At 69.1% G+C, this 45,763-nt stretch carries 34 protein-coding genes, 1 pseudogene and 1 riboswitch; of the genes and pseudogenes, 23 read left to right on the top strand and 12 right to left on the bottom strand.

Annotated elements, in window-relative coordinates; translation table 11 throughout:
• From HHL15_RS23055 to HHL15_RS23020, 8 genes are all read left to right on the top strand, one after another.
• Positions 1 to 351 (top strand): electron transfer flavoprotein subunit alpha/FixB family protein (locus HHL15_RS23055; protein WP_206198733.1); only part of this gene is annotated, 351 nt, incomplete at its 5' end.
• A gap of 17 nt (positions 352 to 368) precedes the next feature.
• Positions 369 to 1,139 (top strand): enoyl-CoA hydratase, encoded by a 771-nt coding sequence (locus HHL15_RS23050; RefSeq protein WP_169148167.1) that lies wholly within the window; start codon positions 369 to 371, stop codon positions 1,137 to 1,139.
• A gap of 4 nt (positions 1,140 to 1,143) precedes the next feature.
• On the top strand, positions 1,144 to 2,670 hold the full coding sequence (locus HHL15_RS23045; RefSeq protein ID WP_169148166.1) for a 3-hydroxyacyl-CoA dehydrogenase: 1,527 nt from the start codon (positions 1,144 to 1,146) through the stop codon (positions 2,668 to 2,670).
• 33 nt (positions 2,671 to 2,703) lie between these two features.
• Positions 2,704 to 3,906, top strand: coding sequence for a 3-oxoadipyl-CoA thiolase (locus tag HHL15_RS23040; protein ID WP_169148165.1), 1,203 nt, complete (start codon positions 2,704 to 2,706; stop codon positions 3,904 to 3,906).
• A gap of 117 nt (positions 3,907 to 4,023) precedes the next feature.
• A complete protein-coding gene (locus tag HHL15_RS23035) occupies positions 4,024 to 5,340 on the top strand; it encodes a sensor histidine kinase (protein ID WP_169148164.1) in 1,317 nt (438 codons plus the stop codon).
• Entirely contained in the window at positions 5,315 to 5,761 is a 447-nt protein-coding gene (locus tag HHL15_RS23030) for a response regulator (protein ID WP_169148163.1), read from the top strand. The genes HHL15_RS23035 and HHL15_RS23030 overlap by 26 nt, the downstream gene beginning before the upstream one ends.
• A gap of 8 nt (positions 5,762 to 5,769) precedes the next feature.
• Complete coding sequence (locus HHL15_RS23025; RefSeq protein WP_169148162.1) at positions 5,770 to 7,857, top strand: putative bifunctional diguanylate cyclase/phosphodiesterase; 2,088 nt, start codon at positions 5,770 to 5,772, stop codon at positions 7,855 to 7,857.
• A 142-nt stretch (positions 7,858 to 7,999) separates the two neighbouring features.
• Positions 8,000 to 10,027, top strand: a complete 2,028-nt coding sequence (locus HHL15_RS23020; RefSeq protein ID WP_169148161.1) for a methyl-accepting chemotaxis protein — start codon at positions 8,000 to 8,002, stop codon at positions 10,025 to 10,027.
• Between the two features lie 20 nt (positions 10,028 to 10,047).
• On the opposite strand, the gene HHL15_RS23015 is transcribed toward HHL15_RS23020, so the two are convergent.
• Positions 10,048 to 11,484 (bottom strand): short-chain fatty acyl-CoA regulator family protein, encoded by a 1,437-nt coding sequence (locus HHL15_RS23015; protein WP_169148160.1) that lies wholly within the window; start codon positions 11,482 to 11,484, stop codon positions 10,048 to 10,050.
• Positions 11,485 to 11,653: 169 nt separating this feature from the next.
• On the opposite strand from HHL15_RS23015, the gene prpC reads away from it, so the two are divergent.
• The 4 genes from prpC to HHL15_RS22995 are packed head-to-tail and all read left to right on the top strand — an operon-like array spanning position 11,654 to position 17,565.
• A complete protein-coding gene (gene prpC / locus HHL15_RS23010; RefSeq protein WP_169148159.1) occupies positions 11,654 to 12,808 on the top strand; it encodes a bifunctional 2-methylcitrate synthase/citrate synthase in 1,155 nt (384 codons plus the stop codon).
• Positions 12,805 to 15,450: a Fe/S-dependent 2-methylisocitrate dehydratase AcnD gene (gene acnD / locus HHL15_RS23005; protein ID WP_268967133.1), complete on the top strand. Its 2,646-nt coding sequence runs from the start codon at positions 12,805 to 12,807 to the stop codon at positions 15,448 to 15,450. The genes prpC and acnD overlap by 4 nt, the downstream gene beginning before the upstream one ends.
• A 1-nt stretch (position 15,451) precedes the next feature.
• The gene (gene prpF / locus HHL15_RS23000) at positions 15,452 to 16,657 is read left to right on the top strand and encodes a 2-methylaconitate cis-trans isomerase PrpF (RefSeq protein WP_169148158.1); all 1,206 of its coding nucleotides are present in this window, start codon (positions 15,452 to 15,454) and stop codon (positions 16,655 to 16,657) included.
• Positions 16,658 to 16,704: 47 nt separating this feature from the next.
• Positions 16,705 to 17,565, top strand: a complete 861-nt coding sequence (locus tag HHL15_RS22995) for an isocitrate lyase/PEP mutase family protein (protein ID WP_169148157.1) — start codon at positions 16,705 to 16,707, stop codon at positions 17,563 to 17,565.
• A gap of 247 nt (positions 17,566 to 17,812) precedes the next feature.
• Here the strand turns inward: HHL15_RS22995 and HHL15_RS22990 are convergent, their stop codons facing one another.
• Positions 17,813 to 18,754: a LysR family transcriptional regulator gene (locus HHL15_RS22990; protein ID WP_169148156.1), complete on the bottom strand. Its 942-nt coding sequence runs from the start codon at positions 18,752 to 18,754 to the stop codon at positions 17,813 to 17,815.
• Positions 18,755 to 18,855: 101 nt separating this feature from the next.
• Between HHL15_RS22990 and metE the strand changes: the two genes are divergently transcribed.
• Complete coding sequence (gene metE / locus HHL15_RS22985; protein ID WP_169148155.1) at positions 18,856 to 21,144, top strand: 5-methyltetrahydropteroyltriglutamate--homocysteine S-methyltransferase; 2,289 nt, start codon at positions 18,856 to 18,858, stop codon at positions 21,142 to 21,144.
• 23 nt (positions 21,145 to 21,167) lie between these two features.
• Here metE and HHL15_RS22980 read toward each other — a convergent pair whose 3' ends face one another.
• Positions 21,168 to 21,596 (bottom strand): acyl-CoA thioesterase, encoded by a 429-nt coding sequence (locus tag HHL15_RS22980; RefSeq protein WP_169148154.1) that lies wholly within the window; start codon positions 21,594 to 21,596, stop codon positions 21,168 to 21,170.
• Between the two features lie 236 nt (positions 21,597 to 21,832).
• Positions 21,833 to 22,033, top strand: a riboswitch (cobalamin riboswitch).
• Between the two features lie 152 nt (positions 22,034 to 22,185).
• Between HHL15_RS22980 and HHL15_RS22975 the strand changes: the two genes are divergently transcribed.
• Together HHL15_RS22975 and HHL15_RS22970 are read left to right on the top strand one after the other, a co-directional pair.
• Positions 22,186 to 24,972, top strand: a complete 2,787-nt coding sequence (locus HHL15_RS22975) for a ribonucleoside-diphosphate reductase subunit alpha (RefSeq protein ID WP_328825079.1) — start codon at positions 22,186 to 22,188, stop codon at positions 24,970 to 24,972.
• Positions 24,969 to 26,096: a ribonucleotide-diphosphate reductase subunit beta gene (locus tag HHL15_RS22970; protein ID WP_169148152.1), complete on the top strand. Its 1,128-nt coding sequence runs from the start codon at positions 24,969 to 24,971 to the stop codon at positions 26,094 to 26,096. Before HHL15_RS22975 ends, HHL15_RS22970 begins: the two co-directional genes overlap by 4 nt.
• Before the next feature lie 33 nt (positions 26,097 to 26,129).
• Here HHL15_RS22970 and HHL15_RS22965 read toward each other — a convergent pair whose 3' ends face one another.
• The 9 genes from HHL15_RS22965 to HHL15_RS22925 form a co-directional block, all read right to left on the bottom strand.
• Positions 26,130 to 28,103: a MacB family efflux pump subunit gene (locus HHL15_RS22965; protein ID WP_328825078.1), complete on the bottom strand. Its 1,974-nt coding sequence runs from the start codon at positions 28,101 to 28,103 to the stop codon at positions 26,130 to 26,132.
• Complete coding sequence (locus HHL15_RS22960) at positions 28,100 to 29,281, bottom strand: efflux RND transporter periplasmic adaptor subunit (RefSeq protein WP_206198933.1); 1,182 nt, start codon at positions 29,279 to 29,281, stop codon at positions 28,100 to 28,102. Before HHL15_RS22960 ends, HHL15_RS22965 begins: the two co-directional genes overlap by 4 nt.
• Complete coding sequence (locus HHL15_RS22955; RefSeq protein WP_235943624.1) at positions 29,278 to 29,895, bottom strand: hypothetical protein; 618 nt, start codon at positions 29,893 to 29,895, stop codon at positions 29,278 to 29,280. The genes HHL15_RS22960 and HHL15_RS22955 overlap by 4 nt, the downstream gene beginning before the upstream one ends.
• A gap of 17 nt (positions 29,896 to 29,912) precedes the next feature.
• Positions 29,913 to 30,251 carry a DUF3325 domain-containing protein gene (locus tag HHL15_RS22950; RefSeq protein ID WP_169148150.1) on the bottom strand — a complete coding sequence of 113 codons (339 nt, stop codon included), beginning with the start codon at positions 30,249 to 30,251 and terminating at the stop codon, positions 29,913 to 29,915.
• Positions 30,248 to 31,864, bottom strand: coding sequence for a PepSY-associated TM helix domain-containing protein (locus HHL15_RS22945; RefSeq protein ID WP_169148149.1), 1,617 nt, complete (start codon positions 31,862 to 31,864; stop codon positions 30,248 to 30,250). Before HHL15_RS22945 ends, HHL15_RS22950 begins: the two co-directional genes overlap by 4 nt.
• Positions 31,861 to 32,163: a hypothetical protein gene (locus tag HHL15_RS22940; RefSeq protein WP_169148148.1), complete on the bottom strand. Its 303-nt coding sequence runs from the start codon at positions 32,161 to 32,163 to the stop codon at positions 31,861 to 31,863. The genes HHL15_RS22945 and HHL15_RS22940 overlap by 4 nt, the downstream gene beginning before the upstream one ends.
• Positions 32,164 to 32,176: 13 nt before the next feature.
• Positions 32,177 to 34,666, bottom strand: coding sequence for a TonB-dependent siderophore receptor (locus tag HHL15_RS22935; RefSeq protein ID WP_169148147.1), 2,490 nt, complete (start codon positions 34,664 to 34,666; stop codon positions 32,177 to 32,179).
• A 112-nt stretch (positions 34,667 to 34,778) separates the two neighbouring features.
• Positions 34,779 to 35,762 carry a FecR domain-containing protein gene (locus HHL15_RS22930; protein ID WP_206198932.1) on the bottom strand — a complete coding sequence of 328 codons (984 nt, stop codon included), beginning with the start codon at positions 35,760 to 35,762 and terminating at the stop codon, positions 34,779 to 34,781.
• On the bottom strand, positions 35,759 to 36,271 hold the full coding sequence (locus HHL15_RS22925) for a sigma-70 family RNA polymerase sigma factor (protein ID WP_169148145.1): 513 nt from the start codon (positions 36,269 to 36,271) through the stop codon (positions 35,759 to 35,761). Before HHL15_RS22925 ends, HHL15_RS22930 begins: the two co-directional genes overlap by 4 nt.
• 324 nt (positions 36,272 to 36,595) lie before the next feature.
• Between HHL15_RS22925 and feoB the strand changes: the two genes are divergently transcribed.
• The 8 genes and pseudogenes from feoB to HHL15_RS22885 all read left to right on the top strand — a co-directional run.
• Entirely contained in the window at positions 36,596 to 38,542 is a 1,947-nt protein-coding gene (gene feoB / locus HHL15_RS22920; protein WP_169148144.1) for a ferrous iron transport protein B, read from the top strand.
• Positions 38,543 to 38,546: 4 nt separating this feature from the next.
• Positions 38,547 to 38,795 (top strand): ferrous iron transport protein A, encoded by a 249-nt coding sequence (locus HHL15_RS22915; protein WP_169148143.1) that lies wholly within the window; start codon positions 38,547 to 38,549, stop codon positions 38,793 to 38,795.
• A gap of 420 nt (positions 38,796 to 39,215) precedes the next feature.
• Positions 39,216 to 40,154: a 3-carboxyethylcatechol 2,3-dioxygenase gene (locus HHL15_RS22910; protein WP_169148142.1), complete on the top strand. Its 939-nt coding sequence runs from the start codon at positions 39,216 to 39,218 to the stop codon at positions 40,152 to 40,154.
• 59 nt (positions 40,155 to 40,213) lie between these two features.
• Positions 40,214 to 41,407, top strand: a complete 1,194-nt coding sequence (locus HHL15_RS22905) for an acyl-CoA dehydrogenase family protein (RefSeq protein WP_169148141.1) — start codon at positions 40,214 to 40,216, stop codon at positions 41,405 to 41,407.
• Between the two features lie 74 nt (positions 41,408 to 41,481).
• Positions 41,482 to 42,048, top strand: coding sequence for a flavin reductase family protein (locus HHL15_RS22900; RefSeq protein WP_169148140.1), 567 nt, complete (start codon positions 41,482 to 41,484; stop codon positions 42,046 to 42,048).
• 135 nt (positions 42,049 to 42,183) lie between these two features.
• Positions 42,184 to 43,545: an MFS transporter gene (locus HHL15_RS22895; protein WP_169148139.1), complete on the top strand. Its 1,362-nt coding sequence runs from the start codon at positions 42,184 to 42,186 to the stop codon at positions 43,543 to 43,545.
• 15 nt (positions 43,546 to 43,560) lie between these two features.
• Positions 43,561 to 44,772 carry a multidrug effflux MFS transporter gene (locus tag HHL15_RS22890; protein WP_169148138.1) on the top strand — a complete coding sequence of 404 codons (1,212 nt, stop codon included), beginning with the start codon at positions 43,561 to 43,563 and terminating at the stop codon, positions 44,770 to 44,772.
• Between the two features lie 74 nt (positions 44,773 to 44,846).
• Positions 44,847 to 45,763 (top strand): annotated as a pseudogene (locus HHL15_RS22885) (indolepyruvate ferredoxin oxidoreductase family protein); the annotation flags it as partial.

Here is a 45,763-nt window from a genome sequence, read left to right as displayed (position 1 = left end):
AAGATCATCGTCTCCGGCGGCCGCGGCATGGGCAGCGGCGACAACTACAAGGCTGTGCTCGAGCCCCTGGCCGACAAGCTCGGCGCCGCCCTGGGCGCCTCCCGCGCCGCGGTGGACGCCGGCTATGTGCCCAACGACTACCAGGTCGGCCAGACCGGCAAGATCGTCGCGCCCCAGCTCTACCTGGCTGTCGGCATCTCCGGCGCCATCCAGCACCTGGCCGGCATGAAGGATTCCAAGGTCATCGTCGCGATCAACAAGGATCCTGAAGCCCCGATCTTCCAGGTCGCCGACTACGGCCTCGTCGCCGACCTCTTCGAAGCCGTGCCCCAGCTGGTCGGCAGCCTCTGAACAGGGAGAAAACCGCCATGAGCGAAGTCATCCTGGAACGTCCGGCGCCGGAGATCGCGGTGATCCGGATCAACCGCCCCGAGGCCCGCAACGCCCTCAACCAGGCCGTCAGGCTGGCCCTGGCCGCGCACTTCACCGAGCTGGGCCGCGATCCGGCGATCCGCTGCATCGTACTGACCGGCGGCGACAAGGTCTTCGCCGCGGGGGCCGACCTGCGCGACATGGCCGACCAGGGCGCCATCGAGATCATGCAGCGCCACACCCACCGCCTGTGGCGGGCCATCGCCGACTGCCCCAAGCCGGTCATCGCCGCGGTGAGCGGCCTGGCCTGGGGTGGCGGCTGCGAGCTGGCCATGCACGCCGACATCATCATCGCCGGCGAGGGCGCCTCCTTCTGCCAGCCGGAGGTCAAGGTCGGGGTGATGCCCGGCGCCGGCGGCACCCAGCGCCTGACCCGCGCGGTGGGCAAGTTCAAGGCCATGAAGATGACCCTCAGCGGCCTGCCGGTACCGGCCTGGGAGGCCGACGCGATGGGCCTGGTCAGCGAGGTGGTGCCGGATGCGGAGGTGCAGTCCCGTGCCCTCGAGCTGGCCGCCCTGCTGGCCAGCCGCCCGCCGCTGGCCCTGGCCCAGATCAAGGAAGTCCTGATCGCCGGCGAGGACGCCTCCCTCGAGACCGCCCTGATGCTGGAGCGCAAGGCCTTCCAGCTGCTCTTTGCCAGCCGCGACCAGAAGGAAGGCATGCACGCCTTCCTCGACAAGCGCGACGCCCAATTCCGAGGGGAATAGACCCATGAACACCCCATCCGCCAGCGATGGCATCCCCACCCGCATCGGCATCGTCGGCAGCGGCCTGATGGGCCGGGGCATCGCCCAGATCGCGGCCCAGGCCGGCCTCACCGTCCATCTCTTCGACAAGCAGCCCGGCGCCGCCGCCGAAGCCCGCAGCGCCATCGCCGGAACCCTCTCGCGGCTGGCGGACAAGGGCAAGCTGGCGCCGGCCGCACGGGATGCGGCGGTGTCGCAGCTCCAGGTGGCCGAAACCCTGGCCAGCCTCACCGGCTGCGAAGTGGTGGTCGAGGCCATCGTCGAGGACCTGGAAGCCAAGCGCAGCCTGTTCCGCCAGCTGGAAGAGGTGGTGGCCGACACCTGCATCCTCGCCACCAACACCTCGTCCCTGTCGGTCACCGCCATCGCCAGCACCTGCCGACTGCCCGGCCGGGTCGCCGGCTTCCACTTCTTCAGCCCGGTACCGCTGATGAAGGTGGTCGAGGTGATCGACTCGGTGCTCGGCGAGGCGCAGGTCGGCGACACCCTGGCCCACCTGGCCCGGCACCTCGGCCATAGGCCGGTGCGGACCCGCGACACGCCGGGCTTCGTGGTCAATCACGCCGGCCGCGGCTATCTCACCGAAGCCCTGCGGGTACTGGGCGAGGGCATCGCCGAACCGGCCGACATCGACCGCATCCTGCGCGGCGCGGGCTTCCGCATGGGGCCCTTCGAGCTGTTCGACATGATCGGCCTGGATGTCTCCCACCCGGTGATGGAGTCCATCTACGAGCAGTATTACCAGGAGCCGCGCTACCGCCCCTCGCCGATCACCCGCCAGCGCCTGGCCGCCGGCCTGCTCGGGCGCAAGAGCGGGCGGGGCTTCTACCGCTACGCCGACGGCAAGGTGATGCCCGAGCCCCAGCCCACGCCACCCCAGCCCGGCAGCATGCCGATCTGGGTCAGCGGCCGCGACCCGGCCCTGAGCGAGCGGGTGCACGGCCTGCTCCGCGCGGGTGGTGCGCAGCTCGACGAGCAGCCCCGGCCGGGCTCTGGCTCCGCCTGCATCGTGCTGCCGGTCGGCCAGGACGCCACCGCAGCGGCCCTTGCCGAAGGGCTGGACCCGCGCCGCTGCGTGGCCCTGGACCCGATCTTCCTCGATGGCCCGCCGACCCTGATGCGCACGCCGGTCACCACCCCGGCGGCCCGCGACGCGGTGTGGGGCGCTCTCGCCCGGGGCGCAGCCCAGCCGGTGCTGATCCACGACAGCCCCGGCTGCGTGGCCCAGCGGGTGCTGGCGATGATCGTGAACATCGGCTGCGACATGGCCCAGCAGCGCATCGCCACGCCGGACGACATCGACGGTGCCGTGACCCTGGGCCTGGGTTACCCGCAGGGGCCGCTGGCCCTTGGCGACCGCCTGGGTGCCACCACCGTGCTGCACATCCTTGATGCCCTCCACGACTTCTACCGTGACCCGCGCTACCGCCCCAGCCCCTGGCTGATCCGCCGGGCCCGCCTGGGCGTCTCCCTGCTCACTCCCGAGGCCTGACCTGCCAGACCCGCCCCGCTCAAAGGACACACCATGCTCGACGCCTACATCTACGCGGGACTCCGCACCCCCATCGCACGCCATGCCGGCGCCCTGGCCAGCGTCCGCCCCGACGACCTGGCTGCCGCCCTGATCCGTGAACTGGTCGCCCGCAGCGGCTTCAAACCCGACCAGATCGAGGACGTGATCCTCGGCTGCACCTGCCAGGCCGGCGAAGACAGCCGCAACGTGGCCCGCCACGCCGCCCTGCTGGCCGGCCTGCCGCCGACGGTGCCCGGCCAGACCGTCAACCGCCTGTGCGGCAGCGGCCTGGCCGCGGTGCTCGACAGCGCCCGCGCCGTGAGCTGCGGCGAGGGCGAGCTGTACCTGGCCGGCGGGGTGGAGAGCATGAGCCGCGCCCCGTTTGCCATGGCCAAGTCGGAAACACCCTTCAGCCGCGACTTCCGGGTCTTCGACACGAGCATCGGCGCGCGCTTTCCCAACCCGCGCCTGACCGAGGCCTGGGGCAATCACAGCATGCCCGAGACGGCCGACAACGTGGCCGCCGAGCTGGGTATCAGCCGCGCCGAGTCCGACCGCTTCGCTGCCGCCTCCCAGGCACGCTACGCCGCGGCCAAAGCCGATGGATTCCACGCCGGCGAGATCCTGCCCATCGCGGTGCCCACCGGCCGCAAGACGCCGCCGGCCATGGTCTTCGAGGACGAACACCCCCGCCCCGACAGCAGCTTCGAGACCCTGTCGGCCCTCAGGCCGTTGTTCCCGGGCGGCGTGGTCACCGCCGGCAACGCCTCGGGCATCAATGACGGTGCCGCGGCCCTGCTGATCGGCAGCGCCGCCGCCGGCGAACGGGCCGGGGTGAAGCCGCTGGCGCGCATCCTCGCCGGCGCGGTGAGTGGCGTGGAGCCGCGCATCATGGGCATCGGCCCGGCGCTGGCGATCCCCCGGGCGCTGGCCCGCGCCAGGCTGAGCCTGGCCGACATGGATGTCATCGAGATCAACGAGGCCTTCGCGCCCCAGGTCCTGGGCTGCCTCAGGCTACTCGGGCTCGCAGCGGACGACCCGCGGGTCAATCCCAATGGCGGCGCCATCGCCATCGGGCACCCGCTCGGAGCCTCCGGGGCCCGCCTGGCGCTCAGCACCGCCCGCGAACTGCAGCGGCGCAAGGGTCGTCATGCGGTGCTCAGCCTGTGCATCGGGGTGGGTCAAGGCATCGCCCTGGTCCTCGAGTGTAGCTGAAGCGCGCACCAGTGCCTGCCGGGTCGGGGCGGAGCAGCGTCCTGACCCCACTCCCCTCATGGTTGAAGTCCCGCCTCAGGACGGCCAGACTTCGGGAAGACATTCCCGGAGCATCCCGTGAGCACAACACCCCAGGTCAGTGCTACCTCTCCCGCCAGGCCTTCCGCCGAGGCCATTGCGCCGCTGCGAACCCTGCGTGTTGCCGACCCCCGCTTCGACGAGATCCTCGCCAACGCCAACGACGCCATCATCTCGATCGACGAATCCCAGGCGATCACCCTGTTCAACCGCGGCGCCCAACGCATCTTCGGCTACAGTGAGGCGGAGATCCTCGGCCAGCCCCTCAACCGCCTGATCCCCGAACGCTTCGTGGCCCGCCACGGCGGCCAGGTGCGGGATTTTGCCGCGGCCCCCGAGGCCTCGCGCATGATGGCCCAGCGTGGCGAGATCTACGGCCGGCGCAGCGATGGCACCGAATTCCCGGCCGAGGCATCGATCTCCAAGTTCCGCGACCGGGACGGCGTGGTGTTCACCGTGATCCTGCGCGACGTGACCGAGAGGCGCGCCGCCGAGCACCTGCTGCGCGAGGCCCACAACGAGCTCGAGAACCGGGTCCGCGAACGCACCGCCGAGCTCGAGGAGCGCAACGCCCAGCTCCAGCTCGAGATCCAGGAACGGCGCCGGGCCGAGACCCGCCTGGCCGAGCAGGCCCGCGAGCTGGCCCGCTCCAACGCCGACCTGGAGCAGTTTGCCTCGGTGGCCTCCCACGACCTGCAGGAGCCCCTGCGCATGGTCGCCAGCTATACCCAGCTCCTCAACAAGCGCTACCGCGACCGCCTCGACAGCGATGCGGACGAGTTCATGGGCTTCATCGTCGATGGCGCCCTGCGCATGCAGCGGCTCATCAACGACCTGCTGGCCTTCTCCCGGGTGGGCAGCCGCGGCAAGGAATTCCAGCCGGTGCCCCTCGAGGACGTGATGAGCCGGGTCCAGACCAACCTGCGCGCCGCGATCGAGGAGAGCGCCGCCGACATCAGCCACGGCGAGCTGCCGGTGGTGCATGCCGACGCCACCCAGATCGAGCTGCTGCTGCAGAACCTGGTGGGCAACGCCATCAAGTTCCGCGGCGACGCCCGGCCCCGGGTGCATATCTCCGCAGAGCGCCAGCCCGGCGCCTGGCAGATCGCCGTGAGCGACCAGGGCATCGGCATCGACGCGCGCTACGCCGAGCGCATCTTCGTGATCTTCCAGCGCCTGCACACCGCCGCCGAATACCCGGGCACCGGCATCGGTCTGGCCATCTGCAAGAAGATCGTCGAACGCCACGGCGGCCAGATCGACGTCGTCTCGGCGCCCGGCCAGGGCGCCACCTTCAGCTTCACCCTGCCCGATCGCGAGGAGGCTCCCCATGGCGGACCGTCAGCGGCCCATTAGCATCCTCCTCGTCGAGGACAACCCGGGCGACGTCCGCCTCACCATCGAGGCCTTCAAGGACAACCAGGTGGACAGCCCCTTCGACGTGGCGCGGGACGGGGTCGAAGCCCTGGCCTACCTGCGCGGCGAAGGCATCCATGCCGGCAAGCCCCTGCCCGACCTGATCCTGCTCGACCTCAACCTGCCGCGCATGGACGGCCGCGAGGTGCTGGCGGCGATCAAGGCCGACCCGGGCCTGATGCACATTCCGGTGGTGGTGCTGACCACCTCGCGGGCCGAGCAGGACGTGCAGAAGGCCTACCTGCTGCAGGCCGCCTGCTTCATCACCAAGCCGGTGGATTTCGACCGCTTCATCGAGACCGTGAAGGTCATCGACGCTTTCTGGATGCGCACTGTCACCCTGCCCTGTGGAGCACGATGATGGGTGACATGACCTCCAACGTCCTGCTCGTCGAAGACAACCCCGGCGACGCCCGCCTGATCCAGGAGATGCTCGCCGACGCCAACGGCGACCACTTCCGCCTGTGGCGCGCCGACCGCCTGTCGGACGGGCTGGACATGCTCTCCAGCGGCGACATCGGGGTGGTGCTGCTCGACCTGTCCCTGCCCGACAGCCTGGGCATGGAGACCTTCTGCACCATGTTCGCCCATGCTCCCCAGGTACCCATCATCGTGCTCACCGGCACCGACGACGAGGTGATGGCCCTGCACGCGGTCAAGACCGGCGCCCAGGACTACCTGATCAAGGGCGAGGTGAACAGCAACCTGCTGCTGCGCGCCATGCGCTACGCCATGGAGCGCAAGGAGGCAGAGCGGGCCCTGCGCGAGAGCGAGGAACGCTACGCCCTGGCCGCCGCCGGTGCCAACGACGGCCTGTGGGACTGGAACCTGCAGAGCGGCCACGCCTATTTCTCGCCTCGCTGGAAATCCATGCTGGGCTTTGCCGACGGCGATATCGGCAGCGCCCCGGAAGACTGGCTGTCGCGGATCCACCCGGACGACATCGACGCCTTCCGCCAGGAACTGCGCCATCACCAGCAGGCCGCGGCCCCCCCGCTGCACACCGAATACCGCATCCTCACCCGCAACGGCAGCTGGCGCTGGATGCTGTGCCGGGGCATGGCGGTGCATGACAAGGACGGCCAGCCCCTGCGCATGGCCGGCTCCCAGACCGACATCCACGCCCGCAAGCTGGCCGAGGAGCGCCTGCTGCAGGATGCCCTGCGGGACGGGCTCACCGGCCTCTCGAACCGCAACCTGGTCACCCATCGCCTGCACCAGGCCATCGAGCGCCTGCAGCGCCAGCCGGAGCGCTGCTTTGCCGTGCTGTTCCTCGACCTGGACCGCTTCAAGAACGTCAATGACAGCCTCGGCCACACCACCGGCGACCGTCTGCTGATCGAATGCGGGCGCCGCCTGGGCCTGTGCTGCCGGCCCAATGACACCCTGGCGCGGCTGGGCGGCGACGAGTTCGTGCTGCTGCTGGAGGACATCGACGACGCCACCGACGCCATCCGTGTGGCAGACCGGATCCAGCGCCAGTTCGCCACGCCCTTCGTGGTCGACGCCTACGAACTGTTCATGAACTGCAGCATCGGCATCGCCCTCTCCGGCCCCGAGTACCGCCATCCGGATGAACTGCTGCGCGATGCCGACACGGCCATGTACCGCGCCAAGGCCGACGGCAAGGCCTGCTACGCTATCTTCGATGCCGACATGCATCATCGGGCGGTCGCCGCCCTCGACATGGAGAGCAATCTGCGCCGGGCCATCGACCGGCACGAATTCGTCCTCTATTACCAGCCGGTGATCGCCCTCGACTCCGGCCGCATCGCCGGCTTCGAAGCCCTGATCCGCTGGCCGCGGGGTGAATACGGCATCGTTTCTCCCGCCGAGTTCATCCCCCTTGCCGAAGAAACCGGGCTGATCCTGGCCATCGGCCGCTGGGCCATCCGCGAGGCCTGCCGCCAGTTGCGTGAGTGGCAGGCGCGCAATCCCGGCCTGGCGGATCTCACCATGGGCGTCAATCTGTCGGCCCGCCAGTTCTCCGAAGAGAGCCTGGTGGACCAGGTCGCCGACGCCCTGGCGGAATCGGGCCTGGGCCCCTCCAGCCTCAAGCTGGAGATCACCGAAAGCGTGCTGATGGTCAATGCCCAGCTGGCCCTCGCCAAGCTGGGCCGGCTGCGGGCCATGGGCATCCGCGTCAGCATCGACGACTTCGGCACCGGCTACTCTTCCCTCAGCTACCTGCAACGCTTCCCGATCGACAGCCTGAAGATCGACCAGTCCTTCATCCACGGCATGGAAGCCACCCAGGAGGGGACCGAGATCGTGCGGGCCATACTCAACCTGGGCCAGGCCCTGCGCCTCGAAGTCATCGCCGAAGGCACCGAATCGCTGGCCCAGGTCGATGCTCTGCGCGCCATGGGCTGCCCCTATGCCCAGGGCTACCATTTTTCGCGGCCTGTCCCCCCCGACGTAGCCGCAGCCCTGCTCCTTTCACGCCGCCCGGCCTGACTCGCCCCCGCTGACGTTCTTGTCACGGGTCAATGCGGCCCCCCGCTGGCCACACGGAAAATCGGTTCCAAACAACACGGGCGCTCCCGCAAGCCCCGCGCATCCTCCCCGAACCGCTGAACCGCATTGCCGCAGGTATCCCATGAACACCTTCCTCACCCCCGCCGTCCGCGTGCTGAACCGCATGAGTTTCCGCGGCAAGTTCACCCTGATCAGTCTGTTCCTGGTGCTGGCCCTGGGTGGCCTCGGCAGCGCCTTCGGCTTCAAGCTGTGGAGCGAAGTGCGCACCACCCGCGACGAGCTCGCCGGACTCAGGGTGGTCGTGCCGACCCTGCACGCCCTGCAAGCCATCCAGCAGCACCGCGGCCAGATGGTGAGCATTCTGTCCGGCCGCGGCGACCTGCAGCCGCGGGCCGACGCCAGCGCGCACCAGGCACAGGCTGCGCTCGAGCAGGCGGTAGCCCTTCTGCGCGAGGCACCCGCGCTCCAGCCCGTCCTTCCCGCCGCGCAGGAGATCAGCAAGGCATGGAACAACCTGGTGAGCGAAGGCGGGAAGATGGAGGCCACCGCCAATCGTCTGGCCCACCGCAAACTCATCGAGCAGGTGCTCGAGCACGTGGACAGCCTGCTGACCACCTCGGGCCTGCTGCTCGACATGGAGGCCGACAGCTTCTTCATGATCGACGCCACCCTGGCCAACCTGCCCGATGTGATCGAGCGCATCGGCCGCATGCGCGCCATGGGCAATCATCTGCTGAGCTCCAAGGCCGCCTCGGAGAAGGACCGGGAAGAACTCACCGCCCTGCTGGTCACCAGCGAATCGCGCTACCGCTACGTGATCCGCAAGCTGCTGAAGGCCAGCGAAGGCCATCCCGACATCCACGCCAGCGTCAGCCGCCTCGAGAAGGAGACCGGGCCGCAGATCGCCTGGCTGAACCAGACCATCCGCAGCGACATCCTGGCAGGCCGCTACGAGACCTCCCCCGATCAGTGGGTGACACGCTCCACCGCCACCATCGACGCCCTTTACCGCAACGCCTTCGACAGCTTTCTGCCCGAACTGGAGAAGCTCCTGGCCGGGCGCGAGGCGCGCCTGCTGCGCAGCTTCACCGTCTCCATCACCGCAGCGGCAGGGGTGTCCCTGCTCGTCATCTACCTGCTGACGGCGGTTGCCGCGGCCATCGGCGGAGCAGTAGCCACGCTGGCCCGCAGCGCCGAGCAGGTCGCCGACGGCCAGCTGACGGTCAAAGTCGAGCTGGACACCCGCGACGAGCTGCAGCGCATTGCCGGCGCCTTCAACCGCATGAGCAGCTCCATCGCCACCCTGCTGCGCGGTGCCCGCCAGACTGCCGACAAGCTGTCGACAGCCGCCGACGAACTGGCCGGGGCCTCCCACCAGGTCGCCCAGGGCTCCACCCGGCAGAGCGATGCCGCCACCGCCATGGCCGCCGCCGTGGAGGAGATGACGGTCGGCATCAACCACATCTCGAGCAACGCCCGGGACGCCCAGTCCGAAGCCGGCGAGGCCGGGCGCCTGTCCAGCGAGGGCAGCGAGGTCGTGCGCCAGACCCTCACCGACATCAACAGCATCTCCGAGGTGGTGCGCCGCTCCGCCGACATCGTGCGCAAGCTGGGTGCCCACTCCTCGAAGATCTCGGCCATCGTCGGCACCATCAAGGAGATCGCCGACCAGACCAACCTGCTCGCCCTCAATGCCGCCATCGAGGCCGCCCGGGCCGGCGAACAGGGCCGCGGCTTTGCCGTGGTGGCCGACGAGGTGCGCAAGCTGGCCGAACGCACAGCCCAATCCACCCGCGAGATCGCCGACATGATAGGCGGCATCCAGAACGGCGCCCGCGACGCGGTGCAGGCCATGGAAGAAGGCGTGACCCGGGTCGGCGAAGGGGTCGAGCGGGCCGGCCAGGCGGGTGACGCCATCAGCCAGATCCGCGACGGGGCGGGCCGCACGATGGACTCCATCAACGAGATCAGCGACGCCCTGAGGGAACAGAGCGCCGCCAGCACCGAGATCGCCCAGCGGGTGGAAGGCATCGCCCAGATGGCCGAGCAGAACAGCGCCCACTCCCAGGCCACCGCCCGCACGGCCGGCCACCTGAAGGACCTGGCCGCCCACCTGGAGCAGGACATCGGCCGCTTCCGGCTCGACTGAGCAGGCACGGTGGCGGCCCGCTAGCCCCCGTAGGGCTCGAAACGGCTGCTGTTCTCATCGATATCCAGGCGGCTGCCCGCGGACGGAAAGGCCCGCTGCGGACAGCCGACCCGCTCGCACACCTTGCATCCGGCGCCGATGGGTGTCGGTGCCCCCGGATCGTCGAGCTTGAGCCCCTTGGCATAGGTGAGGCGCGGCGCATGCTGCAGGTCGCAGCCCAGCCCCACCGCAAAGGTCTTGCCCGGCACCCCGTAACCCCCCCGCCCATGGGAGACGGTGCGCGCCACCCACAGGTAAGTGCGGCCATCCGGCATGCTCGCCAGCTGGGTCAGGATGCGCCCTGGCTGGGCAAAGGCCTCGTACACATTCCACAGGGGGCAGGTCCCGCCCACCCGCGAGAAATGGAAGTCGGTGGCGGACTGGCGCTTGGAGATGTTGCCGGCCCGATCCACCCGCACAAAAAAGAAAGGCACTCCGCACGCCCCCGGGCGCTGCAGGGTGGACAGGCGGTGGGAGACGGTCTCGAAGCCGGTACCGAAACGCCTGCCCAGCAGGTCGATGTCGTAGCGCAGGCGCTCGGCACTGTCGAGAAAGCGCCGGTAGGGCAGCACCAGGGCCCCCGCGAAGTAGTTGGCCAGACCGATGCGTGCGAGGCGGCGCGCCTCCTCGCTGCGTAACACCGCCTGCGCCGCCAGCCCCTCGATGGCCTCCTCCGCCTCCAGGAAGGCCAGCTGGGTGGCCATCTGGAAGGCCTGCTGCCCCGGCGCCAGCAGGGGGGACAGGCGCAGCACCCGCTCCCCCTTGTCGAAACGGCGCAGGGTTCCCGCGTCGCCCTCGCCGAAGGCCCGCTCGTCGCGCACCACCCGGATGCCATGCACGCTCTCGAGGCGGATGGCCAGGCCGCTCCCGGTCTCGCCCGGCTGCAGCGACCAGGCATCGAAGAGCCGCTCGGCCAGGTCGTCCAGCTCGGCCACGTGGTTGTGACGGGCGTAGAAGAAATCCCTCACCTCCTCGTAGGGCATGGGCTGGGTGCGCAGGGCCTGGCCACGATCCTCGCCCAGCCGGGCGGCAAAGGCGGCGGCCCGCTCCTCCGCGTCGCGGCAGCGCCGCTCCAGGGCCACCAGCGTGCGCCCCACCGCCGGCATGCTTGCCGCCAGCTCGCGGATCTCCGCCTGGGACACGCTCTCCGCCTGTCCCGCCAGCACCGCGCCAGACCCGAAGACATCGCGCAGATCGGCCACCAGGCGCGCCTCGTCGTCCTCGGAAAAGCGCTGCACATCCACGCCCAGGGCCGCGCTCAGCTTGAGCAGCACCTGCACCGTCAGCGGGCGCTGGTTCTGCTCGATCTGGTTGAGATAGCTGGGCGAGATCCCGAGCAATTGGGCCAGGGCCACCTGGGTCAGCCCGCGTTCCTCGCGGAGGCGGCGCAGGCGCACGCCCATGAAGGTCTTTCTCATGGCAGGTCCTTCCTGGCGGGCGCCGAGAATCTTCGCAAGATTCGCAAATTTACGGCACGGGATTCACAAATCATCGCCAATTCAGTCAGTTACGGACAATCCGGGTTGCGTATATTGCGAACCCAACGAGGCAAACGCAAGCACAATTCCACCGAAGGAGACTCCCACGATGACGATGACCCGCGAAACGCCGTTCAAGCCCAAGAAGTCCGTCGCCCTGTCCGGCGTCACGGCGGGCAATACGGCCCTGTGTACGGTGGGCCGCAGCGGCAATGATCTGCACTACCGCGGCTACGACATTCTCGATATCGCCGAAGCCTGTGAATTCGAGGAAGTCGCCCACCTGCTGGTGCACGGCAAGCTGCCCGGCGCCGCCGAACTGCGCGCCTACAAGGCCCGCCTGAAGGCCTTGCGCGGCCTCCCTGCGAGCGTCCGCGAAGCCCTCGAACGGCTGCCCGCCAGCGCCCATCCGATGGACGTGATGCGTACCGGCGTGTCTGCCCTCGGCTGCGTCCTGCCCGAGAAGGACGATCACAACCTGCCTGGCGCCCGTGACATTGCCGACCGCCTGCTGGCCTCCCTGGGCTCCATGCTGCTCTACTGGTATCACTGGTCCACCAAGGGCCAGCGCATCCAGGTGGAGACCGACGACGAATCGATCGGCGGCCATTTCCTCCACCTGCTTCATGGCGAGAAACCCCCGGCCCCGTGGGAGCGCGCCATGCACACCTCGCTGATCCTCTACGCGGAACACGAGTTCAATGCCTCCACCTTCGCCGGCCGCGTCATCGCCGGCACCGGCTCGGACATCTATTCGGCCATCACCGGCGCCATCGGCGCGCTGCGCGGCCCCCGGCACGGGGGCGCCAACGAGGTCGCCTTCGAGATCCAGAAGCGTTACGACACGCCCGATGATGCCGAGACGGACATCCGCCGCCGGGTGGCCGGCGGCGAAGTGGTGATCGGCTTCGGCCATCCGGTGTATACCGTGTCCGACCCGCGCAATGCGGTGATCAAGGCAGTGGCCCGGCGTCTCTCCGTCGATGCCGGTTCGACCCGGATGTTCGACATCGCCGAGCGCCTGGAAGCGGTGATGCAGGACGCCAAGAACATGTTCCCCAACCTGGACTGGTTCAGCGCCGTCAGTTATCACATGATGGGCGTGCCGACGGCCATGTTCTCACCGCTCTTCGTGATCGCCCGCACGTCGGGCTGGGCCGCCCACATCATCGAACAACGCATCGACAACAAGATCATCCGCCCCAGTGCCCATTACGTGGGCCCGGAAGACCGGGTCTTCGTGCCCATCGAGCAGCGCCAATGAGCCGCACCGCCATGAACACCGCTTACCGCCGGCCCCTGCCCGGCACCTCGCTGGACTATTTCGACGCCCGTGCGGCCATCGACGACGTGCGCCCCGGCGCCTGGGACAGCCTGCCCTACACCGCCCGCGTGCTGGCCGAGCAACTGGTCCGCCGCTGCGACCCGGCCCTGCTCGGCGATGCACTGGCGCAGATCGCCTGGCAGCGGCAGGACCTGGACTTCCCCTGGTATCCCGCCCGCGTGGTATGCCACGACATCCTGGGCCAGACCGCCCTGGTGGACCTGGCCGGCCTGCGCGACGCCATCGCCGACCAAGGCGGTGATCCGTCGCGGATCAACCCGGTGGTGCCCACCCAGCTGATCGTCGACCACTCGCTGGCCGTGGAATATGGCGGCGACGATCCGGATGCCTTCGCCCGCAACCGGGCGGTGGAAGAGCGCCGCAACGAAGACCGCTTCCACTTCATCGAATGGACCCGCCGCGCTTTCCGGAACGTGGATGTGATCCCCGCCGGCAACGGCATCATGCACCAGATCAATCTGGAGAAGATGTCACCGGTGGTCCAGGTCCAGCCCGACGGAAACGGCCGGTCGGTGGCCTTTCCGGACACCTGCGTGGGGACCGACAGCCACACCCCCCATGTGGATGCCCTGGGCGTGATCGCCATCGGCGTGGGCGGGCTGGAGGCCGAGTCGGTGATGCTCGGCCGCGCCTCGATGATGCGCCTGCCCGACATCGTCGGCGTGCGCCTCACGGGCCGGCGGCAGCCGGGCATCACCGCCACCGACATCGTCCTGGCCCTCACCGAATTCCTGCGCAGGCAGAAGGTCGTGGGTGCCTGGCTGGAGTTCTTCGGCGACGGCGCGGCGAGCCTGTCGGTCGGCGACCGGGCCACCATCTCCAACATGTGCCCGGAGTATGGCGCCACCGCGGCGATGTTCTACATCGACGCACAAACCCTCGCCTACCTGCGGCTCACCGGCCGCGCCCCTGAACAGGTGGCGCTGGTCGAACACTACGCACGCACCAGCGGCCTGTGGGCCGACGCTCTGGCGCACGCCGAATACGAACGGGTGCTGGAGTTCGACCTGGCCGGCGTCGAGCGCAACATGGCCGGCCCGTCCAATCCGCACAAGCGCCTGCCCACGGCACAGCTCGCCGAAAGAGGCATCGCCGTCGGACTGGAGCAGGCATTGGCCGAAGAGCGTGAAGGCCTGCTCCCCGACGGTGCGGTCATCATCGCCGCCATCACCAGCTGCACCAATACCTCCAACCCGCGCAACCTGGTGGCGGCCGGCCTGCTGGCCAGGAAGGCCAATGCCCTGGGGCTGGTCCGCAAGCCCTGGGTCAAGACCTCCTTCGCCCCGGGCTCCCGGGTCGCCCGCCTCTACCTGGAAGAAGCCGGCCTGCTGCCGGAGCTCGAGAAGCTCGGCTTCGGCATCGTCGGCTACGCCTGCACCACCTGCAACGGCATGTCCGGCGCCCTGGACCCGAAAATCCAGCAGGAGATCGTCGAACGCGGCCTCTACGCCACCGCCGTCCTGTCGGGCAACCGCAACTTCGACGGGCGCATCCACCCCCATGCCCGGCAGGCCTTCCTGGCCTCCCCGCCCCTGGTGGTGGCCTACGCCCTGGCCGGCACGGTGCGCTTCGACATCGAGCGCGACACGCTGGGCCACGGCCTCGACGGCCGCCCGATCACCCTCGCCGACCTGTGGCCGTCCGACACGGAGATCGACGCCATCGTGGCGGCCTGCGTGAAGCCCGAGCAGTTCCGCGAGGTGTATGGCCCGATGTTCGACCTTGGCAAGGTGACCGCCGCGCCTGACCCCCTGTATGCCTGGCGGCCCCGCTCCACCTACATCCGCCGCCCACCCTACTGGGAAGGCGTGCTGGCCGGCGAGCGCACGCTGCAAGGGATGCGTCCGCTGGCGGTGCTTCCGGACAACATCACCACCGACCACCTGTCACCCTCCAACGCCATCCTGCCCGACTCCGCCGCCGGCGAATACCTGGCGAGAATGGGCCTGCCGGAGGAGGACTTCAACTCCTACGCCACCCACCGGGGCGACCACATGACCGCCCAGCGGGCCACCTTCGCCAACCCGACCCTGCGCAACGAAATGGTCCGCAATCCGGACGGCAGCGTGCGCCAGGGCTCCCTGGCGCGGGTCGAGCCGGAGGGCACGGTGATGCGCATGTGGGAAGCCATCGAGACCTACATGCTGCGCCTGCAGCCCCTGATCATCATCGCCGGCGCCGACTACGGCCAGGGCTCCTCCCGCGACTGGGCGGCCAAGGGCGTGCGCCTGGCGGGCGTCGAAGCCATCGTCGCGGAGGGCTTCGAGCGCATCCACCGCAGCAACCTGGTGGGCATGGGCGTGCTGCCGCTGGAGTTCAAGCCGGGCACCACCCGCCTGACCCTGGGCATCGACGGCACCGAGACCTTCGACGTCCTCGGCGAGCCTGCGCCCCGCGCCGACCTCACCCTGGTGATCCGGCGGCCCGCGGGCGATACGCTGGAAGTCCCGGTCACCTGCCGCCTCGACACCGCAGAAGACGTCTCCATCTATGCTGCGGGCGGTGTCCTGCAACGCTTCGCCCAGGATTTCCTGGCCACCACCGAGAAGGAATCGGTCTGACATGAACGCCACTGCGCATCCATACGCTCCCCAGCTCCGCGTCCCCGCCACCTACATGCGGGGCGGCACCAGCAAGGGCGTGTTCTTCCGCCTGCAGGACGTGCCGGAGCCGTGCCGCCGGCCCGGCAGCGCCCGGGACCGTTTCCTGCTGCGGGTGATCGGCAGCCCCGACCCCTACGGCAAGCAGATCGATGGCATGGGCGGAGCCACCTCCAGCACCAGCAAGGCTGTCATCGTGGCGGCCAGCGAACGGCCCGACCACGATGTGGACTACCTGTTCGGGCAGGTCTCCATCGACACGCCCTTCGTGGACTGGTCCGGCAACTGCGGCAACCTGTCCGCCGCGGTCGGCGCCTTCGCCATCAGCGCCGGGCTGGTGGCCCCTGCCCGCATCCCCCGCGACGGCCTGTGCACGGTGCGCATCTGGCAGGCCAACATCGCCCGGACCATCATCGCCCACGTGCCGGTCCGCGAAGGCGAGGTCCAGGAGACGGGCGACTTCGAACTGGACGGCGTGGCCTTTCCGGCCGCCGAGGTGGAGCTTGAGTTCCTCGACCCCGCCGCCGACAGCGACGGTGACGGCGGCGCCCTGTTCCCCACCGGCAATCTGCTCGACGAGCTGGACGTGCCCGGGGTGGGCCGCTTCCAGGCGACCCTGATCAACGCCGGCATCCCGGTGATCTTCCTGGACGCCGCGACCCTGGGCTACACCGGCACCGAGCTGCAGGACACCATCAACGGCGACGCCCCGGCACTGGCCCGCTTCGAGGCGATCCGCGCCCACGGCGCCCTGCGCATGGGCCTGATCGCCAGCCTGGACGAAGCCGCCCGGCGCCAGCACACCCCCAAGATCGCCTTCGTCGCCCCCCCCACCGCCTACCTCGCCTCCAGCGGCCGGACGGTGGCGGCCGACGAGGTGGACCTGCTGGTCCGCGCCCTGTCGATGGGCAAGCTGCACCACGCCATGATGGGCACCGCCGCGGTGGCCATCGGCGCGGCGGCGGCCATCCCCGGCACCCTGGTGAACCGCGCCGCCGGCGGCGGCGAACGCCGCAGCGTGCGCTTCGGCCACCCCTCCGGGACCCTCCGCGTGGGCGCCGAAGCCCGCTGCGAGCACGGCGCCTGGCAGGTCACCCGCGCCCTCATGAGCCGCAGCGCCCGCACGCTGATGGAAGGCTGGGTACGCGTCCCCGGAGACGGCCTGTGAATCCCGCGCCCCTGCCACCCGCCCCCTCACCGCTTTCAGGAAACCCCATGTCCACTCGCCAGACACTCCGCGCCCTGGCCGACGCCCGCCGCGGCGTCCTCGTGCCGGGCGCCTTCAACGCCCTGTCGGCCCGGGTCATCGAAGACCTCGGCTTTGAAGCCATCTACATCACCGGCGCTGGCGTCACCAACATGTGCTTCGGCCTGCCCGACCAGGGCTTCATGGGCCTGGCGGACATCGCCGACCACACGGCGCGCATCCGCGACGCGGTGAGCCTGCCCCTCATCGTCGATGCCGACACCGGCTTCGGCAACGCCCTCAACGTGCGCCACACCGTGCGCACCCTGGAACGCGCAGGGGCCGACTGCATCCAGTTCGAAGACCAGGTGGCGCCCAAGCGCTGCGGCCATTTCTCGGGCAAGGACGTGATCCCCACCGAGGAGGCCGTGAGCAAGATCAAGGCCGCCGTGGATGCCCGCCAGGACGGCGACCTGCTCATCATGGCGCGCACCGACGCCTGCGCCACCCAGGGCTTCGAGGCCGCCGTGGAGCGCGCCCTGAAGTTCGCCGAGGCAGGCGCCGACATCCTCTTCGTCGAGGCGGTGACCCGCGCCGAGGAGATCCGCGCGCTGCCGCAGCAGCTCCCCCGCCCCCAGTTGATGAACATGGTCATCGGCGGCCGCACGCCGATCTTCGATGCCGATCAGTTGGGACAGCTCGGCTATGGCTTTGTCCTGTATGCCAACGCCGCGCTGCAGGGCGCCCTGGCCGGCATGCAGAAGGCCCTGGGCGTCCTGCGCGACACCCGCCGCCTGGATGAGGATCCGGCCCTGGTCACCCCCTTCGCCGAGCGCCAGCGCCTGGTGGGCAAACCCGACTGGGACGCGCTGGAGAAGCACTACGCCTGACGGCCCTGCCGCTCCATAAGCTTTTCGCCGCCGGGCCTTCTCTCTTCTCTCCCTAGCTAGTCTCTCCAGGACTAGGGCCCGGCCGGCTTTTTTATTCAAAAGCCATGAAACCCCGCCGCCCCGCGACGGCTTCACGCTGCTCGTCCGCAGCGTGCTGGAGGACTGCTTCACCGGGTGGCGCCTTCAGCTCGCCCGGAAGGTCATGCACGCCCCCTGGAGCAAGGCCGCTGCGGTCTGAGGACCAGGGTCAGGGCGCCCCATCCTCGCGGAGCAGCTCGATGCCGGCCAGCTCGGCGAAGCTGCGCTCCCGCATCACGCTGACAAAGTCGGCCATATAGGGCCGTCCGGCCGCGCTGGTCAGGGTGGCGGCATGCAGACGGCCGGTCAGTCCGGTAGCTCCGATCGGACGTGCCAGCACGTACTTGCGATCCAGATAGCCTTGCACCGCCCACAGGGGCAGCGCGGCGAGGCCCCGGCCGCTTGCCACCAGTTGCAGCATGGCCACGGTCAGCTCGGTGGTGCGGCGCGCCGGACGCACTCCGGCCGGCTCCAGCACGCAGCGCACCACATCGAGCATCTCGTCCGGCACCGGGTAGGTGATCAGCGTCTGCCCCGCAAAATCCGCCGCCTCCAGATAGGAGTGGGTCGCCAGCGGATGGCCATTGGCCAGCAGCGCGACGATCTCGAAGCGGAACAGCGGATGGTAGGCAATGGCCGGGTCGGCTTCCGGCTCGGCCACGATGGCCAGGTCGGCCCGGCCCTGGTGGAGCAAGCCCACCGGGTCCGGGTGGAATCCCGAAACGATGTCCAGCTCCACCTCCGGCCAGCGGCTGCGGAAGCTGTCCATGGCCGGCATCAGCCAGTCGAAGCAGGTATGGCACTCCACCACGATGCGCAGGCTGCCGGCCCGGCCCGAAGCCAGGCGGGCCAGGTCACGCTCGGCTTCGTCCACGCCCGGCAGGACCTCGTCCGCCAGGCGCAGCAGGCGCGCGCCCAGGGCCGTGAACACCAGGGGGGCCGACTTCCGCTCGAAGAGCGCCCCCCCGTAGCGATCCTCCAGCTGCCGCACCTGTTGGGACAGGGCCGACTGGGTCAGGCTCAGCAGATCGGCCGCCCGGGTGAGGCTGCCGGTGGCCCGCAACGCGAACAGCGTGCGCAGGTGACGCAGTTCAAGGATGGAAGTCGCCATTATTAGCTCTGCTAATGCTTTTTCTTAGAATTAATCGTTTGAATAATAATCACCCTGCGCCAATCATGACAAGCCCTTAGATCTGTTTCCCCGGAGCTTCCATGATCCACACCCACATCCTCGGTTTTCCCCGCATCGGCGCCCAGCGCGAGTTGAAGTTCGCCCTCGAAGCACACTGGCGCGGCGAACTCGACCGACCCGCCCTCGAAGCCATCGGCCGCGACCTGCGGGCACGCCACTGGGCCCTGCAGCGGGACGCCGGCCTGGACTGCGTCAGCGTGGGCGACTTTGCCTTCTACGACCACGTCGCCGGCCACATCCAGCTGCTCGGCTGCGAGCCCCCGCGCTTCGGCTTCTCGGGCCGCGAGGACGAACTGGAGAGGCATTTCACACTGGCCCGCGGCGTAGGCCATCCGGCCCTGGAGATGACCAAGTGGTTCGACACCAACTACCACTACCTGGTCCCGGAGTTCCTGCCCGAGACCCGTTTCCGGCTTGCCTCCGGACGCCTCTTCGCCGAGGTCGCCGAAGCCCGGGCCCTGGGCCACCGGGTCAAGGTGACCCTCCTCGGGCCGCTCAGCTTCCTGTGGCTGGGCAAGGAAAGGGGCGGCCAGCCCTTCGACCGCCTCGCGCTGCTGGAACACTTGCTGCCGGTGTATGGGCAGATCCTGCAGCGCCTCAAGGCCGAAGGCGCGGAATGGGTCCAGGTGGACGAGCCGATCCTGGGCCTGGACCTGCCCGGCCCCTGGCGGGCCGCCTTCGAAGCCGCCTACATCGCCCTGGCATCAGCCGGCGCACGCCTGATGCTGGCCACCTACTTCTCGCCGCTCGCCGACCAGTTGCAACTGGCCTGCCGGTTGCCGGTGGACGGCCTCCACATTGATGCCGTGCGCGCGCCCGACGAGGTCCTCCGGGTGGCCGACTGGCTGCCGGCCCACAAGCAACTCTCGGTAGGCATCATCGACGGCCGCAACATCTGGCGCTGCGACCCGGACCGCGCCCTGGCCACCCTCAAACCCCTGCGGGAACGCCGTGACACCCTGTGGCTGGCCCCCTCCTGCTCGCTGCTGCATGTTCCGGTCAGCCTGGCCGGGGAGGCCGGCGCGCACAGTGGCATCGACAGCGAACTGAGTCACTGGCTGGCCTTTGCCACCGAGAAGCTGGACGAGCTGGCCCTGCTCAAGCGCGCCCTGACAGACGGTGAAGACAGCGTGCGGAACGAGCTGGCCATCGCACGCCAGCACCTGGCCGACCGCCGCGCCAGCCCCCGGGTGAGCAATCCGGCGGTTGCCGCGCGCCTGCGCAGCCTGGGCCCCGACGCCGATCGGCGCGCCGCCCCCTTCCCCCAGCGCCAGGCCCGCCAGCGGGCGCGCTTCGGGTTGCCTCCGCTGCCGACCACCACCATCGGATCCTTCCCCCAGACCCGCGAGATCCGTGCCACCCGGGCCGCCCACAAGCGCGGCGAGATCGGCGGCGGCGCCTACCAGGCCGCCATGGAGGCAGAGATCACCCTGGCCGTGCGCAAACAGGAGGCCCTCGGCCTGGACGTGCTGGTGCATGGCGAGGCCGAGCGCAACGACATGGTCGAGTACTTCGGCGAACGCCTCGACGGCTATGCCTTCTCGGCCAACGGCTGGGTCCAGTCCTACGGCTCGCGCTGCGTGAAGCCGCCGATCATCTTCGGCGACGTATCCCGCCCCCGCCCCATGACCGTGGCCTGGACATGCTTTGCCCAGAGCCTGACGCCTCGCCCGATGAAGGGCATGCTCACCGGACCGGTCACCCTGCTGCAATGGTCCTTCGTCCGCGACGACCAGCCCCGCGCCGACACGGCCTTGCAGATCGCCCTGGCGATCCGCGACGAGGTTGCCGACCTGGAGCAGGCCGGGATAGGCATCATCCAGATCGACGAGCCGGCGATCCGCGAAGGCCTGCCCCTGCGTCGCGCCGGCTGGCGGGACTACCTCGCCTGGGCCAGCCGGGCCTTCCGGATTGCCGCGTCGGCGGTGGGCGACGACACCCAGATCCACACCCACATGTGCTATTCGGAGTTCAACGACATCCTGCCGGAGATCGCCGCCATGGACGCGGACGTCATCACCATCGAGACCAGCCGTTCCGGCATGGAACTGCTCGGCGCCTTCGGCGAGTTCCGCTACCCCAACGAGATCGGGCCGGGCGTGTATGACATCCATTCGCCGCGGGTGCCGGATACAGGTGAGATGGTGGCACTGCTGCACAAGGCCCGCCGCGTGATTCCCGCCATCAACCTGTGGGTGAATCCGGACTGCGGCCTGAAGACCCGGGGCTGGCCGGAGACCGAGGCGGCCCTGCGCAACATGGTGGCAGCCGCACAGGAGGTCCGCCGCCAGGTAGCAGCGGAAGCCTGACACCGGAGGCCGCCGCCGGCCTTTCAGGTCGGGAGGACGGGATGCCCGTCGTCCGGATCGATGGCCCGGGGGCGGCCCTCTCCATCCACCGCCACCATCTCGAAGCACCCCCGCAGGGCCGGGGTGCGCTCCCCGCCGGCCAGGGTCTCGGCCATACCGCTGACCTCCACGCTCATCGACGAGCGCCCGACACGGATGATGCGGCCGGTCAGTTCCAGCATCTGGCCCAGCTTCACCGGCACATGGAAATCCACGTGCCCGGAGGCCGCCATGACCACCGCGCAGCGGGCGAACCGCGTCGCCGTGACGAAGGCCGCCTTGCCGAGCAGGCCCAGTGCATTGCCACCGTACAAGGTGCCGTAATGGTTGGCCTGATCGGGAAAGACCATCTCGACAAAGACGGTCTCGCGCGGGCGGGAAGGTGGCGTCGTGGAAGGAGTAGCAAGTGTCATGGATGCGTACCGGGGTTGAGGAGACGCTTCGCAATATACGCATCCGGAAAACACCGGAAGCCACTGAAATGGCGAAGATTTTCCAGGGGAAACCCGTGCGTTTGCGAAGCTTGCGAACCCGCCGCACGCTGCTCCGGCCGAGCGCACAGCCCTTCCCGACCCACTACCCATTGACCCCAAAGCCACCCCACCCACTACATACGGGAAAATCCTTGACAGCCCGCCAGCCCCCCTCCTACACTCCGCCCCGTCATTGGTTCCCCGACAGGGGATGAAAAGGGAAGCTGGTGCGAGGCGACACGCCTCAATGCCAGCACTGCCCCCGCAACTGTGATCGGCGAGTTTCGTGCCCCCACTGCCACTGGATGCGCTCCGGGAAGGCTGGCACGACACACGGACCCGAGAGTCAGGAGACCTGCCATGGCCCATTCCTTCAATGCTTTTGGGGCGGGGTGTCCCTGAAACGAGGAGCGGTCCCGCCGCCACCGTGCGCCGGGGCTGCCATTCCCGCCAGGGGAGCCAGCCGCCGTGTTGCCGGGTGGCACCCACCGGGTCCTCGATTCTCCGCCCCCCAACTCGGAGAATCGCCTTGCTCGCCACCGCCCTGCCCCCCAGCACCAGCCAGCCCGACAGCCACGACCCGACCCTTGCCGCGTTGCAGGTCATCCGCCGCAACGGGGCCGTGGTCGCCTTCAACGCGGACAAGATCGCCGTGGCCATGAGCAAGGCCTTCCTGGCCGTCGAGGGCAGCGGCAGCGCCGGCTCGTCCCGGGTGCGCGAGATCGTCGGCCGCCTCACCGACACCGTGCTGCGGGCCCTGACCCGGCGCCTGCCCGACGGTGGCACGGTGTCCATCGAGGATATCCAGGACCAGGTGGAGCTGGCCCTGATGCGCTCCGGCGAACACGACGTGGCCCGCGCCTACGTGCTCTATCGCGAACGCCGCGCCGCCGAACGGGCTGCCGCGCCGGCCGAGGCCCGTGAGCAGACGGTGCTGCACGTGGTGGACGGCGGGCGCCGCATCCCCCTCGACAGCGCCGCCCTGCTGCGCACCTGCCAGGCCGCCTGCAGCGGGCTGGGCGAGGGCGTATCGGCCCCGAGCGTGCTCGACCACGCCCTGAAGAACCTCTACGACGGCGTGCCCCTCGCCGACGTGGAGCAGGCCCTGATCCTCGCCGCGCGCAGCCTGATCGAACGGGAGCCGGCCTACAACCAGGTCACCGCCCGCCTGCTGCTGGCCAGCCTCGGCCGGGAGGTGCTGGGCCACCGCATCGGGCTGGACGAACTGGCCGGCACCTATGCCGACTACCTGCCCGAATTCGTCCGCAAGGGCATCGGCGCCGAACTCCTCGACCCACGCCTGGCCGAGTTCGACCTCCCGCGCCTGGCCGCCGCACTGCGCCCCGAGCGCGACCTGCAGTTCGGCTACCTGGGCCTGCAGACCCTCTACGACCGCTACTTCCTGCACATGGACGGGCGCCGCATCGAGCTGCCGCAGGTCTTCTTCATGCGCGTCGCGATGGGCCTGGCCCTCGGTGAGATCGACCGGGAGGCCCGCGCCATCGAGTTCTACGACCTGATCTCGAGCTTCGACTTCATGTGCTCCACGCCGACCCTGTTCAACAGCGGCACGCGCCACCCGCAGCTCTCGTCGTGCTACCTCACCACCGTCTCGGACGACCTGGAAGGCATCTACCAGGCGGTCAAGGAGAACGCCCTGCTGCAGAAATACGCCGGCGGCCTGGGCAACGACTGGACCCCGGTGCGCGCCCTCGGCAGCCTCATCAAGGGCACCAACGGCCAGAGCCAGGGCGTCATCCCCTTCCTCAAGGTGGTCAATGACACCGCCGTGGCGGTGAACCAGGGCGGCAAGCGCAAGGGCGCGGTGTGCGCCTACCTGGAGACCTGGCACCTGGACATCGAGGAATTCCTCGACCTGCGCAAGAACACCGGCGACGAGCGGCGCCGCACCCATGACATGAACACCGCCAACTGGATCCCCGACCTGTTCATGAAGCGGGTCATGGACAACGCCGAATGGACCCTCTTCTCGCCGGTGGACACCCCCGACCTGCACGAGCGCTTCGGCGCCGACTTCGAGGCCGCCTACACCGCCTACGAGGCCAAGGCCGCCGCCGGAGAGCTGCGCCTGTTCAAGCGCATCCCTGCCGTGCAGCTGTGGCGGCGCATGCTCACCATGCTATTCGAGACCGGCCACCCCTGGCTCACCTTCAAGGACGCCTGCAACCTGCGCTCGCCGCAGCAGCATGTGGGCGTGGTGCATAGCTCCAACCTGTGCACCGAGATCACCCTCAACACCTCCGACAACGAAACCGCGGTGTGCAACCTGGGCTCGGTGAACCTGCCCGCCCACCTGAAGGACGGCCGGCTCGACATGGACAAGCTGGCCCGCACCATCAGCACCGCCCTGCGCATGCTCGACAACGTGGTGGACATCAACTTCTACGCCACCCCGAAGGCCCGCCGGGCCAACCTGCTGCACCGCCCGGTGGGCCTCGGCATCATGGGCTTTGCCGACTGCCTGTATGCCCTCGGCCTGCCCTACGCCTCGCACGAGGCGGTGGACTTCGCCGACCGGGCCATGGAGGCGGTGTGCTACCAGGCCTACTGGGCGTCCACCGAACTGGCCCGCGAGCGCGGCCGCTACAGCAGCTTCGACGGCAGCCTGTGGAGCCGCGGCATCCTGCCCCTGGACTCCCTCGGCCTGCTGGAAGCAGGGCGCGGCGGGCAGCTGGAGGTGGACCGCGAGGCCCGCCTGGACTGGGCCGCCCTGCGCGAGCGCATCGCCCGCCACGGCATGCGCAACTCCAACTGCGTGGCCATCGCCCCCACCGCCACCATCTCCAACATCGTCGGCGTGTCCGCCAGCATCGAACCCGGCTACCAGAACCTCTACGTCAAATCCAACCTGTCCGGGGAGTTCACGGTGGTCAACGAAGCCCTGGTGCGCGACCTCAAGGCCCTCGACCTGTGGGACGAAGTGATGGTGGCCGACCTCAAGTACTTCGACGGCTCCCTGGCCCGCATCGACCGGGTGCCGGACGAACTCAAGGCCCGCTACGCCACCGCCTTCGAGATCGACCCGGTGTGGCTGATCGAAGCCGCCGCCCGGCGCCAGAAGTGGATCGACCAGGCCCAGTCCCTCAACCTCTACCTGGCCACACCGTCCGGCCGCAAGCTCGACGAGATCTACAAGCTGGCCTGGCTGCGTGGCCTCAAGACCACCTACTACCTGCGCACCCTGGGCGCCAGCCAGATGGAGAAATCCGGCGGCCGCGACGAGCCCGCCCCCACGGGCGACGAAGCCCCGCGCTTCTGCGCCATCGACAACCCCGAATGCGAGGCCTGCCAATGAGCGCGCTGCACTTCAACGACTGGGACGACGCGCCCGTACGGACCACCCCGCCTGCCCGCCCCGCCCCGGCACAAGCCGGGACTGCGGCACCGGCACCCGCCGCGGCCCCCGGCCCGTCCCTGGCCCCGGTCAACGCCGCCGACAAGCGCATCGTCGGCGGCAAGACCGACATCAACCAGCTGGCGCCCTTCAAGTACCCCTGGGCCTGGGAGTTCTTCCTCAAGGCCAACCGCAACCACTGGACGCCCCTGGAGATTTCCATGGCCCAGGACGTGCACGACTACCACCACAAGCTCAGTGGCGCCGAGCGCCATGTCTTCGAGAACGTGCTGGCCTACCTCACCACCTCCGACATCCTGGCCATGCGCAACATCGGCCTGGCCGTGATGGAGAAGATGAGCGCTCCCGAACTACAGATCTACCAGGCCCGCCAGGTGTATGAAGAAGCCCTGCACACCTGGACCTACCAGCACTGCATCGAGAGCATCGGCCTCGACCAGCAGGAGATCTACAACCGCTACCGGGTGGTGCCCGCCATCCACGGCAAGATCGCCCTGGCCAACCGACGCCTGGAGCGGGTCATGCGCCCCGACTTCGATCTGGCCGACCGGGACAACCTGCACGAATTCGCCCTCTCCTACTTCTTCTTCGCGGCCATCTTCGAGGGCTGCTGGTTCTACAACGGCTTCACCCCCATCTTCGCCCTGCAGCGCCGGGGCCTGATGAAGGGCGCCGCCGAGCAGCTCCAGTACATCATGCGCGACGAGGTGCTGCACTGCGCCTTCGGCATCCGGGTGGTGCGCGAACTGCTCAAGGAAGAGAACCTGAGCCTCGACCCGGCCGCCCTGAAAACCCTGTGGGACGAAGCCGAAGCCGCCGAGGCAGCCTACGCCGCCTACATCCTGCGCGACCCCATCCTCGGCTACAACGCCGACCTGCACACCCGCCAGTTCCGCTTCATGGCCAACCGCCGCGCCCGCCAGGTCGGCCTCGCCGAACCTTTCCCCGGCGCCGAGAACGTCCTGCCCTGGCTCGACGAACAGGCCAACCTGCGCAAGGAGAAGAACTTCTTCGAGACGCGGGTCACGGAGTACCAGACGGGAGGGGCGCTGGCCTGGGAGTAGGCAGACTCGCGGGCACGGGAAAAGCCCCCCGCCCTACTCCCCCGCCAGCGCCACCACCGGGTCCAGCCGCGCCGCCTGGCGGGCGGGGAGGTAGCCGAAGAGCAGGCCGGTGACCACCGCGCAGGCGAAGGCGCCAAGCATCGCGGTGAGGGAGAAGATCACCGGCACGTCCCACAGCAGCATGAGCCCGCCGGCCACCAGCCCGGCCGCCACGCCGAGCAGGCCGCCGGCCACGGTGAGGAGCACCGATTCGGTCAGGAACTGGCGCAGGATGTCGCGCTGGCGGGCGCCGGTGGCCATGCGGATGCCGATCTCGCGGGTCCGTTCGCGCACCGTCATCAGCATCACGTTCATCACGCCGATGCCGCCCACCACCAGGGATACAGCGGCGATCAGGCCGAGCATCATGGTCATCGCCTCGCGGGTCTCCATCTCGGCCTGCAGCTTGGCAGCGGCATTGCCGATGCCGAAATCCTCGCGCCCGTGGCGTTCCAGCAGGACCCGGCGGATGGCCTGTTCGGCGGCCAGCACCTGCGCCGCACCGGCGGCCTCGATCACCGTGTAGTCGGGCTGGGTCTGGGCCCGGTAGACCCGCGCCCGCCCGGCCCGGTAGGGGATGAAGACCATGTCGTCGTAGTCCTGGCTGCCGGATTCGGCCCCCCGTTCGGCCATCACCCCGATGACCTCGAAGGGCGCCGTGCCGATCAACAGATGCCGGCCGATGGGGTCGCCGCCGCCGGGGAAGAAGTGCTCCCTGGCCTTGTGGCCGAGCACCACCAGGGGGGCCAGGTCGCTGTCTTCGCGGGCGCTGAAGAAACGCCCGGCCGCCAGGGGCCAGTGGTGCATGCGGGGCATCGCCTCGGTGCCGGCAAAGACGTAGAGGTTGCGCTCCATGTTTCCGCGCCGCACCGAGATCGGGTCGCCGATCACCGGCATCACCCGGGCCACCTCGGGCAGGCTGGCGATGGCGGCCAGATCCTCCTCGGTGACCATGCCGGCTGGTCCGCCGGTGGGGGGCGGCCGGCTGCCCATGTACATGATGGTGGCGCCCATGCTGCCCATCTGGGTGGCCACTTTCTGGCGGGCGCCCTCGCCGATGGCCAGCATGGCGATCACCGAGGCCACGCCGATGACGATGCCGAGCAGGGTCAGGCCGGTCCGGCCGCGGTTCATGTTCATGCCGCGCCAGGCGCTGCGGGCCGCCTCCTTCAGCTCGGCGCGCCAGGCGCCTGCGGCGGACCCGGCCGGCGGGGCGTCGGGGAAACGGGCCTGCGCAGCCTCCTCTTCAAGGGCCTTCCCCTGCCCCGCCGGCACGCCGGAATCGGCGACGATCAGGCCGTCGCGGATCTCGATCACCCGGCGGGCCTGGGCCGCCACACGGTGATCGTGGGTGATCAGGATGATGGTGTGCCCAGCCTCCGCCAGCTCGGCCAGCAGGCGCATGACCTCGGCGCCGCTGCGTGAGTCGAGGGCGCCGGTGGGCTCGTCGGCGAGGATGATGCGTCCGCCATTGACCAGCGCCCGGGCGATCGACACCCGCTGCTGCTGGCCACCGGATAGCTGCCGGGGGCGGTTGTGCTGGCGGTCCCCGAGGCCCAGCCGCTCGAGCAGCGCGCTGGCCCGCGCAGAGCGCTCCGACTCGTCCAGGCCGGCATACACGGCGGGGACCTCGACGTTCTCACGGGCGGTCTCGCTGGCGATCAGGTGGTAGCCCTGGAAGACGAAGCCAAAAGCTTCGCGCCGCAGCCAGGCCAGGCGGTCGGCATCGAAGCCGGCCACGTCCTGCCCGGCAAAGAGGTACTGGCCGGAGGTCGGGCGGTCCAGGCAGCCCAGGATGTGCATCAGGGTGGACTTGCCGGAGCCCGAGGCGCCGACGATGGCCACGAACTCGCCGGCATGGATGTCCAGCGACAGGCCGCGCAGCACCTCCACCACCGGCTGCTCGCCACCGCCGTAGGTCTTGCGCAGGTCGCGCAGGGCGATCAGGGGAAGGTCCGCGGCGCTCACCAGGTGAATCTCCGCGGGCCGCCATCAAGACGGCGCTCGGCCACCACCAGGGCCTCCCCCTCGGCCAGGCCTTCGCGCACTTCGATCATGTGGCGATTGCGCACCCCGGCCAGGATCTCGCGCCGCTCGACCTCGCCGGTGGCCTTGCGGACCCGGGCACTGAAGCGGTCCGCCGCGCCCGCCACCGGCTCCAGGGCGGCCAGCGGCGCCTGCAGCCGGCCTCTGGCGGCGGCAGTGATGATGCTGACCTGGGCCGTCATCTGGGGCATCAGCTCGCCGTCGGCATTGTCTACGTCGAACAGCACCGTGTAGGCCACCGCCTTGCTGGCAGCCGGCTGGGCGCTGCTGCCCTGCACCGCCGGCGCCGGGCGTGGTGCAGGCAGGATCTGGCGCACACGGCCAGTCCAGCGCCGCGGCGCGGCCTCACCATGGCCACCCAGGGTGGTGAAGTAGACCGCCTGGCCGGCCTTCACCTGGCGGACATCGGCCTCCGACACCTCGGTCCATACCGTCATGCCCGACAGGTCGGCGATGCGCAGGATGTGCGGTGTCTGGTAGGTGGCGTTGAGGGTCTGGCCTTCCCGCGCCTCGACGCTGACCACCGTGCCGGCCATCGGCGCATCGATCCGGGTGTAGCCCAGGCGGGCCTCGTCGGCCTGCAGGGTGGCCTGGGTCTGGCGGATCTGGGCCTTCAGGTTGTCCACCCGGGCCTGCGCCGCGGCCAGTCCAGCCTCGGCGGTATCCACGTCCTCCTGGCGGGTCGCCTCGTCCCGCGAGAGCTGCTGCTGGCGGGCCTGCTGCAGGGCGGCCAGGCGCAGCTGGGCCTGCTGCTCGGCGAGCTGGGCGTGCAGGCCGGCCAGCGCGGCACGTCCGGCATCGACGGTGGCGCGCTGCACGCTGGGGTCGATCTCGACCAGCAGGTCACCCTTGCCCACCACGCTGCCCGGTTGGACGTGCAGCCGGGTGATACGCCCGGACACCTGGGCGCCGATGTCTACATAGCGGCGCGGCTCGAGGGTGCCGATGGCGGTGACGGTGGCCTCGATGTCACCCCGCGCCACCCCGGCCGTTTCGTACTCCAGCGTGGGACGCAGGGCCCATCCCGCTCCCGCGGCCACCATGCCGGCGAGGGCGAGCAGCCCTGCCAGCCGGCGCCACAATCCTGGCCGGCCCATCATTCCCCCACCCTGAAGCTGAGGCTGGCGGTATGCCGGACTTCGGCGTAGCGCCTGCCGTCCACCTCCGCGCCGCCGTCCATGCGGGCCGACACGACCAGCACGTAGAGCCCCGGGAAAGGCGTGTCCAGGCTGACGCTGCCATCCTCCGCCGGCCGCAGCGTCTTCTGCCAGCCGGCCGCCGTGCTCACCCGCACCAGCGACGCGCTGACCGGCTCACCCTTCCAGTACAGGCGGAAGGTCGAGCCGCCGGGGCGGGTGGGGGCCAGCTCCAGGTCGTTCACCGCGCGGGTGTCATGGCGGCCGCTACGGGCGTGCAGGTATTCGAGGGTGCCCGCGGCATCCACCGTCCGGGCCGAGAAGCGCAGATCGCCGGCAGGCGCGGCGGGAATCTCCCAGCGTGCGCCCTCGGCAGGGAGCGCCAGCTTCTGGCCGGAGGCGGCCAGCGCCCGTGCATCGACAAGCCGGGCTTCGCGCGGTGTGCCGAGTTCGCCCACCTGCACCCGGGCACCCGGCCCATCCGCCTCGATCCACGCATAGTCTGCGCGGGCGGCGGGCGCTGCCAGCAGGGCCAGAGCAAGCATGGCAAGCCCGCCCGCATGTTTGAATGACTTCATTTCCATTCCAGTCCGGATCAAGAGAACATCAGCACCAGTCCGCCGGCCAGGCTGGCCACGGCCAGCCGGCCTGTCAGGCGGGATGCATAGGGCAGCGCGAACACCAGGGCCAGGGCGGCGGCCGAGAGGAAGCCGAACCAGGCCACCGGCCCGATGGCCCAGCCCCAGTGCCGGCCGCAATACCCCAGGGCCAGGCCGAGCAGGCTCCAGCCCGCCACCCGCAGGGCGTGCGCCAGCCACGCTGCCGGCTTGCGTCCGAAGACCTGGGCGTGATGGCGGTCCATGGCGAGGCACAGGCTGGACAGGGCGGCGTGGCACAGCAGCAGGGCTGCAAGGACAGGGAGGGCGACGCTCATGTCAGTGCCCCTCCGCGATCGGGCCCGGGGATCAAGGGCGCGACGGCGACGGCGTGCAGGCGGGCCCTGAGGCGTCGCCAGGCCAGCACGAAGAGGATGCCGAAGGCCAGCACCGTCAGCTCGACGCCGGCGCTCTCCCAGTCGTCCCGCAGCAAGGCGGCCAGCAGGTGGTCGCCGGTGCTCAACGCATTCACCAGGGGCAGCCCCAGGCACAGCAGGGCCGCGGCGAGGAGCTGCTCACTCCACGCCCGCAGCGGCGGCCGCAGCCCCGCGTGGAGCAGGCTGAGCAGCCACACGGCGAAGAACAGGCGGATCTCCCACGCCGCCCGCGCATCGATGCCGAGGGGCAGGAGACGGTTGATCCACAGGTAGGCCACGCAGCTCAGCCCCAGCCCGACGATGCCGGCCACGTTGAGGGCCTCGATGACCCGCATGACCCGCGGCGTGGCCGCACCGAAGGCCTCGTCGCCACGGCGCCGGCGCTTGACCACGAAGAGGATGGCGCCGGTGGCCAGCATGGCCGCCCCCGCCATGCCGCTGATGAAGTACAGCCATTTAAGTGGATAGCCACCGAAGCGGACGAAGTGCAGTGCATTCATGGTGCGCTGGACGGCCAGCACCTCACCACCGCGGGTGGTGTTGGGGCGCTGCACGTCGAGCAGCTCGCCGCTCACTGCGTCGAACTGCACGCGTCCGCTGCTGCGGCCCACCAGGCGGTCACTGTCGGCATCCGGATCGAAACGCCCGAAAACCCGTATTGCGGCACTGCGGTCGCCCGCATGGTTGACCACCACGAAGGCGGCCTCGCGGGCCAGGGCCTGCTCCGCCACCGGGAGCAGCGGACTCATCGGCAGCACGGTTGCCGCCACATGCTGTTCGGGTCGCGGGGCCGGCCCTTCGGTGAGGGCGCTAAAGAAGGCCTCCCGGTCGCCGTCGTAGCGGGCCAGGATGCCGGCCGGCATGTAGGTGGCCCAGAAGATGATCAGCCCGGTATAGGTGATCATGAACAGGAAGGGCAGGGTCAGCACGCCCAGGGCGTTGTGGCCGTCCAGCCAGGAACGCTGGCCCTTGCCCGGCCGGAAGGTGAAGAAGTCGGTGAAGATCTTCTTGTGCACGACGATGCCCGACACCAGGGCCACCAGCATGGCCAGGGTGGCGATCCCGACCAGCCAGATGCCCGCCTTGCCTGCGTGGAACTCGAAATGCATGTGCACGAAATGGTGCCCACCCTCGGTTTCGCGCACTTGCGAACGGGGCAGCACCTCGCCGCTGACAGGGTCGAGGCGCCGGTTCTCGACGGGCTGGCCCTCATCCCTCTGCCAGAACAGCTGCAGCGCCGGGTCCTCCTCGCCGGGCAGGCCGATGCTCCAGAACTCGGCCTGGGGCGCCTCCCGTGCCAGGAAGGCCTGGGCCGCCCGGAGCGCACCGGCGCGCGCTTCGGCATCGAGGGCGGGGGCGGCCTCGGCGCGCCCCTTGTCGCGCATCCAGTGGGAGATCGCATCGTCGAAGACCCCCAGGGTGCCGGTCAGGAAGATGGCGAACAGCACCCAGGTGAGCCACAGGCCGCCCCAGGTATGCAGCCAGGCCATGGACTGGCGGAAGGTGGATTTCATGGTTGCGCTCCGAATAGTTGGAACAGGGCCGCGAGCCCGGCCATCAGCGCGGTCGATGCCAGCAGCGCGCCCCACGCCCGGCGGGCGCTGGCGGCCGCGAATACGCCGATCACGGCAGCCACGTGGATGGCGAAACCGAACAGGGTCGCCCCTAGCACCGCCTCCGGTACGGACGTGGGCAGGAGATGGCTGAGCAGGACCACCGCGGCGGAGGCCAGCAGGTAGCCGCCGAAAACCGCCGCCAGGACCCGTGACAGCACCGAGGCGCCGGGTTGGCCGGCCGCAGGAGATGGATTCATCACGCCTCCCGGATCAGAACAGGTAGTTCAGGCCAACCCGCAGGCTGCGCGGCTCACCGTAGTAGGACGACGACGAGTTGGTGTGATACGTCTTGTCGAAGAGGTTGTAGAGATTGATCGAGGCGGTGAGCTGCTTCGCCAGGTTGAGGTGCGCCGTCAGGTCCACCAGCGCGTAGCCTTCCTGGGTGACCCTCGGCGAACCGGCCACCCAGCTGAAGTCGGACCAGGTCCGGTTCTGCCAGCGCACCCCGCCGCCGACCCGCAGGCCGTTGCCGACGGTGGGCAGGCGGTAGGTGGTGAACAACTTCAGGGTGTTCTGCGGCACGTTGGTGTTGAGGAGCTTGCCGTCGCGATCCTGGGTCAGGTTGCGCGAGAAACCGAAGGCGGCCTGCCAGTTGCGGGCCAGCTGGCCGCTGGCCTCCACTTCAAAACCGCGGGTCTCGGTACCGGAGGCCGCCCGGTAGGCCTGGGAGCCATCGGGTGCCAGCACCCCGGGCAGGGACACCGCGTAGTTGTCCTGCTGGATCTTGTAGACCGCCGCCGCCACGTTCAGCCGGCCGCCGTAGAGCTCGCCCTTGACGCCCAGCTCGTAGGCATTGCCGAGCAGGGGGTCAATGGACTTGCCGGTGGCGTCCTTGTTGCTCTGGGGCTTGAAGATGTTGGTGAAGCTGCCATAGGCCGACCACTGCCGGTCGATCTCATAGACCAGCGCCGCATAGGGGGTGAAGCGGTCACCCCACTCGCGCCTCTCGGTCGAGCTCTCGCCGGTGGCGTAGCTGCTGTTGTACTTCTTGTCACCCCAGCTGGTGGTGCGCCCACCGAGGATCACGGACAAGGGCTCGGTGATGCGCAGGCGGGTGGTGGCGTAAGCGCTGCGGGTGTATTCGCTGTAGTTGAAGTCGCCCTTGACGGAGTTGTCCGGCCTGCCCGGCGTACGGCCGTTCCATTCACGGATGTTGCCCACCGGCAGGATGTACCACAGGTGGTAGGACTCCGAATCCTGCAGGGTGTGGGACAGGGTCGCCCCCAGCACCAGGTCGTGCTTGCGCCCGAAGGCCGTGAAGGGGCCGCGGGCGCTCAGGTCCAGGCTGTTCTGGGTAGGGGGGCCGGCCCAGCGCCCGCCGTACAGGTTGATGCCGACACCGGTGAGTTTGTCGGGGAAGCCGCCGGCCGCATAGCCCACCTGCTCGTCGAAGCGGGTGTGGTCGTAGGAGTACACACCCTTCAGCGCCCACTCGTTGTCGAAACGGTGCTCCAGCGAGGCGAACAGGGCCACGCTCTCGCGGCTGGAATAGGCCCAGGCGGCCGCCGCCGAATCCGAACGCTTCCAGCGGGTCCGCGTGCCATCCGTGTAGAACAGGGGCAGCCCACCCCGGGAATGGCCGGTCGCCTCATGCTCCTGGTAGGTCAGGCCGAAGGCGGCCAGGGTGCTGGGCGACAGCTCGGCTTCAAAGACGCCGTAGAGGATCTTCTTCCTCTCCTTCAGCCGGTCGATGTAGGAGCCGTTTTCCTGCTGCGCGGCGACGAAGCGGCTGCGCAGGCGCCCGCCCTCCTCGATCGGCAGGGACACGTCGGCCTCGGCCCGGTAATGCTCCCAGGATCCCGCCTCTACCCGGACGCTGCCCTGCAGCTCGCGGGCCGGACGCTTGCGGATCAGGTTGATGGTGGCGCTGGGCAGCCCGATGCCGTTCATCAGCCCCGTTGCGCCGCGCACCACTTCGACCCGGTCGTACAAGGCCATGTCATTGCTCTGGTAGATGCTGCTGTAGTTGCTGTGCAGATGGCCGATGCCGTCCACCAGGTAGTTCTCCACCTCGAAGCCGCGGGAGTAGATGGGGCTCGAATCGGAACCCAGGTTCCCACCCTGGCTGACGGTCATGCCGGCGGTCTGGCGGACCACGTCGGTAAGCTGGATCAGCCCCTGGTCGTCCATCTGCTGTCGGGTGATCACCGACACCGACTGGGGCGTCTCGCGGATCGACAGGGGCAGCCGGGTGGCCGTCTGCATCGAGCGGGTGGTGTAGGAGCCGCTGCCCTCGGTGGTCCCGTCGGAGACCGCGACCGCGCGCACCGTGACGGCCTGGAGGGTGGCCCCGTCGGCCGCCGGTCTGGGGAGGGCCTGCAGGCGGTAGCTGCCTCCGCCCTGATCCACGGCCTGCAGACCGGACTCCCCGAGCAGGCGCTCGAAACCCTGCTGGACGCTGTAACGCCCCTTCAGGCCAGGCGATTGCAGATGGCGCAGACCCGCCGCATCAAAGGACAAGGCAACGCCCGCCTCTGCTGCGTAGCGTGCCAGCACCTCGCTCAGGCGGCCGGCGGGCAGGTCGAACTGGCGGGCGGCGGCAGGCGACAGCGGGGCGCCCCCCTCCGCGGCGAAGGCCTGTGGTACGGGCATCAAACCTGCAGCCAGCAGCCCCAGCACAGTACCGCGCAGGACCCGGGCGGGCGCGCTGCGCGAGGCTCGGGAGGCAGAGGGGAACTTGGACGGACGTCGATTCGGCATGGTGTTCACTCGGGTAGATGAGGTGGCTCTACCCGGGGGCCGATCCAGGGGCGGCAATCGTGCACCTTCCCCCAAAAAAAAGTGCTGCGCCGCTGCGCGGGCCGTGGCCGTGTCAGGCGGCCTCGATGGACACCCAGTAACGCGTGCGCAGCACGCTGCGCACCGGAAAGGTGTCGACCAGCATGCGCAGCGCCTGATCGGTATCGTCGAGGGGATAGGCGCCCGACACCCGCAACCCGGCGATGGCCGGATCGCAGCGCAGGATGCCGCGCCGATAACGCCCCAGCTCCGCCACCCACTGACCCAGCGGCATATCCACCGCCACCAGGCTGCCGTCGGTCCAGGCACTCGCCGCCGGCGCGGCGCGCCTGGCATCACCCACCTCCTGGATGCCGAAGTCGAGTTGCTGGCCCGCCTCGAGCAGCACCCCGGTCCGGCTGCCGGCTGCCGGCGTGACGCGGACCCGTGCCTCCAGCACAGCCACCTGGCTCGCCTCACTGCCGGTTCGAACCACGAAGCGCGTGCCGAGGGCTTCAACCTCGCCGTGGCGGGTGCGGACCCGCAGGGGGCTGTCCCGATACTCGGCCGCCAGGCGGGAGGCCCCGGCCGTGGTGACGAGGATCCGGCCCTGGTGAAGGTGGATCAGGCGCTGGCGGGCGTCGAAGGCCAGATCGAGGGCGCTGTCGGTGTCCATCACCAGCAGGCTGCCATCGGCCAGGGACAAGGGGCGACGCTCGCCGACCCGGGTCTGCTGGGCGGCCTGCCAGCTGCCCAGTGCCTGGCTGCGCTCCAGCTGCCAGGCCAGCGGCGCCGCGGCGCCCAGCAGCAGCAGGCCGTTCAGGATGGCCCGCCGCCGGCCCGACACGCCCCGCAACGCCGGCCCCGCAAGCGGGCCGGGCAACTGGCCGAACTGCCCACATACCGCCTCGACCCGCTGCCAGGCCTGGCGATGCAGCTCCGACGCAGCGAGCCAGCCACTCCAGGCCTGCCTCAGGGCATCGTCGGGCTTCCCGGACGCCAGCCGGGCATACCATGCGGCGGCGGCGCGGATCGCTTCGCGCTCGTCACGGGCCGGAGCAGGACTTCGCAGACTCATGCGCCCTGCTGCAACTGGTAGAGACAGCAATGCTCCATGGCCCGCGCCATGTAGTTATTGACCGTGCGCAGGGAGATCCCCACCCGCCCGGCGATCTCCGGATAGCTCAGTCCTTCGCACTGGGCCAGCAGGAAGGTCTCCTTGACCCTCGGCCCCAGGCCGTCGAGCATCCGGTCCACCTCCATCAGGGTCTCGATGACCAGCGCCCGCGCCTCCTCCGACGGCCATTCCTGCTCCGGCTGGCGGGCCAGCAGTTCGAGGTACTGGCTTTCCAGGCTGCGCCGGCGGAAGAGATCCACCACCAGGCCCTTGGCGATGGTTGCAAGGTAGTGCCGCGGCTCGACGATGGCGTCGGCGTTGCGGGCACGGATGATCCGCAGGAAGGCATCCTGCGCCAGGTCGGCGGCATCGCTGGCATTGTCCAGGCGACGCCGCAGCCAGCCGTTGAGCCAGCCATGATGTGCGCGATAAAGCTCGGTGACGGATTCGGATGATGCAGCGGTATTCAAGGGAGCCTCCTGGCTACGGGCTCGCTGGCTGGCCGCAAAGGGCGTGGCTGGCTAAAATTTGAGAATGATTCTCATTATTTCAATTAGAGCACCTGGAGTCAAACGGCCACGGAGACCCCTCGCCCACTGGAGCGGGCCTGCACCGGACATTCACTCTGAGGCGCTGCGGCCGGCTCCACCCCTCAACAATGATAATGATTTGCGTTTGCGATCTGCAGTATCATGCAGCGCTGATGCGCATGAACGGGAGTTCGGCGCAACAACCGGTCGTCGGCCTCTCCCGGCCCAGGCACCGAATCCATTACCCATCAGCCCCTGCAGATCATGAGCGGAACCCTGAGCATCCCCGGCACCTTCCTGCTGGTCGGACACCCCAACGTCGGCAAGTCGGTCCTGTTCCACCGACTGACCGGCGCCTATGTGAATGTCTCCAACTACCCGGGCACCACGGTCGAGGTCACCCGTGCCAGCGCCCGCTTCGACCGGGACTCCGCGCTCCTCGATACGCCGGGCGTACTGGCCCTCCCCTCCCGCAGCGACGACGAACGCACCACCGTGCGGGCCCTGCTCAATGAACCCACCCGCGCCCTGCTGCAGGTGGGAGACGCCAAGAACCTGCGCCGCACCCTCACCCTGACCGCGCTGCTCGCCGAACTCGGCGCGCCGCTGGTGCTGGCCCTCAACATGCACGACGAGGCCGCCGCCCGCGGCGTGAGCATCGACCTGGCGGCCCTCTCGGAAGCGCTCGGTGTGCCGGTGGAAGCCACCGTCGCCACCGACGGCAAGGGCGTCGGCGCCCTCACCCGGCACCTCACCGATGCCCGCGCACCGCGGCGCATCCTGCAATACGACAAGGCCTTCGACGCCGAGATCGAGCGTGTGGCCGCCGCCATCACCGAACACTGCCCCCACCCCGTGCTGGCCGCGCGGGGCCTGGCGATCCTCTTCCTGGGCGGAGACGACGAGGTCGAGGCGTGGATGCGCCAGCATGCCGGCGACCGCTTCGCCGGCATCGCGACCCTGCGCCAGGAAGCCCGCGCGCGGGCCGGCGGCGACCTGCCCACCCTGCTGGCCAAGGAGCGCACCGAGGCTGCCGACGTGCTGGCCCGCAGCGTGGTCAGGCGCAGCATCCGGAGCACCCCCCTGCTGAGCCAGCGGGTCGGCCAGGCGGTGGTCCATCCCGTCTGGGGCCTGCCGATCCTGCTCTGCATCCTCTACCTGGTGTATGAGTTCGTCGGGGTCTTCGGGGCCACCACCCTGGTGGGCCTGCTCGAGGAAGGCCTCTTCGAGGGCATCCTGAACCCGGCAATGACCCACTTCATCGATGCCTACGTGCCCATCAAGTGGGTGTCGGAGCTGCTGGTCGGCCAGTACGGTCTGTGGACCATGGGCATGACCTACGCCCTGGCCCTCATCCTGCCCATCGTCACCACCTTCTTCCTGGCCTTCGGGGTGCTCGAAGACTCGGGCTACCTGCCGCGCCTGTCGGTCATCGCCAACCGCCTGTTCGCCCTCATCGGCCTCAATGGCCGGGCCGTGCTACCGATGGTGCTGGGCCTGGGCTGCGTCACCATGGCCACCCTCACCACGCGCATCCTGCACAGCCCGCGGGAGCGCCTCATCACCACCTTCCTGCTGGCCCTGGCGATCCCCTGCTCGGCCCAGCTCGGGGTCGTGCTCGGCATGCTCGGCAGCCTGTCCTTCCAGGCTGTGCTGATGTGGGCCCTGGCGATGGTCGGGATCCTCATGCTCACTGGCTTCCTGGCCTCCAAGCTGATCCCCGGCCGGCGCATCCCGCTGGTCACCGAGATGCCGCCGATGCGCCTGCCGATCTTCGGCAACGTGCTCAAGAAGACCGCCGGGCGCCTCAAGTGGTACCTGGTCGAGGTCATCCCGCTGTTCCTGGTCGGCACCTTCCTGATGTTCAGCCTCGACAAGCTGGGCGTCCTGCCCGCCATCATCCGCGCCGGCGAACCCCTGGTGTCCGGCTGGCTCGGCCTGCCGCCGGAGGCCAGCGCCGCCTTCGTGATGGGCTTCCTGCGCCGCGACTTCGGCGCCACTGGCCTGTTCGCCATGAGCGAGCACCTGGACTCGATCCAGGCCGTGGTCGGCATGATCACCATCACCCTGTTCATCCCCTGCTTCGCCAGCTTGATGATGATGGTCAAGGAGCAGGGCGTGAAGACCGCCGCCACCATGGTGGCCCTGATCGTGCCCTTCGCCTTCCTGGTGGGCGGACTCTTCAACATCGCCCTGCGCGCCCTCGCCTGACACCATGAGCAAGCACTCCGACCACCAGGCCCTCGTACCGTTGGCCTTCATTCCCCCCGGCCAGGAAGTCCGCCTGGCCTCCCTCGGCGACGAGATCGACCCCCACCAGCGCGAACAGCTCACCGCCTATGGGCTGGCCGAGAACCGGCCGATCCGCGTGCTGCAACAGAAACCGATGACGGTGATCCTTGCCGATGAAGTCGAGCTGGCCCTGGAGCACAGCGTTGCCCGCCACGTGTGGGTCAGCCGCTGATCCTGCCACTGCTCATCCTGCCAACCGTGCTGCGGAATCCCCTTCCGTAGCGCAACCCGCCGGCTCCCACGCCGGCCTGCCGGGCACGCCGCATCCCGTGGCGTGCCCGGCTCGCATTCCCCTCCCGCCCCACCTAAATCTGCACACAAAACACAAAAAACTGTTTAAAAACAGAATTGTGCATACAGTGGACATGTTCGGGAAAAATTTTCCTGTATCCGTGATCGTCTCTAGAATGCGTTCAGCTAAATAGAATAAATACGGAGACACCGATGACCACGCCCCGCAGCGACTCCAGCTAGTCCCCCCGCTTCACGTCCGTCGCGACGCCCGTTCCAGATCACTTCGCCCTTGCTTTCAGGAGCTCCCCGAGCCCCTGAGGGGAGCGGCTTGCCTGAAATCACCCTGCAAGGAGGAAACATGTCCATCAAGCTCAAATGCCTGTCGCACACCCCGCTGCGCGGCCTCAACGATCCGGGCGCGGACGTCGTCAAGGAAGTGGACGACGTGCTCGCCCGGAGCCGTGCCGAAGTCGAGGCCTTCGACCCCGAACTGATCATCGTCTTCGCCCCGGACCACTACAACGGCCTGTTCTACGACCTGATGCCGCCCTTCGTCATCGCCACGGCGGCCGACTCGGTGGGTGACTACCAGACCATGTCCGGCCCCCTGTCGATCCCGCGGGATACCGCCCTGGACCTGGCCCGGCACATCCTCGACAGCGATCTCGACATCGCCATCTCGCACCGCCTGCAGGTCGATCACGGCTGCACCCAGACGCTCGAGGAGATGACCGGCAGCCTCACCCGCTACCCGGTGATCCCCATCATCATCAACTCGGTGGCCCCGCCCTTCGGCCCCTACCGCCGCGTCCGCAAGCTCGGCGAAGCCGTCGGCCGCTTCCTCGCCAAGCTCGACAAGCGGGTGCTGATCCTCGGCACCGGCGGCCTGTCCCACGAACCGCCGGTGCCGCTGCTCAACGGCGCGCCCGACGAGATCGCCAACTTCCTGATCGCCGGCCGCAACCCGACGCCCGAGGCCCGCGCCGCCCGCCAGGCCCGCACCATCGCCGCCGGCAAGATCTACGGCACACCGGAAAGCGCCCAGACGCCGCTCAACGCCGAATGGGACCAGGCCTTCATGGACCTGCTGATCGAGCGCCGCCTCGACGAGATCGACGATTTCAAGATCGACGAGATCTCCAAAGCGGCCGGCCGCTCCACCCACGAGATCCGCACCTGGGTTGCCGCCTTCGCCGCCCTCGCCGCCACCGGCCCTTATAGCGCCCGCAAGGACTACTACCGCGCCATCAACGAATGGATTGCCGGCTACGGCGTGATCAGCGCCGAGCAGGCCTGATCCACACGAACACCCGTCCCACCGCCCTGCAACGACCCATATCAAAGGAGAACAAGACCATGACCACCCTCGACACCCAGATCCCCACCGAAGCCGAGATCGTCGCCCGCGCCGAAGCCCTGATCCCCTGGCTGCGCGAACGCGCCGAGGCCTGCGAAAAGGCCCGCATGGTGTCCCGCGAAACCATCCAGAAGTTCAAGGACGCCGGTTTCTTCAAGATCCTCCAGCCCAAACAGTGGGGCGGCTACGAAATGCACCCGAACGTGCTCAACAAGGTCCTGATGGAGCTGGCCCGCGGCTGCCCCTCCAGCGCCTGGAACGTGATGGTGCTCGGCGTGCATCCCTTCGAAGTGGGCCTGCTGCCCACCCAGTGCGGCGACGAGCTGTGGGGCCAGGACAACACCCGCCTGGTGTCCTCCTCCTACGCCCCCTTCGGCACCGTCACCAAGGTTGACGGCGGCTACGTGCTCAACGGCGAGTGGCTGACCTCCAGCGGCTGCGACCACGCCGACGGCGGCGCCTTCCTCGGCGGCCGTGTCGAAGAGAACGGCGAGCAGGTCTTCCGCTCCTTCTGGGTCCAGCGCTCCGACTTCGACATCATCGACGACTGGTACGTGGTCGGCCTGGCCGGCACCGGCAGCAAGAAGCTGTCGATCCGCGACGTGTTCGTCCCCGCCTACCGCAGCCACGTCATCGGCGCCTACGACCAGGAATCCCACGGCGACGTGAACAACCTCTACAAGATGCCCTTCTTCTACGTCTTCTACGCCGCCGTGTCGTCGGTGCTGATCGGCATGGCCCGCGGCATGGTCGACCTCTACATCGAGCACATGGTGCCGCGCCAGAACCTCAACCAGGCCGTCGGCGCCGCCGTGCAGGACCCCTTCATCAAGGGCAAGCTGGGCGAGGCCTACGCCAAGATCCTCGGCGCCACCACCCGCGTGCTGCACAACACCGAGGAAGCCTGGGGCTATGCCTCCAAGGGCGAGCTGGTGCCCCTCGACACCCGCATCCGCCACTTCGCCACCAACCAGTTCACCGGCGGTGAAGTCTTCGATGCAGCCCACATGATCTTCAAGAAGACCTCCACCCGCGGCGTCTGGCTCAACTGCCCGATGCAGCGCCAGCTGCGCGACCTGCTGGTCGGCACCAACCACATCACCCAGAACCAGGACAACATCGGCGACCTGCTGGGCGGCCAGTTGCTGGGCAACCCCCTGCCCAAGGCCAACCCCTTCGGCGTCCGCGTCTGAGTCCGAGTCTGAATCTTCGGGCGGCCCGGCCGGTGCGCCGGGCCCTCTTTCAACGATCCGCAGAGAGAACTTCCATGACCGATCTCACCGGCAACGTCGTCCACCAGACCCCGGCCCGGGACATCTCCACCCCCGCCCTCGCCGACCTGCCTCTCGTCACCCCGCTCGAACAACGCAACGGCATGCGCCACCTGGCCGCCGCCGTGTCCATCATCACCGCCACCGACGGCACCCACCGCGCCGGCCTGACCGCCACCGCGGTCTGCTCGGTCACCACCGATCCGCCGCGCCTGGTGGTCTTCGTGAACAAGAACGTCTATGCCAACAACCTGATCCAGACCAGCGCGGCGCTCGCCGTCAATGTGCTGGCCGGCGAGCAGGAAGATGTCGCCCGCGTCTTCGCCGGCATGGTCGAGGGTGTGCAGGGTGAAGACCGCTTCGGCACCGGCAGCTGGACGACCCTGGTGAGCGGCGCCCCGGTGCTCGACAACACCTTGTCGAGCTTCGATTGCCGCGTCATCAAGATGTTTGACGAGAGCACCCACCACGCCTTCCTGTGCGAAGTCCTCGCCGTGCGCGAGCGCACCGACGGCGAAGCCCTGGTCTACCTGAACGGCGCCTTCCGCCGCCTCCCCCAGTAAAACAGCACGCAGCGCCGGGGCCCTGGCCGCACAGCCGGCGCCCCGCACAACTATAAGAAGACCGGCCATCGCGGCCACCCGCAAGCCGGAGGGAAGACCTCCCCCGCACGCGCCCAGACAGCAGGAGAGAAGACAATGGATTTACGTGAAGCCATCCTGACGCAGCCCATGCGTCGCTTCCAGATGGGCATGATCGCCCTGTGCATCGTGCTGTGCATGATCGACGGCTACGAGGTGCTGGTCATGGCCTTCGTCGCCCCCCACGTTGCCAAGGCCTGGAGCCTCGGCCCGGTCGAGGTCGGCTACCTGCTCAGCGCCGGCATCTTCGGCATGGCCATCGGCGCCACCTTCATCTCGCCCCTCGCCGACCGCATCGGCCGCCGCCGCCACATCATCCTGTGCCTGAGCCTCATCGTCATCGGCATGGGGCTGTCCGCCGTGGCCACCGACCTGTGGCAGCTGGTCGCCTTCCGCGCCTTTGCCGGCCTGTTCATCGGCGCCATCATCTCCAGCCTCAACATCATCGTCTCCGAGTACAGCTCGGACGCCCGGCGTGGCACGGTGATGGGCATCTACGGCATGGGCCTGCCCGCCGGGGTGGCCATGGGCGGCGCCCTCACCAACCCCCTCATCGCCGAATTCGGCTGGCGCGCGCCCTTCGTCTTCGGCGCCGTGCTCACCGCCCTGAGCCTGCTGTGGGTGCTCGCCGCCCTGCCCGAATCCATCGAGTACCTGATCGAGAACGCCCCCGACGGCGCCCTCGATCAGTACAACAAGATCGCCGGCAAGCTCGGCTACCCGCCGGCCAAGGCCCTGCCGCCGCCCCTCGAGAGCAGCGAGATGCATGTCGCCAGCAAGGCCTTGTTCAGCGGCATCATGCTGCCACGCACCGCCCTGCTGTGGCTCGGCTACGCCAGCCTCACCGCGGCCTTCTACTTCGCCAACACCTGGACCGCCAAGCTCATCGCCGACGCCACCGGCAACGCCGCCCTGGGCGGGCGCACCGGCGTGCTCATCGCCATCGGCGGGGTGCTCGGCTCGCTGCTCTTCGCCGGCCTCACCCTGGTGATCCGGCCGCGCATCGTCACCGCCCTGATCATGTTCGCCGGCTCGCTGGCCTACACCCTGTTCGCCAACAACTTCACCGACGCCGGCCTCGCCGTAGTGCTGGCCCTCGCTGTGGGCGCCTGCGCCAACGGCGGCCTGGCGGCCTTCTACGCGATCAGCCCCTTCATCTACCCGACCTCGGTGCGTGGTACCGGTGTCGGCCTGATGATCGGCTTCGGGCGCGGCGTGGCCATCATCGCCCCGATCTTCACCGGCTACCTGCTCAAGTCCGCGTGGACGCCCCAGGACATCTACCAGTTCTTTGCCGCCGTGCTGGTCGTCGCCGGCGTCGCCGTGATCCTGCTCGACCGGACCTACCGCGGCCTCACCGAGAACCCGGATCTTCCGCCCGATACACCGAAAGGCGCTGAACACCTGGCCGCCCACTGACCGGAGGGCCGCCCAGTGACGACCGGGAACCCTGCCGCCCAAGGGCGCTTCCTGCTGCTGCTCGGCATGCTGGTGGCCTTCGGGCCGCTGGCCACCGACCTCTACCTGCCCGCCCTGCCCGCCATCCGGGCCGGGCTCAATACCACCCCGGAAGCCGTCCAGCTGTCCATCACCGTCTTCCTCGGCGGCTTCTCGATCGGCATGCTCGGCTACGGGCCGATCTCCGACCGCCATGGCCGGCGCCGCGTGATGCTCAGCGGCATCAGCCTCTTCGTGCTGGCCAGCCTGGCCTGCCTGCTCGCCACCTCGGTGGAACAGCTGATCGTCGCGCGCTTCATCCAGGCCCTCGGCGGCGGCGCCGCATCAGTGCTGGCGCGGGCCGTGGTGCGCGATGTGTTCTCCCAGACCGAGGCCCTGCGCAAGCTGTCCCTGCTGGCCATGATCACCGCCATCGCGCCGCTGCTGTCGCCCCTGCTGGGCAGCGTCATCCTCGATCTGGCCGGCTGGCGGGGCACCTTCGCCGCCATCCTGGTGTGGGGCATCCTCAGCCTGGCCACGGTGTACTTCCAGCTCCCCGAGACCCTGCCCCCCGAACGCCGGGGGCAGTTGTCGCTGGGCAAGGCCTTCGCGGCCTACCTCAAGCTGCTCGGCGACCCGGCCGCCATCGGCCTGCTGTTGGCCGGTGGCATGTCCTTCGCCGGCATGTTTGCCTACATCACGGCCAGCCCCTACTACTTCATCGAGATGCAGCAATTCTCGCCGCGGGCCTACAGCGTGCTGTTCGCCACCAACGCCCTCGGCATCTTCGCCGCCAACTACGCCAACTCCCGCCTGGTGCGCCGGGTCGGGGCCGTCCGCATGATAGGCGCGGCCTGCCTCACCGGCCTGGCCGGCGCCCTCACCCTGCTGCTCGGGGTGTCTCTGCACGACGTCCTGCCGCTCACCATCGCCGGCCTCTTCCTGATGGTCAGCGTCACCGGCCTGCTCGGCGCCAACTGCGTCGGCCTGCTGATGGAACGCTACCCGCTCAACACCGGCGCGGCGGCGGCCCTGTTCGTGTCGGGGCAGTTCGGGCTGGGCATGCTCGCCAGTGCCGGCGTCAGCTATCTGCATGACGGCAGCGGCCTGCCCATGGCCGGCGTCATCGCCGCCACCGCCACCACCTCGGTGCTGGGCTTCTTGCTGTTCCGGCAGACCGACCGGCGTAGCGCTACGCCGCAACCCTGACCCCCTCCCCGGACACAACAAGACCTCAGGCCCGGGACCGCCCCTGCATATCAATGAGAGAGAAAGGACATCCGATGTCATCGACAGAAAAGAAGACCAACCCATTCACCCAGGAGACCGGCATCATCAACCTGGGTGGGATAGACGCGATCGTGCGGCTGACGCTGGACCAGGTGCGCACGGACGCGCGCCGGGGTCTCAAGACCGGGATGTTCGTCTCGGGCTACCGGGGCTCCCCGGTGGGCATGCTGGACGCGGCGCTGATCAAGCAGCAGAAGCACCTGCTCGAGCAGAACATCCACTTCGTGGACGGCATCAACGAAGACCTGGCCGCCACCGCCGTGTGGGGCACCCAGATGCTGCACACCGTGGGCGGCCAGAAGTTCGACGGGGTCACCGGCCTGTGGTACGGCAAGGCCCCGGGCGTGGACCGCTCCGGTGATGCCCTCAAACACGCCAACTACACCGGCATCGGCAAGAACGGCGGCGTGCTCGCCATCGTCGGCGACGACCCCAGCTGCAAGAGCTCGTCCCTCGCCAGCCAGAGCGAACCCATGCTCTTTCACGTCGGCATCCCCTCCCTCTACCCGGGCAACGTCCAGGAGATCCTCGACCTGGGCCTGCACGGCTACAACCTGTCGCGCATGGCCGGTGTGTGGATGGGCATGAAGATCGTCACCAACGTCGCCGACGGCAGCGGCAGCGCCCTGGTCTCCCCCGAGCGGCTCAACTTCGTCACCCCCGACCTGGAATTCGACGGCCAGCTGTTCACCCCGCGCATGAACCTCGGCATGAACGTGCGCGCCGACGCCCTCGAGATGGAGCAATCCCTCTACACCCGGCGCCTCGAAGTGGTGAAGCGCTACGCCCGCGCCAACAAGCTCAACAACATCGTCTTCGAGAACCGCGACGCCTGGCTCGGCATCCTCACCGCCGGCAAGACCTACAACGACCTCAAGCAGGCCTTCCTCGAGATGGGCCTGGATGACGC

Source organism: Zoogloea dura, from assembly GCF_012927165.1.
Classification (GTDB): domain Bacteria; phylum Pseudomonadota; class Gammaproteobacteria; order Burkholderiales; family Rhodocyclaceae; genus Zoogloea; species Zoogloea dura.
This window is presented reverse-complemented; position numbering and strand designations above follow the sequence as displayed.

Excerpts from the sequence above, each read along its gene's own strand:
- HHL15_RS23050 (WP_169148167.1), top strand. The coding sequence starts at position 369 with ATGAGCGAAGTCATCCTGGAACGTCCGGCGCCGGAGATCGCGGTGATC.
- HHL15_RS23045 (WP_169148166.1), top strand. The coding sequence starts at position 1,144 with ATGAACACCCCATCCGCCAGCGATGGCATCCCCACCCGCATCGGCATC.
- HHL15_RS23040 (WP_169148165.1), top strand. The coding sequence starts at position 2,704 with ATGCTCGACGCCTACATCTACGCGGGACTCCGCACCCCCATCGCACGC.
- HHL15_RS23030 (WP_169148163.1), top strand. The coding sequence starts at position 5,315 with ATGGCGGACCGTCAGCGGCCCATTAGCATCCTCCTCGTCGAGGACAAC.
- HHL15_RS23025 (WP_169148162.1), top strand. The coding sequence starts at position 5,770 with ATGACCTCCAACGTCCTGCTCGTCGAAGACAACCCCGGCGACGCCCGC.
- HHL15_RS23020 (WP_169148161.1), top strand. The coding sequence starts at position 8,000 with ATGAACACCTTCCTCACCCCCGCCGTCCGCGTGCTGAACCGCATGAGT.
- HHL15_RS23015 (WP_169148160.1), bottom strand. The coding sequence starts at position 11,484 with ATGAGAAAGACCTTCATGGGCGTGCGCCTGCGCCGCCTCCGCGAGGAA.
- prpC (WP_169148159.1), top strand. The coding sequence starts at position 11,654 with ATGACGATGACCCGCGAAACGCCGTTCAAGCCCAAGAAGTCCGTCGCC.
- acnD (WP_268967133.1), top strand. The coding sequence starts at position 12,805 with ATGAGCCGCACCGCCATGAACACCGCTTACCGCCGGCCCCTGCCCGGC.
- prpF (WP_169148158.1), top strand. The coding sequence starts at position 15,452 with ATGAACGCCACTGCGCATCCATACGCTCCCCAGCTCCGCGTCCCCGCC.
- HHL15_RS22995 (WP_169148157.1), top strand. The coding sequence starts at position 16,705 with ATGTCCACTCGCCAGACACTCCGCGCCCTGGCCGACGCCCGCCGCGGC.
- HHL15_RS22990 (WP_169148156.1), bottom strand. The coding sequence starts at position 18,754 with ATGGCGACTTCCATCCTTGAACTGCGTCACCTGCGCACGCTGTTCGCG.
- metE (WP_169148155.1), top strand. The coding sequence starts at position 18,856 with ATGATCCACACCCACATCCTCGGTTTTCCCCGCATCGGCGCCCAGCGC.
- HHL15_RS22980 (WP_169148154.1), bottom strand. The coding sequence starts at position 21,596 with ATGACACTTGCTACTCCTTCCACGACGCCACCTTCCCGCCCGCGCGAG.
- HHL15_RS22970 (WP_169148152.1), top strand. The coding sequence starts at position 24,969 with ATGAGCGCGCTGCACTTCAACGACTGGGACGACGCGCCCGTACGGACC.
- HHL15_RS22960 (WP_206198933.1), bottom strand. The coding sequence starts at position 29,281 with ATGATGGGCCGGCCAGGATTGTGGCGCCGGCTGGCAGGGCTGCTCGCC.
- HHL15_RS22955 (WP_235943624.1), bottom strand. The coding sequence starts at position 29,895 with ATGAAGTCATTCAAACATGCGGGCGGGCTTGCCATGCTTGCTCTGGCC.
- HHL15_RS22950 (WP_169148150.1), bottom strand. The coding sequence starts at position 30,251 with ATGAGCGTCGCCCTCCCTGTCCTTGCAGCCCTGCTGCTGTGCCACGCC.
- HHL15_RS22945 (WP_169148149.1), bottom strand. The coding sequence starts at position 31,864 with ATGAAATCCACCTTCCGCCAGTCCATGGCCTGGCTGCATACCTGGGGC.
- HHL15_RS22940 (WP_169148148.1), bottom strand. The coding sequence starts at position 32,163 with ATGAATCCATCTCCTGCGGCCGGCCAACCCGGCGCCTCGGTGCTGTCA.
- HHL15_RS22935 (WP_169148147.1), bottom strand. The coding sequence starts at position 34,666 with ATGCCGAATCGACGTCCGTCCAAGTTCCCCTCTGCCTCCCGAGCCTCG.
- HHL15_RS22930 (WP_206198932.1), bottom strand. The coding sequence starts at position 35,762 with ATGAGTCTGCGAAGTCCTGCTCCGGCCCGTGACGAGCGCGAAGCGATC.
- feoB (WP_169148144.1), top strand. The coding sequence starts at position 36,596 with ATGAGCGGAACCCTGAGCATCCCCGGCACCTTCCTGCTGGTCGGACAC.
- HHL15_RS22915 (WP_169148143.1), top strand. The coding sequence starts at position 38,547 with ATGAGCAAGCACTCCGACCACCAGGCCCTCGTACCGTTGGCCTTCATT.
- HHL15_RS22910 (WP_169148142.1), top strand. The coding sequence starts at position 39,216 with ATGTCCATCAAGCTCAAATGCCTGTCGCACACCCCGCTGCGCGGCCTC.
- HHL15_RS22905 (WP_169148141.1), top strand. The coding sequence starts at position 40,214 with ATGACCACCCTCGACACCCAGATCCCCACCGAAGCCGAGATCGTCGCC.
- HHL15_RS22900 (WP_169148140.1), top strand. The coding sequence starts at position 41,482 with ATGACCGATCTCACCGGCAACGTCGTCCACCAGACCCCGGCCCGGGAC.
- HHL15_RS22895 (WP_169148139.1), top strand. The coding sequence starts at position 42,184 with ATGGATTTACGTGAAGCCATCCTGACGCAGCCCATGCGTCGCTTCCAG.